Source organism: Pseudoalteromonas sp. S1650, from assembly GCF_005887195.1.
Taxonomy (GTDB): domain Bacteria; phylum Pseudomonadota; class Gammaproteobacteria; order Enterobacterales; family Alteromonadaceae; genus Pseudoalteromonas; species Pseudoalteromonas simplex.
Map to the genome: position 1 here is coordinate 1 of NZ_PNDF01000048.1, position 54,947 is coordinate 54,947.

Here is a 54,947-nt window from a genome sequence, read left to right on the forward strand (position 1 = left end):
AATAAATTTCACGCCTACGTCAAAGACATTTATTTTCACAAAGAGGATAAGAGACGCTGCGCTTTAGAGGAAAACAACAAGTAATCCATTGTTTTACCTCATTATCTTCTCATTCTTTTCTCTTTGTGCAATATGTTTTAACGCGAAATAAATTTCACGCCTACGACAGCTTATGTCACATTTATATCGGACACGTGATCTGACTCGCTAACTTTACTCTCGTAACTAGAAACTCTGGTTTTAATCTGAAAGCTGACAGCTCTCTTCACTCTTTACCCTAGCAGCTTGCTAACTTTACTCTAGCAACTCGCTAACTCCCTAACCTAAAACCTATAACTCACACTGGCATTATACGAACGGCCTTGTCCGGCAAGTTGTTCAAAACCATTGCTCATGTCTTGCTTGTAATTAGCAATGCTTACACCGCCAAGTGGCTGTTGGTAGTATTCATCAAGTAAGTTGGTAATTGCTAACTTAAAGGTTAAATTTTGCCACGTTTTCTGACTTGAGATAGCCAATAGCTGATAACTGTCGGTTTGGTTTTCTAAACGGCGCTCATCAACATGAGTTTTACTATCAACCCATTGCCAGCTCAGTGCGTTTTGCCAGCCTTTGTATTCGTGCTCTAGGCTCAGCTCAGTGTGCAGTGGCATAATTTGATATAAGTCTTCATTGCTATCATCACGCTCACCATGAGTACTGGTTAGTGAGCCTTTTAATTGCCATTTTCCTGCTTGCTTTGAGTTGTAAAGCTCTACCAAGCCCGCCAGTTTTGCACCGTAAAGAGTGGCATCTAAATTCGTAAAGGTAAGAATATTACGCTTGGTATGCGCCATGTTGGTGCGATTAAAGCTCTTAGTCACTTCAGCATCAATATAATCATTTACTTGCGTGTACCAAACATTTGCCGTTACTTGCCAGCTATCGTCTTTGGCAAGTTTGGTGTAGCTAGAGCTCAATGTGTGAGCTGTTTCGGCTTCTAAATCTGGGTTACCAATGTAACCATTACCATCGCCAAACCAACCAATCATAGTGGTTGCCATCGTGCCTACACCCCAGCTGTAACGCTCATATAAATTAGGTGCACGGTTTTTACGAGCTAAACCAAATTGCAGCTCATCGTTGTTCGATAATTGATAGCGAGCAAGTAAGCTGATATCAACTAAGGTGTCGTCACGTTTACGGTCTAATTGGTTAAATTCCATCGCAGCTTGGGCGTCGGTTTTTGACATATCCATCATTGAGCCCATATTAGCCATACCGCTCATGCCACCTTCGTTATACGACTGCACTTCGCCAGTATCTGTGGTGACTTGCTCAACACGAACACCTGCCGACACCCACCATGCTTGGTTCACTTGGTTTTGGTACTCAGCAAACGCCGCGAGGCGGTCACGTTTGCCATCGTTAATGTTTACGTATTCATTTGGGCCCATCATCATTGACCCTGCAACCGCCGGCCACCAATCATCAATTCGATAACCGTAGTATTCTTGTCCAAGCATTAATGATGATTGTTTTGATAAATCAGTGCGCCAATGAACTTGATAACTGTAATCTTGTGCATCGGTATTCATTGGCATCATGCCGGTTTTCTCATTACTGAAAAAACCCATTTCGTGTTTTACATCATGCGCATTCACTTGCACCTGCAAATCACCATTTTCAAGCTCACGTTGATACTGAGCAACGAAACCATAGCTGGTGTTATCGGTCATATCCATGTATTGATTTGCAAAGCCTTGGTAAGGAATTTTTTGATGCGTCAGTTTAACTACAAGCTGTTGTTTCTCATCACGAACAGCGCCCGTTAACGCATGATTTTGCACTCGATATAAGGTATCAAGTACACGCTCACCATGCCCATCATCATAGCTGTTCGCATCTTCAAAGCTGCCTTGGTAAGACAAGCTAAACTGTTTGCTCGCAAGGCTGGCACCTAGCGCGTATGCTTGGCTATCGTTAACGCTTTTGTACTGGGCGGTAACATAGCCTGCGCGCCAGTTCACTGAGTCTGTATCACTAAATTCAGGGGCAATCGTATTAACTCTAATAACACCGGCAATATTATCACCGCCACTGCTTACCGGTGATACACCAGCAACAACACTGTAAGAGGCAATTTGGTTTGCCGACACATAAGAGAGTGGCGGGTTCATTTGGTTAGCACACGCTGCTGTAACATCAGCACCATCGACTAAAACTTTAACTCTATCGCCCATCATGCCGTTCATTACTGGCAAATTAGACACCCCTCCGGCTGCTGAAAAATCAACACCTAAATCTTTCAGTAACGCATCTGCAGAGCCAACTAGTTGATGGTTATTTTGGGCATGACCCTGTACCTCTATCACTTCAATAGAATCATCAGCAAAGGCAGAAATACTTAAAACACAGCTAAGTGCTGCAGCAATTTTGGAAAATAAAAAACCAGGGCGAGAAGATTGCGTGTTCATAACTCTTTTAAAATCAAAGCAAATAATTAATGACGCCGATTATAAAACTCATTAATTAGTCTGAACACGTGACATATTGTCGCACCCTGTCACAGGTAAATAACTTAGCGCAGCACCACTAATGGAATACGGCTATCTTCAAGCATTTTTAAGGTCGTGCTGCCTAAAAAGAACTGCCGCCATTTAGAGTGACCAAATGCGCCCATCACCATTAAGTCAACGGCGTGGTCACTTTTATACCGCCACAGCGCTTGGTAAACATCGCCATCGAGCATACGCGCTCTCACATTAAAGCCGTTTTCAGCCAACCTTGCTGAGGCAGTATCGAGTTTGTCTTGGCTGTGACCGTCTTGTTTATCAACCATCACCAAGTGGCAATCTAAGCCGGATAAAATACCGCCCTTGATAATTTGTGTAATCGCTTTGTCGGTACTTTCGCTGCCATCATAAGCCAGCATAAAGTTTGTGGGCTCATGAAATTGCGGCGGCACAATCGCAACCGGGGTATGTACCTGACGGATCAGCGTTTCAATATGCGAGCCCAGTACTTTAAAATCATCGTAATGGCCTTTACCAGAGCGGCCAATAATCATCACACGGGCATTGTCTTCATGTTCAAGTAAAGCATCAACAAGACTCATTGAAAGCTGCTGTTGCTCAATCTCGGTTAAGCCTGCATGCTCGGCTTTTTTCATTGCTTCATCTAGCAATAATTGACCGTGCTGCGACGCTACTTTGTTGCGCTCTTGCTCAAGTTTTGATAATTGCTCTAACAATGAAGTTTGCGAACCTAAACCAATAATTGCGGTTAAATCATCACTGCCCTGCGGCAAAGGTGGCTCTAAAGCATGCAGAAAATTAATTGGATGGCTGGAGCGCTTAGAAATCCAAATAGCCGTTTCTGTCACCGCATCGGTCATGCATGAACCGTCGATACAAGCAAATATCTTTTTCATTGCGCTCTCCTTTAAACCAATTTAGTTAACCAAGTATAGCTGGCTTTTTCTCTGTATTTATTTTGAACAGCAAAGACTTAAGAAGTTCAGGTTATTTTCTTATAGCAAACAAATATAGAACGTTCCAAAAAGTGCTGTATCAACCCCATTAATTTGTATTACAATAGCGCTGGGCACACATCTCTACTCCAGAACAAAGTATTTGTTACTGGCACTTTCAATTATCAAAAATCTATTTTGTTTTTAAATTTATTTTAAAGGAATTACATGACTAACGTAGCCAACTCCCAAGGCAACGCAAGCACGTTTACCATTCTGATAGTATTGGCTTTAGGCACATTCATTTTAGGCCTATCAGAATTTTCTATGATGCCAATGTTGCCCCTGATCAGCGAAACATTTTCGTCTACGCCAGCGCAAAGTGGTTATGCCATCAGCGCTTACGCGATAGGCGTCGTCGTCGGTGCACCGCTATTTATGATCACAACCGCCAACATGCGTAAGCGCAATGCACTGTTGATGTTTGTCAGTATGATGTTTTTATTCAATGGCTTAAGTGCTTTTGCAAACTCGCTTGAGCAACTTATTTTATTTCGCTTTTTAAGTGGTTTACCACACGGTGCCTACTTCGCCGCTGCTATTTTATTGGCTGCCGACATCGCCCCTGCCGATAAACGCGCAAGCTTTATGTCAAAAGTGTTTATGGGTTTAACCATTGCCACTATCGTTGGTGTGCCCATGGTCACCTTAGTGGGGCAAAACTTTAGCTGGCGTTATTGTTTGGCAGGCACCGCTGTACTTGCGTTAGTTGCCTTGGTATTGATTGTGAAATACGTACCTAACGTAAAAAATACCGCGCCAACATCGATTCTCGATGAGTTAAGTGTATTAAAGAACAAGCTCGTATGGACCATTCTAGGTATCATCATTATTGGTTTTGGTGGTGTATTTTGTGTTTACACTTACATTGCCGACACTATTTTAGAAGTCACCCATACCCCTGCTTACACTATCTCTATTGCTATGATCATGTTTGGTATTGGTTGTACTTTAGGTAACTACCTATTAGGTAAAGCCGCCGACCACTCACCGCTGAAAACCACAGGCGCAGCGCTAATTGGTGCAGTGGTATTTGCAGCCAGTTATGTAAGCGCAAGCCATAATATTTGGCTGTTATACGCGGTGATTTTCTTTATTGGTTTTAGTGTTGGTTTAGGTACCGTGATCCAATCGTTATTAATGGATGTATCACCACAAGGGCATGCCATGATTGGTGCGCTAGTACAGTGTGCGTTTAATACAGCCAATGCGATTGGCCCTTGGCTTGGCGGCATGGCTATTGCCGAAGGCGCACTCCCTAGTCAAACAGGCTATGTTTCGGCGGCATTATTCTTAGGTGGCTTTTTAATGTGGTCGTTAAGTGCGATGCAGATGAAAAAACAAAGCTGTAAGCCTTAAGCTGTCAGCTCTCAGTCTGATCGCTGAAGGCTGAAGGCTATCAGACTTACTCATCCTGAAATATCTCTTCGATACTCAGGTTAAATAAACGCGCGGCTTTAAATGCTAATGGCAAACTTGGGTCAAATTTACCTTTTTCAATCGCATTAATGGTTTGCCTAGACACATCCAAAAGCTCTGCGAGTTTCGCTTGGGTGTAGTTGTGCTCAGCACGAAGTACTTTCAAGCGGTTTTTCATTCTTCGCCCTCGTCGTTTAACTGCTTATTCATCATTAAAAGACTCACTAAATAGGTTAAACCCATAAAGAGCACGAGGTGCGATATATCTTCTTTAAAGCTAATTAAACCGCTTGATTGCACCACCGAGTAAGCTAAACCAAATACCAAGCTTGCACCCAAGGTAATGGCCATTGCATTAAGGTGCATACGCTGCTGCAGCTCATCCATTCCTTGTAGTTGTCGTTTGTTCGATAAAATCATCATGATGCCAACTACTACATTAATTAAGATTGCTACAACACTAAAAATAGCCTGCTCTTGCCATAAAAAGTGCGGCCCAAATGAGGCAATTGCTAATGTAATCACCCATGCTGATGTCCATTTAGCGAGGTTTAGCGTGTTCTGCTTATTACGTTGTTTAAAGGTTAATCCTGTTTGATTCATTATTCTCACCTTAAAAGTAAAGTAAACTTGACTAAAGATTAACCTAGCAACACAAAAAGTCAAACAAACTTTACAAAAAGTTTTATATACACGACATCAATATGATTTTTTAATGCCAGAAAAGGCAAGGCGCTTGCTGTTGATCTCATAATATTGTATTAATCAAAGAATTCCGTAATCGGTCCAATCGGACTGCGTTTCTAACAATAACAATGAAGATAACACTATGAATACGGCGCTGTTTTTCGTTGGCGAATGGCAAGTTACTCCGGCTACTAATTCAATCAGACGCGGTGAACAAACAAAGCATCTTGAACCCAAGGCGATGGATGTATTACTGCTGCTTTGCGAAAAACAAGGTGAGCTACTAACAAGTGAAGAAATTATCAGCCACTGCTGGCCAAATGTGGCGCTCGGTGACAACCCCCTACATAAAGTGATCACCCAATTACGTAAAGCCTTTGATGATAAAGCAAGTGATCCGCATTACATAGAAACCATTCGTAAACGCGGTTATCGGGTTATTGCCGAAATCAACTTTCCACTCAACGAAGAACAAAAAGCCAGCCAAACCAGTTGGCAAGGTGATTCGCCCTTTGTTGGCTTAAGTGCATTTGCACCAGAGCAAGCCGATGTGTTTTTTGGTCGTAACAAACAAATTGCCACTTTGCTACAGCGGGTATCGGCTCAAATAGAGTTTGGTCGCGCATTTTGCTTAATTTTGGGAGCCAGTGGTTCAGGTAAATCGTCGTTAGTTAACGCAGGTGTATTGCCCGCTTTAATGTCGAGTAATGGCTACGATGGCATTAGAGTACATAGTTACTGCCAACTCGACTTTGCCGATGTCAGCAAAGAGCGCTTACTGCTTGATTTAGCCTCAACCTTGCTCGATTTAGAAATAAACGACGCACCTGTACTTAGCGATATAAGCGCCGATGCGTTGGCTGAATTGTTATTAACAGATCCAGAACAGGTTATTTCCCGCTGTAAAGCAGCACTTGCAACGCTAAATAAAGAGTGCACTACACCCTATTTATTTTTATTTATCGACAGGCTCGAAGTGCTATTGTCATCACCTTTATTTAGCGATGACGAGCGCAACCAGCTGTTAGCACTTATTGAGCGCTTAGCAACAAGTGGCTGCATGATCATTTTTAGTGCCTGTCGTAATGACTTTTACCCGCAAGTAGTGAGTCAACCAAGTTTAATGGCAGGTAAAGCCAATGGCGCACACTTTGACTTATTAGCGCCAACTCGCTCTGAGCTTAAGCAAATGATCCGTTTGCCAGCACTTGCAGCAGGCTTAAGTTGGCAACATCACCCAGAGCATCACACACCGCTTGATGAACAACTTTGTAATGATACTGCCAATAACCCAGATGCATTGCCAATACTGCAATACACCTTGCAACAGCTTTATTTACAGCGAAGCCCAGACAACGAATTATTGTTTTCTGAATACCAAGCGCTTGGCACCATCGAAGGAGCTATCGGCCAAAAAGCCGAACAGGTATTTTGCCAATTACCCAAAGACCAACAAACTGAACTTGCTGCGGTTCTTTCAAAACTGATCACCTTAAATCCAGATGGCGAAACACTCACCAGCCGTGCAGCACATTGGAGCGAATTAACCAGCCCAGCTGCGACCAAGCTTGTTCAGGCTATGGTCGACAGCCGCTTGTTTGTGTCACACCTTAAAAATGAGCAAGCATGCTTTAGCCTTGCCCACGAAGCCCTGCTACGCCATTGGCAACGCGCCATAGATTGGGTGCAAGAACACCAACAAAGCTTAGCAATTCAAAGCCGTGTGCAACTTGCCACCGAGCGCTGGCTGCTTGAACATAAACACAGCGACTTTTTATTAGCCCAAGGCAAACCGCTGCAAGAAGCACAAAGCCTAGTTAAAAACCCTATGTTTAGCTTATCGAGCGACGACCAAGCGTTAATTAAAGCTTCTAACAACAAAGCGAAACGTAAAAAGCGCGTGTTACAAATAACGGCGGCTGCACTTGTGTGCTTAACCTTTATTGCCACATTTATGAGCGTGCGCAGCTATCACGCCGAACAAATAGCAAAACAAAAACGCCAAGAGGCCGAAAGTTTATTGGGTTTTATGGTCGGTGAATTTGCCGATAAACTCAGAAGCGTTAAGCGCATGGATTTACTGGATGGTATTAGCAACAAAGCCCTTGAGTATTTTACCAATCAAGACGAAGAAGCTGCTTCGTTGTTTGACTTTAGCGATAAACAAGCCGAGTTTAATAACCATTTTCAATACGCTCAAACCTTAGAGGCCATGGGCGAAGTCGCTTACTCTCGAGGCAAAACCGACGAGGCCTTCACGGCCTTTGAAAATGCGCGAACGCGCCTAGAATCATTACTAAAAATTCAACCCAACAACCTTGATGTTTTAATGCTTGCAGGGGCCAATGCCTTCTGGCTTGGGCAATTAAACTTTGATAGCAGTGACTACAATGCCGCCGAGCCTTGGATAAAACGCTACCAAGAGTACAGTGAAAAAATGTACACATTAGCACCCAATGACTTTAACTCGATTGTAGAGCTATCTTATTCTTACAACTCCTTAGGTTCACTGTATTTAAAACAATTTAATTACGCACTTGCAAAACAAAGCTTTACTGAATCTTTAAAACTTAAAAACCAAGCTCTTGCGCTTAAACCTGATAACAAAAATTTATTACGCGATAAGACAGATACTATAAGCTGGATTGCAACCACAGAAGAAAACCTAGGGAATTTAAGCGAAGCATTGCTCATGCTTGAGCAAGCTATTAATCAATTAGATTCTGTCCTAAAAATAAGACCTGATGATGCTAGCCTTCTTAATGATATTTTTAATATCTACATGCAACAAAGCTACCTTCTAAGTTATTTCCCGGACAAAAAAGATGCTTATCTGAAAGCTGAAAATGCAACAATCTCTATAAAAAAAGCACTCAGACAAGATCCTAATAACGTTAACTTCAAGCGTAAATATTATAGATCTCTTTCTTACCAACTAATGCTACTTGAAGATAACAAAACAAGTGACGAAGCTATTGAAGTAATTAATTACATTAATACCCTAACCTCTTCAAACCCAACCATAATTAACATTAGAATAAGTTTAATAAAATATTTTATAAATAGAAAAAATTACCAAAAAGCAAAGGAGTTACTAAATGAACTTGAAAACGACTCAGAATTTAAAGAAAGAATCAACAACACAAGAAAAATAGAAAACGAATCAATACTTATAAAGACATATTTAATAAAAGCAAAATTAGAAAAAGATCCTATTTCAAAAAGTGAATTTTGCAGAAAAGTTATAAGTACAACAGAAGAAAACAGTAGCGGTAGTAAAAGTATAAAAACAGTTTACCCTCTTATACAAGCTTATATCTGTTTAAATAAAGTAAGCGAGATAGAAAAAAATAAAAGTAAACTAATTGAGTTAGGCATTACTAACTTTGATCTATAAAAAACAACTAGAAGGTAATAACAATGAGCGAAAGTCAAACTTACAACTTTACAGTGAATGTTACACTTAACACTGAAAATGAAGCTGTATTTACATACTTCCAAAACGGTCAGCAAGTTTCTGGTGGCGGTACTGTCAACGAAAGAAACAGCCTAGGTATTTATACACTTGATGACGCAACATCTGAAGCGGGCTTTCAGTTTACAGGTGCTAAATTTGCAAACCTTGAAGGTGATTGCGAGCAAGACTTTAGCTTTAAAGTCACTAATGATGGCCAAACAATTGAAGTAGCCGATACTGATGAAAATAACGGTACTGCGTGTATGATTTTCATCGTTGAGTGCAATGGCACAAGCTATGAAAGTGCCGACCCGCAAATAAAAAATGATAAAGAAAACTAAAAACCTCTTGTGAAAAGCTCCTTTTTAGGAGCTTTTTTACATTACAAAACAAAAGATTAAAACCAGAAGATTACCAGAAGGTTAATTTGCACTTTTTTAAGTAACTTTATAGACACCAAAATCGTTTGCATCAGCAAAAAGGAAACGAACGTGTCTACTAATAAAAATGAACAACCAAGCACTGCAAAACCAGAAGCGAAAAACGCACTACCGCAGTCTATCAATTCAGAGCAACTTGCACTGATTGCACAAATGTTTCAGAACATTCCTGAAGGAGTGTTTATCATTAATGGCCAAGGCACGTTTGAATTTGCAAACCCGATGGCGGCTCAGCTTTTAGGTGACAACCAAGAAGCGTTAATCGGGCAAAACATTTTGCATTACCTACACGACACCGACCGTGATAAATACATGTATACCCTACTTAGCTGGTTAGACCATAAAGACTCGCCGATAAGCCTTGGGCCAAACGAAGTTAAAATAAACCGTGCCGACAGTAAAACCCTTGAGGCGGATTTATGTATATCGAGCCTGCCAAAAAATATTGCCGTTGCAGAAAATTTATTTATTTGTGTATTACACGATTTATCATCACACAAAGAGAAATATAATCGTTTAATTAAACAGGCTACCACTGACCATTTAACCGGCCTTGCAAATAGATTAACCCTTGAAGAGTCATTAAAAGAGCATTGGCAAGAAAGCGTACAAACCAATCAGGCTATTAGCACTATATTAATCGACATTGATTACTTTAAATTATTCAATGACCGATTCGGTCATGTAAAAGGCGATAAATGCTTACAAAAAGTAGCAAGTATAATAGCAGAGTCACTCCCTTCTCGCGATTGTTTAGCAGCCCGTTATGGCGGTGAAGAATTTGCTATTATATTACCCCGTTGTCAAAAAGACACAGCCGCCGCTATTGCTAAACATATTCAAATAAAAATAAATAACATGCCATTTACTGACATAGGATTACCGAGTGATTTTAGAATAAGTGTAAGTCAAGGAATTGCTTGCGAGTTCAATAATCAATATCGTACTTCAGAAGCATTAATTTGCGCTGCAGATACTGCTTTATACCGAGCAAAAACAGAGGGCAGAAATAAAATAAGCATTAGCGCGTAAACATAACAGTAACAATAAAAACATAAATTCAACAACAATCATAAGTAACACATATACTATATTTTAATGTTATTTGTTTGTTCCCGTTTCGTATTATAGACTAAATTCAGTTAGATAAGTCAGATGGGAACAATAATGACATTATTCAAAAAATTACCTTTGCAACTTGCAATCGCAAGTACGTTAGCTGCATCAGCGACTGCAATCGCTGCTGAGCAAAATACAGAAGATACAGCAAAAGATATTGAGGTTATCTCTGTTACAGGTACACGTAGGAGTTTACGTAGCCTTTCTGAAAGTACAGTGCCAGTTGATCTACTAACAAGCCGCGACTTAGCAAGTACTGGTCAGCTTGAAATTAGCCAAGTACTTGCTTCACAGTTACCAAGTTTTAATTACCCTAGCGCCACTCTTGCCGATGGTACTGATCATGCAAAACCAGCCGTTTTACGTGGCCTTGCTCCTGATCACACTCTGGTATTAGTAAACGGTAAACGTCGCCATGCAGGTGCACTATTAAATTTAGGTGGCACAGTGGGTCGTGGCTCGACGGCCGTTGATTTAAACAATATTCCTACTTCAGCTATTAAGCGCGTTGAGATTCTTCGCGATGGTGCTGCAGCACAATATGGCTCTGATGCCATTGCTGGCGTGATCAATATTGTACTAAAAGACGCTGATGAGGGCGGTAGCGTTAGCTACACTTACGGTGAATACGACACGCAAATGGCTGGCTCGCCGCAACTACTAAGCACAAGTGCTGATAACGATGGTAACTTGAGCTTTGCAAAAGGCAGTGATCGTAAATTAAACGATGGTATTTCGCGAACAGCAAGTGCGAATGCCGGTTTTGCTTTAGGTGATAGCGGCTTTATAAACATCTCTATTGAATCTCGCAATAACGAGCCAACAAACCGCTCGGGAATTGATCAACGCGAGCAATACAGTCGTGATGAAAATGGCAACCTAGACTCACGTGAATTTGATTTCGACCGTTACAATCATCGTTTTGGTAAAGCCGATATCGAAGACTATGCACTTTTTTATAATCTAGGTTACGAGTTTGATAACTCACTATCACTTTACTCGTTTGCTAGTTACTCAAACCGTAAAGGTAATTCGGCAGGCTTTTATCGCCGTGCCAAAGACTCTCGTAACTTAACCGAAGTATACCCTAACGGCTTTTTACCTGAAATAGATACGGATGTTGATGACTATTCATTTGCGATCGGTGTTAACGGCGAAACCAATGACTGGACATGGGATGTAAGTACCAATTATGGTCGCAACGATTTCGGCTTAGGGGTCAGTAATAGCTTAAATACGTCGATGGGTGTTAGCAGCCCAACTGAATTTGATAACGGCGCCCTTGTTTATGAGCAATACTTAATTAACATGGATGCCAGCAATACTCTTGACCTTGGCTTACCTGATGATGTGTTTGTTACCGTGGGCGCTGAGTATCGTCACGAAAATTATCAAATCAAAGCAGGTGAAGAGGCTTCATACATCACCGTATTGGATGACGATGGCAACCCTGTTGCTGCTGGTGGCGCACAAGTGTTAGCTGGTTTCTCTCCAGAAAGTGCAACTGACGAAAGCCGCCATAACATTGCGGTATTTGCTGAGTTTGATACTTACCTAACAACAGATTGGAATCTAGTGTTGGCTGGTCGTTTTGAAGATTACAGCGATTTTGGCAGCACTTTTACCTCTAAACTAGCTACGCGCTACAGCATTAACGAGTCATTGTCGTTACGCGGTGCAATTAGCACAGGTTTTAGAGCGCCTTCACTTGCACAAACTTCTTATAAATCAGTAAGTACTGTATTTGAAAACGGTATTCCAAGTGAGGTCGGTTTATTCCCAGTTGATGAACCTGCAGCCCAAGCTCTAGGGGCACGCAAACTTGATGCTGAAGAATCAGTTAATATGACGGCGGGTTTTATCTTTACGCAAGGCGGTTTTAGCCTGACGCTTGACGCATATCGCATTGAAATTGACGACCGTATCGTATTGTCTGAAAACTTAAGTGGTCCCGAAGTTGAAGCGATTCTAGCTGCAGCTGGTGAACAAAACACTCAAAGCGTTCGATATTTTACAAACGCTATTGATTCACGTACGCAAGGTGTTGATATTGTAGCTACCTACTCATTAGGTTTAGAAAACTATGGTGATTTACGCTTAAGTGCTGCGGTTAACTTTAACGACACAGAAGTCACACACGTTAAAGAAAACCCAGCAGAGCTAGAAGCACTAGGTGATAACTATCAATACTTCGCACGTCGTGAAATCACTCGCTTTGAAGAAGGCACTCCTGCTGATAAGTGGAACCTATCTGCAACATGGGATTATGAAAACTTTCAGACCACATTACGTGCAACCCGTTATGGCGAAGTCGTTGACACTTCAAGTACGCCTGAAGGTGATGAAATTATTGATGCTAAATGGATCACTGACTTAGAGGTAGCTTATCGTCCCGATGAGCAGTGGAAATTTGCATTAGGCGCTAATAACCTATTTGATCAGTACCCTCAAGATACTGTAAGCAATATAGGTTATAGTGATTTCAATCAAATTTTTACCTACAGTGCATTTACGCCATACAGTTTAGATGGTCGTTTTGTTTACGGTAACATCACTTATAGCTTTTAAAAAATAGGGCGTGAAAGCAGTAATTGCTAACACGCCCTAACCTACAATGATGGGTTGCTTAATTAATCTGAATAGTGTGGTAGGCCAATAAAGTGCCATCACTATTTTGTGCTGTATTTAAAATAAACTGCTCATAATCACTACCAAACACGTTATCGTTGCTAGCAAGGGTTGTATCTTGTTCACCACGTGATTTGTAATCGCTATGAGTGGTACAAATTTCTTTTGCAAACGCATCTGTAAAACAAAACTGACTAATTACATAGTCGTTATTGTTGTTCGACACTTTAAAATGAATATGAATAGTTCGCCCCGAATACCAACCTGGAAAATGCGTTTTAAAGTTCACACGACCACTACTATCTGTGATCAATGAACCTCGGTACCAGGTGCTTGCCTCAGCTTCGGTATCGCCATCAGTACAGAAATCACCCGCAAAACGTGAGCTATCAGAACTACTACTTGTATCACCCGAGTAAATACCGCGGGTATCACAGTGCCAAACCGATATTTCGTAATTTGCTAATGGGTTACAGTCACTATCAATTAACTGTAAACAAAGCATCATAGGCAAACCAGTTAAGCCATCCGAAATATCTTCGTCTGAATCAGCTTGGAAGTAACAGGGGCCTTCTGTTGTTGCTTTAGTTAGTGCTAACACACATGCGGTGGATGTTTCAAAAATACTGTCATCCGGAAAGTCATCAGTAATAAGCGCTGTTGTGCCCGATACATATTCACTGTCGTTCGTGGTTGTTGTATCGCCTGTATCAGTGCTGGTGCCTGTGCCCGTTGATGTGTCGGTGCCTGAGGTTGTGTCCGTTGACGATATTGTGTCTGAGTTACAGCCTAAAAATGCCAACATAGGCACAGTAGCAAGAGAAACCCCTAATGTTTTTAGCATTTTTCTACGAGTATAAAGTTCAGGTTTTAAAGTCACCTTGTGCCCCTTCGTTAACTTGAATAATTAGCGTCGAGTATAAAGAACAAATGTAGAGACTTTGTGTAGAAAAAGTGGTGCTTTTATAGAGTGATTAGGATGCACATGCCAAAAAATAGACATTTATAGTATATTCAATTTTGGCTATTACATTTTACTATTATACCTATGAAGTTAATTCACAAACTCTTAATTACCAATCTTATTATTACGTTGCTGCTGGTACTGACCATGTTTGGTCTTAATGCAATAACTAATAAGCGTATGCTCAATAGTGTATTTGAGGATATAGACAACGAAGCATTTAACCTTATAGCCACTGAAATTAGCCAGCAGTACCAGCAAACGGGTTCGATTGGTATGTTTATCGACTCTAAAGCTCTGTGGTATGAGCTAATTAACCGCAATTTTCACTCAAGCCGTTTATTGTTTTCGCCGAACAGACCAAAACCAAGAGAGCCCAGACCTTTTTCACTAGAAGGCCCCCCTCAAAAGCACATGCAAAATGAGGGAATGCCACCACCTCGCAATAAACCGATGGCTGATGACTTTATGCCTTTTGAAAAACGCCTCAGCTTGCTTGATGCAAAAGGCAAAATATTGATTGCAGGCAATACCGATACTGAGGTCGTGAACGAGCAAGAAATCACTCACAATGGTGCCGTTGTTGCAGTGCTGCAGTTGCATGCTAACGGTAACCATGTCAGCGCGCTTACTCAGCATTACCTTAATACACAAATTAATATCAGTTTGTGGACAGCGGGGATTGGTTTATTAATTGCTTTATTGTTTAGTTACTTACTCGCACGTCATTTTACTAATCCTATTTCACAACTAAAAGAAGGTGCAAAAGCCCTTGCTGAGCGCGAGTTTGAGACCAAAATTACAGTAAATAGTAGCGATGAATTCGCCACCTTAGCGGAAGATTTCAACCGTATTGCCACAGAGCTTAGGCGTTTTGAATCGCAGCAAAGTCAATGGATTATGGATATTTCTCATGAACTGCGTACGCCTTTAACTATTTTAGAGGGCGAACTTGAAGCAATTAACGATGGCATTATCGAACCCAACCAAAAAGCGATAAGTTCACTACAAGAAGAAGTGGCGCTGTTAAGTCGACTTGTGAACGACTTACATAAAGTCAGCACACTTGACAGATACAGCTTCAACTACCAAATGGAAGAGATTGATTTTAATACCTTAGTAACTTTACAAGCGCATAAATATGCCTTTAAATTTCAATCAAAAAACATCACCCTCAATGCAACCTTATCTGAGCAACCCGTAATAATTTTGGCTGATCAGAATCGTATTACACAAGTACTACAAAACATTTTAGAAAATAATTTACGCTATACCGATGAACAGCAAAAAGTCTGGTTAGATTTAACCGTGTCTAAGCATCATGTATTTTTGTCGATAGAAGATTCTGGCCCCGGTGTCCCCGATGAAGCCCTTGAAAAACTGTTTGATCGTTTATATCGCACCGATAGCTCTCGCAACAGAAAAACCGGCGGTTTTGGCCTAGGTTTGGCGATTTGCCAAACAATTGTTGAAGCCCACCAAGGAAAAATAAATGCAACTAAAAGCCGGTTAGGCGGTCTGTGTATAACGTTAAAACTCCCGCTTGCAGAGGCGTAATAATATGTCAGAAACCATAGCAAAACAGCATATTCTCGTTATTGAAGACGAAGTTAAAATTGCCGAACTAATAGAAAAGTATTTATATCTGGAAGGGTTTAAAACAAGCTTAATTCACGATGGCACCTGCGCACTTGATGCTGTTAATGAGCTAAACCCTGACCTCATTATTCTCGATATCATGTTGCCAGGCACTAACGGCATCGAGCTGTGTAGCAAGATAAGACAATACAGTGATGTGCCTATTATTATGCTTACGGCACGGGTTGAAGAAATTGACCACTTAATTGGTTTTGATGTCGGTGCCGATGACTATGTTACTAAACCATTTAAACCAAAAGAGTTAATGGCACGTGTAAAGGCTATTTTAAAGCGCCGCCGTATGCCAACTACCGCACCAAATACGCTCAAAGCGGGCAATATTATTGTTGATCCGAGCGAATACAAAGTACTGGTAAATAATGCAGAGCTAAAACTAACAATTAATGAATTTAGCTTATTAAAAATATTAATTGCCTCACCCAATAAGGTTTTTTCACGCCAAGATTTACTAACCATGACCCAAGGGAAGTACTTTGAAAGCTACGAGCGTAGTATTGATTCACACATTAAAAACTTGCGTAAAAAGCTGACACAAGCCGACCCTAATAGTCATTACATTGAGTCAATTTATGGTGTGGGATATAAATTTAAAACTTAAACAACCTTTTTCATACTTGCGACGACTAACTAAATAACATAACCCTGTAGGATATCATTATGAATTTAGTACGCATCAGCGCAAGCGCACTCTTAATTGCTGCCACTACCGCTTGTATCGGCCTCTCTAATACCAGTACAGCGAACGACCAAGGTGATTATCGCGTTATCACTTTTAAAGACTGTAAAAAGGTGAGCGAAATTACCCTCAATAACGAACAGATTGCTGCATACCTAGAGCTTAAACATGAGCAAGTAAAACTAGAAGCGCTAGAGCAACCAATTAGCAACATAGAACAACAAGTGACTGAGTACTCTGAGCAAATAGAAGCGATCGCCGAAAAAGCTGTTATTGAAGACGAGAATCACCTGCGAATTAATAAAAGCTTATTAAAAGAGCAAGATAAGTTGGCTACAGAGCTCAATAAACTGATGGCTGCTCATGATGCCGATTTTAAAGCGCTAGAGCAGCAAGCAAAGTTAATTGAACATGCCGCTAAGCAGTTTGATAAAACTATGAAACCTTTGATGGAGCAAGGCGATTCAACCCATCTACAAATTTTAGCGCCAGGTGAAGATGAAAAATCTGGGTGTTTTTACACTATCTAAAGCACATTACTAAGATGTGCATAAAGTTTCGCATGTGATTGACGAATGTCTTCTTTATGCACTTGTTTAAACCACTTTAAAGCCTGTGCTGGCTTGCCAGCTTGCCAATTGATTTCAGCAAGGCGTAATTTATAAATAGCAACTGCGTTGCGATCTGAGTCCGTGTCCATGAATTTGAGTGACTGCACATAAACATGATCAGCTTTCACATAATCAGCAAGAAGTTGATGAGTACGGGCTAAGTTACCTAATGCTACAGAAATCTTACGATTATGATTAGTTTTTAAAATCCAATCAGCTGCAATTTGTCGGTTTACAAGTGCACCATCTATATCCCCTAATGAATGAAAAACATTCGCTTTATTCGACGCTAATTCAAAATGAAAAATGGGGTCTTTGCTTTTGCCAAAACGGCGCTCTGCCCTATCAAGAATTTGCAACGCTGTTTCTTTATTACCAAACACAAATTGCAAATTGGCCAGTTCGACCATACGCATCGGATTACCAAACGAATCAAAAATAGCTTGTAGCTTTTCAAACGCTTTCGTCGCATATTTATGACCAGTTTCTGAGTCACCTAAATAGTGTGTTGATTTTGCGTAATAAAAGTAAACTTGTACTTGAAAGACGACTGGCAATTCTTCACTTGTAATAAAAGGCTCAGCGCTATTCTTTAAAGCTTGAAATTCCATTTTGTCGTAGAAGTAATCTAACTGATACGATTTAATCTCATACCAACGCGCAGAGCCAATCTCGCTGCTGGCAAGCTGCTGATTAATGTAATCTAGGCAACTAATTTGCGATTGCCGCTCACAAAACATCTCATGATCACTAAAGTTTTCAGAGGCTGAGGCATTAAAACTAGATAACCCCAGCAATAACATGGCTAACTTTTTCTTCATCCACAATTATCTCAGTGATAACACCTTCAGAAAGCTAACAAAGTTTAATGCTTTATAACAGTATTTTTTAACTAAATTAATAAATGTAACCGACAATAGTTCTAATCCAGTATCTTAATAGAGACGCTAAATAATGAATAAATTCGAATAGTCACTTGTATAAGTTAGAACAATTCAACTTGGACCTTTGATGGCAAAGCAAAACGTCGTGATATTGGAATTGTAGGTAATTGCAACCAATACCCCTAAAGAAACAGCATAATCGAAATGAAGCTGGCTAATTATCTTAGCCAGCGCATTAACCACTTAAAGTAAAAGAAGACTACCCAGGCCAAGGAAAGTGACAAAACCAACAATATCGGTGACTGTGGTAAGGATCACAGAACCTGAAAGGGCTGGATCAATTTTAAGCTTATCTAAAATCGATGGGATCACCACCCCTGATAACGACGCGGCAACTAAGTTAAGTAAAATAGCGATAGTGATTGTTAAACTTAACATACCATCGTTGAACCAAAAATAAGTGAGTACACCAATCACAAAGGCCCAAACACAGCCGTTTAATGCCCCTACTCTTAGCTCTTTCTTTAACAGTGCTTTGCGGTTGGAGTCGGTAACCTGACCAAGTGCTAGACCGCGTACAATAACCGTTAACGTCTGACTACCTGCAATCCCACCCATAGAGGCAACAACTGGCATCAGTACCGCCAGCGCAACCACTTGCTCTATGGTTGCGCCAAACAAACCAATAAACCAAGATGCTAAAAATGCCGTTGCTAGGTTTATACCAAGCCAAATACCGCGGTTTTTTGCCGACTTAGTGACACTTGAGAACAGATCCTCGTCTTCACGTAGACCACCGGCTTTTGCAGCGGCTTCGTCGGTCACTTCTTGACGCAATTCATAAGCTGATGATACTGACAATCGGCCTACTAGTTTGTTGTCGGCATTAACAACTGGCATCGCCATTTGTTCACTATGAATAACCACTTCAGCAGCTTCGTATAAGTCGTCATCAGCATGTAAAGCCGATACATCAAGGTTCGCGTAATCAAGCAGGCTGTCGTTATCATTGGCTTTAAACAAAGCATTGATAGCCACTTCACCAATGAGAGTGCCCTTACGACTGACTAAATAAATCACCTCGGTGTATTGCGGTAAGCCTTTTTGAAAAATTTTACGCGCGCCAGCCACGGTGAGTTTTTCTGATACTTTTAGCGCATCAAAATCGAGCCAGTGACCTAACTGCTCTGGGTTATATTGCTGTGCAAGGTCGTACTGCTTTGTTTGAACTTCATCAAGTTGTTTACGTGCATAATCAACAAAGCGCTCAGGAATAATTTCTTCGAGTTCAAGTAATTCTTCTACGCTCACTTCGTCAAGTAGCTTAAAACCTTCAGCTTCATCTAAGCTTTGCAATAACCAGCGACAGCTATCACCGCCTAAGTTAATGAAGATTTCATGTTGCGTGTCTTCATCGAGTAATTGCCAAATCTCTAGACGTTGCTCTTTAGGTAGCGCTTCAAACAATAACGATAAATGTTCTGTAGAAAGCTTTTCTTTAGCATCAGCGAGTAACTTATTTTTACGCGTTGTAGTGTCACACTGAAGCAAGTCATCAATTAACTGGGGGAGTTGGTCAACAGGATACTCAATCATTTGAGACCTCGGTTAATTACATCAATAACAATAGTCTAACGCAGCTCGGGAAAAATAACTGCTATGAATTAGCTTTAATTTTCAATGATGCGATTATTCTCAGATGGAAAGCATAGTTTCTACCTAAGCTTTCAAGTCTGAGTCACTACAATTGCATAAAAATGCACAAATAAACGCTATTAAGATCTATTATCATTCGTATTATAATGATAACATTCCCTCCCTTTTGAAATTACCAATAATAAATGCGGGTATAAACATGACTAATAGAATAAAGTATTTACCACTTGTGATTGCATTTGCACTCACTGGCTGTGGCGGTTCAGATAGTAATAATGCACCTGAGTTCACCAGCAACTCAGCGTTCACTCTAGATGAAGATACATCTATTACAGGTCAAGTTGTGGCAACAGGTGATAATGCTGTTAGCTATACCCTCGGCTCTGCAGCAAGTAACGGGATATTTGCTTTAAATGCTGATGGTAGTTTTAGCTATACCCCAAAAGAAGATTTTGCAGGCCAAGACACAGTAACCGTTACCGCCACTGATGGCAGCTTAAGTACTGATGCAGTACTTACTTTTACGGTTAATAACGTTAACGATGCGCCAACACTGGCGAGCCAATCAATCACTGTAACCACCTCAACAACGACTGAAGGCACATTAGTATTTAATGATGTTGACGGTGACACTGTGACTGTTTCTTTAGTAACGGCCCCTGCCAACGGCACCCTTACTCTAGATGAACAAACGGGTGAATTTCTATTCACAGCTGATACGTTGTCAGAAATTAACGACAGCTTTGTTATCGAATTTACCGATGGCATTATTAGCTCGCCTATCAGCGCAACCATTGAATTAAAACCGTCCTATGTGACTAACGAAGATAAACTTAATTACTACTACAGCTCAAATAACTCTCATTTAAAACAAGCACAAGCGATTAGTGACAATATCAATGATGATGTTTACATGGACGAAGTAAACACACAATTAGCTATTGGTTATCTTATTGCAGGCTTTGCTGAGAAAGCAGACGAACACTTCAGCAAAATTTCAGCAATAGACACAAAAGCAAAAGCCTATTTAGATGCAGCTAAATCTCTTGATTTAGTAAGTTTAAGCGAGAGGGCTTTAACGTTTAGACAAGATGCTGCAACTCTTTACAATCAGTACCTTGCTGAAAAAGGCCTAGATAACATCAGCAGCTCAGATCCGGGGTTTTATCTGACTCTAACCAATCAATACAACGCAGCTGGCCAAACCGAATACGCTCAAGCCATGTTAGACACACTTAAACTTTATGCAAATGAGGTTTATACAGAAGAATATAATGCGACTTATATTAGATTTATATCTGCAATCAAAAAAACCGTTGAATCTTCTAAAGATCAATACGCAGCGACTCACACAGAAACAGTAAGAAATGAAGGAGTAAAAGTCACCCAAGCCATGGCCGAGTTAAGTGAAAAAATCGGTTATTTTACTCAAAAATCAGGTGACTACAAAGGCCAACCAACTGAGCGTATGAGAGTGCTTTACATTGCATGGGCTGCTCAATCTTTTATACAGCTCAATGAAGTTGATTTGGCAAAATATTATACGAACTTAGCGCTTTCATATTATGGTGTTGTTGGATTCGATAATACATATAGCTTTACTGCAAGCCCATATGCAGAAGCAACTTTAGCGACATACACCTATCCATTAGAAGTGTTAACAGCAAATATTAAAGCTTTATATGATGTAGAGCTTTCAAATAACCCAGCCTTTGCTTTACTTACAGATCAAGATGACAAAGATGATGCTATTGAATTTTCTTTTGCTTATGAAGTAGCTAACAAACTACAAGCGGGTATCTCCATAGAGGATGCGGTGCAAAACGCTAAAGAATACTTTATGAGTGGCGAAACACCTAATGCAAAAAGTTTCTATCAAACACTTATAACTTCATCAGGCCAACCAGGTGCTGCTGATATTCTTCGAGTTCGAGGTGAAAATGAACTTGGCCTAATTCTGACGGATTACGCCGCAAACATCCTATTTTCTGAAGAGTATGTGTTAAATGAAACTAACGCATATTATGTCACCGGAATATTCGGTTGTGGCGGCCTTGTCGACTTTACCCTTAGTTTAGGTGGGGAAGAACAAGCAAATATTTTTGCACAACGCTGTGCTGAGGTTATAGATTCTTACTTTATAGAAAATAACACTAACTTTAGTACTTCCTCTGCTGCTTATGCTTTAAATCAGCAGTTAGCTATTTTTGGATTTGTATCTCAGAATGACTCGGTAGCCATCACCGCAGAAAGACTTAACACTCAAATTAACTTAATTGAAGAAAAACAAACACAAATAGAATGGCGATTGAGTTCACTCGGATACCTTGTGCAAGCTGGGCTAATTGATATGGCGTTAAATTGGTTAGATATCAGTTTAACCACACTGCAATCAGAACAATCAAACCTTGATATTAATGACTATAAAACTCTACTTGATAAAGTACTTTACGCGACACTTAGTAATAGCGAAACAAGTGGTGGACTATTCAAAAGCTATTCTCTCACCTCATCATTAGCTAGATTCCAAGTAAATAACGAGCAGTATGCTTCAGCTTATGCTGAAACAATTGAAATGTTAAAGCCATTCGTAGCCAATGCAAATACGTTTGTACTCTTACAAACCGATAAAGTTATTCAAAGTAACCTTGAAACATTGCTTACTTTTCAGGCCCGACTTGGCAATGATGCCGCAGTAAAAGAATTAATCGATCACTCAGTCAATGCAGAAGCAGATAAGCTATCACTTACAGCCCTTTATGCTAACTTAGTAGCTAAAAAAGATGACTTCCCTGCATCTTCGATCGCAAGTATCGATACAGACCACGATGGCAAACCTAACTTCTTCCTATCCAGCGCATCAGAGCAAGCAATTGCTGAATCGGGCTTAATTGCTGATAACGATGCCGACAATGATGGTATTGAAGATAGTATCGATGTGACTCCTTTAGGAGAATAACACCATCACAATAATGCGAGGTCGCCTTGCCTCGCATTATTATTCAATAACATTAAGAAAAAAATTTTATATTCAATAGAAAGTCAAACTTTAAAACACATCCGAAATCTCTTCGTATGTTTAGCATTGTAATTTTTCATCATTTACTTTTATGTGTAATGCGCAATAAAAGCAGCATTTAAAAAATGCAATGAAGCCTTACAAGTCATTTGACTGTTCCTATTTTAATCTAATCACTTGTATTTCAGGAGTTTTACCATGCAAATGCGCTACTTATCAGCGTGTTTGATGCTTTTACTTAATGCCCCTATACACGCTAATGAAGTAAAGCAACAAGCAACAAATCCTCAATGTAATGATAAGAACAATAAGCAATGCTCAGATCAAGAGGTAGAGCGCATTACCATTAAAGGGCAATACATAGGGATTGAAGTACCTGAAGTAATTGGTCGCGCCTATTTAGATAGAAACTTTATTGAAGCAACCCCAAAAGGTAATGGTGATATCAACGAATTGATTGCCTTACTGCCGGGCGTGCAATTAAGTGAAGACTACTACTCGATTGATAACCTTGCGGAAATTAGTGCCCCTGAAATTAGTATTTCGGGTGCAAAGCCTTGGCAAACAGGCTTTATGATTGATGGCATGAACTATAACAATCGTCTTGATCCTGCCAGTGCGAGCCGCATTGGCGCCTCTGAAAATGAGGTGTCAGGCGGTGTGCAAAGCATGAATATTAACAGTCAAATCGTAGAGTCAATTACTGTGTACGATCACAACATTCCAGCAGACTTTGGCGACTTTTCTGGTGGCGTGATTGATGCCGAAACGATATCTGCTTTCTCTAGAGAAACACGTGTAAGCTTAGGTATTCGTGGTAATCGCAGTGATTGGGGGGAGTACCATATAATCGATAATGATGAGCCAGATGACACCGCTGAGGGCAAAGACGCCCTTGAGCCACCAACCTATGAAAAAACCAATATCGATTTTTCAATTCAAAAAGAGTTGACTGACAAGCATGCCTTATTGCTAAGCGTAAGCTATTTAAAAAGTGATATCTCAGATGTTTCGCTTTCAGCACAAAAGGTCGAAAGTAGAGAAAACATCAATGCATTACTTAAATACAGCTATCGCGATGGCTGGGTTGATTCACTCGATTTAAGCGTTATGTATGCCCCTTATACTTCAGATTCATACTTGAAAGACGTGCTTAATAGTGACTACCAAGTCGAAGGAGGAAGCTTTGGTTTTACGGCTAATTTAGGTGAAGAAACACGCTTTGGTCACTTCAGCAGTAAGTTTAATATGAGCCAAAGTGATAATAATCGCACAGGGCCTGCGCATTTTTATACTTGGCTTCAAGCAAAAGGCAAAGAGTGGGGTCAATTAGCCGATCAGAGCCCTGATTCAACTCCTGTTTCAAGATACGGCGGTTATGGCAATCTTGATAACACGCAAACTAGCTTTAATTGGCGAAATTCCCTAACACTTGAGCGTAAAAGTTGGGGCAATACTGAGCACGCAATTCGCGTGGGCGCTGAACTCAACCATCAAAACTATGAGCGTACCCGCCAACAAAACTATTATAAGTATGACTCGCCAATTCAATACTCATCAACCAACGCACAACTAAACTGTAGTGGCTATACCCTTGATTGTATTGAGCAAAATTTTTATGTTGATTTAGATACCCTTGCCGAGCAATTAGGTGGCAGTATCGATTTTAATAATCCAGAGCACTTACTTGCCTACTCGAATAACGTAGCGACAACAGCTCAGTATTTTAACTCACGTTTAGTCACACCCAGTGAACAAATAGACGTAAGCTTAAATAAAGCGGCACTATATGCCACCGATGTGATCACCTGGAAACAGTTTGATTTTCATTTAGGTGTTAGATACGACTACGATGATTTTTTCAAAAATCACAATATCGCGCCACGCTTATCAATGGGTTATGACGTATTTAACGATGGCAATACACTATTGACCGCGGGTTTAAACCGTTATTACGATGCGGGCCTACTCGGTTATAAAATTAAAGAGCAACAAAAGTTTGCTTATCGTGAGTATCGCCCTATTCAAAACGGTTATTTACAAGCTTGGCTTCCTTCTTCTTACACAGGTAACTTCCGCTATATCTATGACGACGTAAAAAGTCCTTACGATGATGAAATTGCCTTAGGTCTTCGTCACGCGACAGAAGATTTCGGTAACTTTGCATTAAAATATGTGCACCGTAACAAAAAAGAACAATTAGCGAGAAACGAAGAAACCAACCTAAAAAATGACGGTTTTAAATATATTACTATTTATAATAATGGTACAGGTGAAAGCGAGCGTTACTCGCTATCTTGGGATGCCAAATTTGGCGACCATTCAATATGGGCTAATGCATCTTATAGCCAAAACAGTGAAAGCAATAGCGACTACACTGCAACACCCGATAACACGCCTGTTGAAACACTGGTTTACTATGAGGGTGAGCTGATGAGCTTATCTGAGTTAGATACCCTTAAAGCGAATTTTGGTCGCCCTGTAACTGCTAACTTTGGTTGGAATGCCAACTGGACTGATACTTTTTCAACTGGTCTAACAGCAACCTACAGCGGTAGTTATACAACCGCTATTAAGTCTAGTAACGATCAAAGAATAGGCATTGGAAGTGAATGTGCTACGTGTGGTTCGACCGATATATATATATCCAAATATGAAGCTCATACCTTTGACGCTCGTATTATATTTGCCTTAAGTAGCCGTTGGGAGTATCAAGTTAGTCAATCTCAATCTCTTGAAGTTCGCCTTGATATCAGCAACTTATTTAATGCCAGAAGTCACGCTATTACAGAAGGAAATTCAGGTATTGAACCAGGTAGAATGTTTTGGTTAGGGGTATCTTATAACTATGAATAAATGGTTATTTCTCTTAACTTGCGGCATTTTTACAACGAGCGCCTTCACACAAGAGCAATCATTACGCAAGTTATACGCAAAGCCACAGCATGAGTGGCCTGCGATTATTAGCAGTAAAGATGTGCCAGCTGCCCCGCTCAAACCTTTAAAAGCTAAACCGTTTAATCAAAGTGATGAGATCATCACATTAGGCGAAAAGCTATTTAACGATACCCGTTTGTCACGAGATAACACGGTAAGCTGCGCAAGCTGTCATGAGTCTCGTTTAGCATTCTCAGATAGGCGAAAACTAGCTGTCGGCATTGATGGCCAAGTGGGCACCCGAAATACCCAAGCCATTATTGGTGTTGACCATTGGCAAAGTTTCTTTTGGGATGGCAGGGCTAAAACTGCGACAGAGCAGGCATTAATGCCGATTGAAAACCCGATAGAAATGGGCACTTCTGTTGATCTTGTGCTTAACAAAGTAAACAGTGCTGAGGACTATAAAAGCCCAATATTCAATGCCTTTGGCAAAGAAGCGCTTAATAAAGAACTATTGGCTCTTGCGCTTGTTGCCTTTGAACGTACCTTTGATATTCCAGAATCATTATTCACGCGCTTTATCGATAAAGCGCAAACGAGTCCTAGTGAAGCAGTTGCACTTTTAAACGATCAACAACTTGAAGGCTTGCATCTTTTTAGAACCAAAGCAAGGTGTATGACTTGCCATGAAGGTGCTTTACTCAGCGACAATGAATTTCATATTACGGGGCTGCATTTTTATGGTCGAAAGCTTCAAGATTTAGGCCGTTTTGATGCCACCCAAGACCCAGCTGATATAGGCAAGTTTAGAACCCCTTCTCTTTTAGCGTTACAACAAAGTACACCTTGGATGCACCATGGTGGCTTTCAAAGTTTGCTGGGGATAGTCAACTTTTATAATGCAGGTGGAGCAAGGCCAAAACCGCGAAATAAATTTAAAGATGATCCAAACTACCCACATACAACTGAGTTACTGCATAAGTTAGAGCTCAGTAAGGATGAAAAAAATGCACTCATCGCATTTTTAGAAACCCTTTAACTGCACGCTCGCTCTTAGCGATAAGAGCGGGCTTTCTTACCCCTTCAATTGACTTGGCGTAAGCCCGGTCCAGCGTTTAAACGCTCGTCTGAAATTAGCAATATCATAAAATGATAAGCGCATGGCGACTTGCTCATTGCATTGTTCGCGCATGGCAAGTAGGTAAATCGCTTTGCGCTTACTTTGCTCATCATACAAGGTAGAAAAACGTACGCCATGAGCTTTTAGTTTGCGCTTGAAAGTTGCAGGGCTCATAGCAAATTGGCTGGCGACTTGGTCTAAATTTAACGCCGGATTTTGATAAATTAATCGGCTTACGGCTTCCACAAAAGTGCTATTTGCTGAATCTAATGCCGCTAGCTGCGAGTTAATTTGTGAGAACCGAAAACTACTAAACGCGGGGTTAGTAAGCCTAAGCGCGTGTTTATTTAATACCCAGCGGGTTATAGGCTTTTCAAAAGCAACTTTAAGGCCCAAATGCTGCTCATATTCTTGGCTATGTCTGGCGCGTTTACAGGCAAGCTCAAACTGACAAGGGACTCGCTCACCCGCCACTTTTTTAAGAACTTGGTAAAACGCGGCGCTGTAAATTTCCATAACGTACTGGCTTATTTCATCATCCAAGCCCACTGCATTTTGCAGCACAATGTAATACTGCTCGTTATGTACATAACTGTAACTAAATAACAAAGGGGCTAGTTGCATGCGTAAATTGTGTAACTGCTTTAAAGCTTGGCCGATATGCGCTGCATGTAACACGCCTTGGGCGGCAACAGAGGTATCGTTTGCTAGTTGACTGCCTAATAAAAAGCCACTGTCGGCGGATTTCATCAACTGCTTAAACTGCGTCAATAAGCGTACTTGCTGCGAAATACTAAACTGATGCTGCACACTCATTAAGTCTTGCTCAAACACCCCTGTGCCTCTGAGTAACTTATGCAGTGCAATGCCGCGACTTAAGGCCAGCTCCACCAGCGTGGTGATCAGTCCCTGTGCGGTGAGGTATTTGTCATCTTGATTAAGATACGGCTTCACAATGGCTGACTCTTTGTTGTTTTTGTTGTTGTAACTTAGCGTGTAAACGCGAGCTTAAACTTTGTGGTGTATCGCCATGCATACTGCCCACTAAGGCCGCTGTTACATCTTGAAACTTAGCGTGTTTTTCGCCTTCGACCTTAAATGCACAATGGCTCAGCGCCGAGGTAATTTGCGCCACCAGCTCTTTCGCTTGTACTGCGCTGGTGTTTGGCATTAGCACCATAAAGCAGTCTCCTGCATAGCGGCACACCACATCGCTAAGGCGACAATTCATCAATAAAAGCTCGCTTACTTCACCTAGTAAGCGGTCGCCTTCGATAAAGCCAAATTCAGCGTTAAAATCAGCAAAACCACGAATATCAATAGCGGCCAGTTGCAGAGGCTGTGGCTCACTTAATTGCTCTTTTAACACAGCTTGTAAGTAATCAGCCTTATACAGCCCTGTTATTGAGCATACTAATTCATGCTCACGATGCTGAGCTTCACGGCGTTTTAGTTGCCTGTTAAGCACGTATTGCTCTTGGTGCCACTGATACAGCCCAAGGCTTGTGAAAATCATGCCTATCGGCGCAGGCAATGATTCAATCCAAGTAAGCCACGTATTGGTTGGTTGATGTAACCACTCATCAAATAAATCAAGGGAAGCTGAAAACATAAAAAGCCCTAGCCCAAGCACTAAAAAGCTGGTGACTTTGCCGGGCGGCCTCGAAATAAGTAGCGCAGCTATCCAAGTCAGGGTCATTAGCACAATGCCACCCTCGCCTAAAATATCTAACCAAGCAATATCGGCAAAAGGCTTTAACTCTCCTGCTTGTGCGCTTAGCAAAAACGCAATCACAAACAAAGCAATAACGGCATTGGTTAAAAATCGATGATGAGTAAAAGGGTTATATCGCATTCTCAGTACCTAACAATAATTCACGCTGCCATGCTAACTCGTTAGCGCTTAAAGCAGCAGGGTCATATTAGCTCAATGATGTGACAGCAAAACGACAGTCATACCTTGTTAAACCCTTTAAGTACTGTAATTGCCTTAAAAAGATGGGGTTATTGCAGCTCAAAAGTACTTTTAAAAGCCTCTAATCACTTGTTTTTACTGGTTGTTAGCGATTTTCTGTCACATTTGCGTCATTTAAGCTGCGTACTTTGCTCATCAAACCAAGGACAACCAGGAGCAAACCCATGAAACAATTTAAAACGAAGGCGTTAGTAAGCGCCCTCGCCTTATGCCAATTTGCCGCTTACGCACAAGACGAACAAAGCAGCGATGAGAAAAAAGTAAAAGTCTCTGAAGAGCTTGTTGTATATGGCGAAATCGGCTATCGCAACCGCTCACAAGAGCTGGCACCGACGCTTGAATACTCACAAGAATACTTTCAACGTTTTGAACCGCTGACTGCCGGTGATGCATTAAAACGTGTACCGAGTGTGACGTTTTTATCGGATGTTTTAGAGTCTGATGGCGCACGTATGCGTGGCTTAAGCCCAGCTTACACAAAGGTGCTTATCAACGGTGAAGAAGTACCTGGTGCAGGTGCTGACCGCTCATTCTTTGTTGACCGTATTCCTGCCGAGCTAATTGAGCGTGTAGAAATTATTCGTGCTTCAAGTGCAAACCGCTCTGCCGATGCCATTGCCGGCACGCTAAACATTGTATTGCGTGACGGTTACAGCCTAGATGGTGGTTACTTGCGTGCAGGTGGCCTGCGTTATGACGATGGCGAATTAAAAGAAAGCTTTGCTGGTGTTTACGGCACTGAGTTTGCTGGCGGCCGTTTACTACTTGGTGCGAACTTACAAGGTCGTTATAACCCAAAACAAAAATCAAGCCTACGCTATGGCGACAGCCCAGAGAATAACGCCAATTACAAAACCGAAGAATTCGATAACCGCGAAGATCAAACAGACACCCGCGATGGTGACGACACCTCACTAAATGCCAGCTACGAAATTGCTTTTGATAATGGCAGCAAGTTTGATATCAGCGCAATTTGGGTTGATACCGACCGTACTGAAGATGAGCGTTCATTCGAATATGACGATCCAACAGCAATCAATAACTCAATTGTTGAAGGCGGTAATCTTGAAACCGACAACGCCAATGTGTCTTACATTGATCAAACCAACTACAACATCAACTCGGGTTATGAGTTACCCCTTTTTGGTGGCACCAGTAAATTTAAGCTTGGTTTTGCAAGCTTTGAAGAGTCAGTTTACGAGCAAGAAGTAGAAATCGATACCTCTGAGTTACCTATGGTGTTTGAGGAAGAAGAAGAAACTGTAGACCTGGATGACAAAGAATGGTCATTACAATGGCAACATAGCTTATTTGCAGGCGAGAGCAAAACGATTCAATTCGGTGCCTTTGTACAAGGTAAAGAGCGCGATACTGCGGTTTATCAAGCCGAAGGTGAAAGCGAGCAAAGCTTTACTAGCTGGGATCAGTTCAACAAAACACCACTGTCACTGGCAGGCTTTAATAACGAGTTTGAAGCAGCCGCTGGTGGCGTCAATAAACTCGAAGAAGACCGCCTAGATGTATTTGCATTAGTTAAGCACGAAGACCAAGACTTCTCGTGGGAGTTAGGTGTGCGCTACGAAACAACTGATTCAACCATTACTGACAAAGTAGAAGGTGTAAGCGCTAAAAACGATTATGACTTCTTCTTACCATCGGCACATTTACGCTACAACGTCTCTGAAAATGGCCGTGTTAGTGCATCGGTTGCACGTAGCTTACGTCGTCCTGACTTTGATTACATCACCCCTGCTCTACTTGAAAAAGAGCTAGGCGATAACGACTTTTTAGGTAACCCAGACCTACAACCAGAATCATCGTGGGGTATGGACTTAGGCTATGAATATCGCTTAGGTAAAAGCGGCGTCGTGGGTATTAATGTGTTCTATCGCGATGTCACTGACCTTATCGAAATAGCCAATACAGGCCAACAAGGCTCAGAAGGTGATGGTACTTACATTTTGCAACCGCGTAACACCGGTGATGGCAACGTAAAAGGTATCGAGCTTGATTTATCAACGCCGCTAAGCGCTATTAGCATGCCAAACACAGGGGTATTCTTTAACTACTCATGGCTTGATTCAGAAGTAGATGACACTTTCGGTAGCCGTAAATTCAACGACCAATCTGACTACGTGTTTAACGTTGGTTTTATTCAAGACCTACCTGATTTAGGCGCTTCGTTCGGTGCAACTTACCGTAAACAAGGTGATGCTTATGGTCGTATCGTGGGTGAAGAAGTAACCACACACTACGGTGCAGACCTTGAAGTATTCGTAGAAAAACGCTGGCAAGACGTCACGCTTCGTTTAGTGGGCTCAAACCTACTTGATGCAAGCAAAGACGAAACCTTCAACAAGTTCGACACGGTTGATGACCAAATCAACCGCGACTTTGACGAGTATGAACTGGAGTCTGAAGAAGCAGGCCCTGTTATCCAGTTAATGCTGCGCTACGCGTTTTAATACACATAAGAGTTATTAAGGCAGCGCATTGCTGCCTTGTTGTATATTTGGGGATCCCATGAATTTTAAAAAACCACTTAATCTTGTTGCCAGTGCAGTGATGCTAAGCACCCTAGCAGCGTGTAGCCAAACAACGGCAAACGAGGCACCAAGTAAAAACCAATTAACAGCCTTTGGCACAACTGAAAATATGCAAGGCTCACAAGCAGCAGCCCTTGCTGATGACGCTTGGCTATTAAGCTCACAAAGCCAAGGCCTACAACTTATTGATGTCACTGGTAAACAGCACGCATTACAAAAAGGTAACTTCGAAGCGCTATCTGTTAAGGCGATCGACAAAAACAGTTACCTTGTTGCCAGCATCGACAACGAAGCCGACCAAGCGGTGATTTTTAGCTTACAAAAAGCAGCTAAATGGCAGCTAACTGAAATTAGCCGTATCAGCCCACCAAAAGCAAAACCTGAGGCGGTGTGCTTATTTGCCAACCCGACCACTCAAGCCGTGTCGGCATTTGTGGCAGACGCTCGTGGTCTTATCCGCGAAACACTGGTGTTTGATATGGCAAACAAAAGCGCGTTAAACCTTGAATTACGTGAGTTTGCTGGCGTAAGTGAAACATCAGGCTGTGCGGTTGATGATAACAGTAAAACTCTTTATTTAAGTGAAGGCGAGCTAGGCATTTGGCAAATTAATGCCGACGCTGAATCACGCGCCGATAAAAAGCCCCTTGCTATGATGTCGCCATTTGGCAGCTTAGCGCCTGAAGTTGGCGGATTAAGCACAACAGAAGATGGCAGCTTATGGTTCACCACTTCTGAAGATAACCAATTACATCGCTACGAAAATAGCACAAAGCGTTTTAGCAGCTGGCAATTTGCTGGTGAACTGGCGATTGAGTCTGCCGCAGTGCGCTTTAACAATAATCAAGCTGACATCGTGTTATACGATGATGAATCAGGTCATTATGTAAAAGGTCAAATAAATGGGCAGGCTAAACAACACACTAGCGCTAAAACAGCGGCTGTTACTTACATCAATGCACAAGCGCAAACCGATGCAGTACGTGCTTTTGGTGATGCCGCCGATGACCCTGCAATTTGGGTAAACCCTAATAATGCAGCTAAAAGCTTGATCTTAGGTACCGATAAACGCCGTGGCTTAATGGTGTATGACCTTGCAGGCAAAGAGCTACAAGCACTAGAAACAGGCCGTTTAAATAATGTTGATGTGCGCCAACATGCCAGTATCAACAACGCAACGAATACCTGGATTGCAGGTAGTAACCGTACTCATAACAGCATCAGTGTTTACAGCGTCGATACTCACAATCAGGTGCAACATTTTGCTGAGCTGCCAACGACTCTAAACGAAATTTACGGTATGTGTATGTACTCATCAAACACAGGCAACTATGTGTTTATGAATGACAAATCAGGCCTGTTTCAGCAATACAAACTAACAGGTGATAATGAGAGCGTATCAGCACAACTAGTGCGCGAGTTTAGTGTTCCAAGCCAACCAGAAGGTTGCAGTGCTGATGATAAAACCGCACAGCTATTTTTAGGTGAAGAAGACGAAGGTATTTGGTTTATTGGCGCTGAGCCAACAGCAGGAAATAAACCTGTAATGCTACAAACCGTGAACGATATGCTGGTTGATGATGTAGAAGGCATGGAAATCTACCACGCAAAAGATGCTCGATATTTAGTGGTTTCTAGCCAAGGTGATTACAGCTATGTGCTTTATAAAATTATTGATGGCAATACCCCAAGCCTTGAGTTTGCGGGTAAGTTTGCAATCAGTAATAACCTAGAGTTAGCAATAGATGGCGTATCAGAAACCGATGGCCTAACGGTCACACCGGCTGCACTACCGGGCTACCCTGAAGGGGTGCTAATTGTGCAAGATGGTTACAACCGTATGCCACAGGCACCGCAAAACTTTAAGATTATTGACTGGCGCGAGGTAAAAAAAGCTATTCAATAAGTTACTATGTAGGGTGCTCGGTTTATCTGGGCACCTTTTTTATCTGAACATGTTTAATCAGTAAAATAGATAACTAAAACACCCAACTATTGCACCGTAAATTAGCATAGGCAAAAAGGTTTTCTTAAGCACGGGCCCTTCTTGATTATTCACTCCAACAATACTGGCTACAGCAATAATATTGCTAATGCAGATCATATTCCCCATCGCCGCCCCCGTTGATTGCAACGCAAGCACTAAGGTTTCTGACAAGCCCACTTGCTGTGCAATACCATATTGAATACCGCCAAAGGTAAGATTAGATACGGTTGCCGAACCTGAAAAGAAAGTGCCGAGTGCCCCCAAGTATGAGGCAAATAACACCCAGTGCTCACCGCTTAAATCTGCAAAGGTGCTCGCCATATAAAATATGGGCGCATTATGGCCGCCTTGCATTAAAACATTCACCATCACCAGCGCCCCGATCAAAGCAATACATGGCATAGCTATACGGCCTAAGGTGTCGGAGCACATTTGCTTTACTTGTGGCTTGCTCATTTTAAGTAACGGCACGCAGATCAGCACCACCAATACAAACGGGATCAACGCTGGTACAAACAAGGTTTTATACGACCACCCCACTGAGGTGCCAAATATCTCATGTAAAGATAAGATCAGCGCTTTGCTTAATTCAAATTGTGCAAAGCCCAAATGAATACTCAGCCAGAGCGTTTCGTCGTTAAGCAATGCTTTAATGCCCAACTGATGAATACGGGTTATCACCAGCACAACAATCAAAAGTAATAACGGGAATAATGCTAAAAATAGCGCTTTGGGTGTGAGCTCAGCTTTGCCTTTCGTGCTTTGTGCATTTACAGCTGACTTATCTAACCCCACTCCCCGACTTGCTAAATAGATAGTAACTAATAGCCCCACCGCACCACCAATCAGTGATGGAAACTCATAGTTCCACTGGGCAAACAACCAATAAGGTAAGACACATGAAAACACACTTAAATAAATGAATATGCTATTTTGACGCACCTTTTTTAATGGCAAAACAAGACACAGCGCAATCATAGGAATAACCAAAGCAGCAACAACATGACAAAGCGCCGTCCATCTTGAGAGAGCCAGCACTTGCCCATCATCTAATTGTAGCGCTGAAAAGCCAAACCATGTTGGTGTGCCAACTGCACCAAAAGATACGGGGATCGAGTTTAAAATAAGAGTGAAAATAATCACTTTAAAAGGCGAGAAACCAAGCCCGACCAAAATAGGCGCAGCGATGGCCGCAGGCGTGCCAAATCCCGATGCACCTTCGAGCATAAATGCAAATGCCCAACCAATGATCATCAACTGTGCAACTTGATTACTGCTAATAGATTCGAGCCAGTGTTTAATCGTGGTTTCGGCCCCTGATATTGCCAACATGCGGTTAAGTAAAATAGCCCCAGCAATAATCGAAATAGGCGTCATAACAGACAATACACCAGCAAACGAATTAGCAAGCAACAGCCTTAAATCAGCTTGAAAGTAAAACAGTTGCAGTAAAGCAGCGAGTAGCGCTGTTATGGGTAAGGCAATATAAGAGGCGATGGGGCTGCTTTTTACCATCATCCAGATCAGCACCAAAATAGGCAGTGCAGCCACTAGGGTATTCATGGGTCATCCTGTTGTTTTTATTAAGCGCTTTCCTTAATTAAAAGTATAGACAGGATAACCCTAATCAGTATTTTTTATTTGTTAAATGAGTGTATTAAATGAGCGTACTTAGCCACCAAAGTAACAGTACTAACACAGAAATAGCCACTAAGGCTTTGGTTTTGTGCTTTTGAATAATTCGCTCAGCCTGATTACCCGCGTAATAAACAACGGCAGCTAGAGCAAAGTAGCGAATTGAACGCGCAATGACCGTTGCCAGTAAAAATAGAAAAATCGAATACTTAGTAGCCCCAGCGGCAAGCATGGCAATTTGAAATGGGATGGGCACAATACCGAGCGTCAATACAAACCAAAAGCCTTGTGCCTGCATTTTTTGCTTAACTTGCTCGAATTGCTCAGGGTTTGAGAAGGTATTAATCACCCAATCGCCCACTACATCAAATAGATAATAGCCGAGGGCATAGCCAAAAATAGCACCGATTATACAACCTATGGTCGCCATTAAGGCAATTAACCAAAGCTTTTCACGGCGGGCTTGCATTAACGGAATAAGCACAGCTTCAAGAGGAATAGGCACTATGGTTGACTCTAAAAATGATGCCACCGTAACCGATTTAAGCATATGTTTTGAGTCAATAAACTGCCGTGTTTTTTGCTTAAGCTTTTTTGCAATCGCCATTATTCATCCTTAATCGTTTTGTTGCATTTTAGGTTACAACAAAAAGTCTTAACCGTCCCTTACGGTTTATGAACATAGCGACTACGACCCTGATTTTTAGCCAAATAAAGCGCTTGATCAGCACGTTTCAAGGTACTACTAAAGGTCTCAGTAGCACGTTTGATCGCTGAACCAACACTCACGCTGAGCGTTTTACTCGGTGTCACCATCACATTACTGGCCAGGCTCAGCAGTTGCTCGCAGGTAGCATGTAATTCATCTGCATCATCTGTGGCAACATACATTGCAAACTCCTCACCACCAATTCGCGCAAATAGAACGTCTTCTCCTAATGCTTGGTGACACTGATAAACAAAGTCTATCAATACCTGATCGCCTACATCATGACCATATTCATCATTAATCGCCTTAAAATGATCAATATCGGCGATCACTAAACTATGTGGTTTACTTTGGTTTTGCTGCACATAATGGTAAAAATAACGACGATTGTACGCCTTTGTTAATACATCGGTTTTTAGCTCTTCTTCGAGCTGCTCTCGGGTTTTAGCTAAATCAGTAAGCGCTAAATAAAGACCAAACCCAGTGATAAGCATCCCTAAGGTGCGGGTAATATCTTCGATATAAATGCCGATCCAGATTGGTTGGAACACCAGCTCATCTAAAAAATCAAATGTAAGTCCGACGCTCCAAAGGAAGATACCCACACTTAAAAATAAGTAACTGCGCTTAGCAACCACCGAGGTTTGCACAAACGCAAAAATACAAATCAAAATGAGCAAATTAATAGCATCACTGAGCACACCATTTAAGTAAACATCACTTTCAAGCCGATTAAAGTTATACAAATAAGTCACGACTATCATCAATAAAACGACAACAAAAAAGCTAATAAAGAATTGCTTTACTACAAGAGGTACTGAATTTAACTCAGCCTTTACTTCTGGAGGGGGTGCTTGCTTATTCATAATTAATCACGACAACTTGCTGCAATGAATTAAACATTAGCAAAGCAAATTTAAAAGTGCATGATAAAGCCACTATAAAGGGGAAAAACCAGCGTTTTTACTGGAGTAAATATTCTAAACATAAGCCGTTTTAGTCAGTAAAAAAGTCTAAGTTCATGCCATTTGCCACTAACGGTCGCAATTTTGTCGTTATTTTTTTATTATCGCTGACAATTTAAATGACACAGCAAGAATCAATGAGCGAAGCACGATTTATTCCATTTCGAAAACACGACATCATCAACCTTTGCCAAGCCTATTTAGGTGAGCCGCAATCAGCTTCGTTTATGGAGTTTGCTACACTTTTGCAAAGCGTGACTCATTATCAATATCACGAGCTGCTGGAGTCTTTAAAAAATAACTATGCGCCATTTGACCCAAATAGCGATACCCGAACGCTAACACCGATTACCAACGAGCAACGTGCCAGCTACCAATCTGCCTTTGCAAAAGAGTTTGCCACTGTACTCAATGCTGCCAATTTTGAAACCATTACCAATCAAGACTTACAAGATGCACTGAATGAAGAGTCTTTATTTAAAGTACGTTTAGCCGTTGAGTTTGATGACTTTGCAGAAGTGGTCTTTTACCGTCGCGGCGAATCGCAAAAAACCGAGACGCTACGCAGTTTTTGGGGGCTTAAGAAAAAGCAGATTCAGTTTACTAACTATGACCGCGTTGCCATATTCATCCGCTTTAAAGACGAGCAGTACTTTTTAGAAAAAGGCAAAATGCCGGTAGGCTTTGAGCCAAACTCAACCATCGTTAAATTATTCCAGAATGTGCCAAAAGCCGATTTAGAAATGCTGTTTCCGAATAGCGAAGTAAAAATGCGCCCGATAGATAAACTAATTATTGGTTCATCTGCCCTGATTGGTGGTGCTGTGGTATTGGTCACAAAATTAGGTGCGTCAATTTTGCTCCTGATTGCTATGATTGCCTTTTGGGGTGGTTGGCGTAGTGAAGAAGTGCATATGAGTCAGCAACACTTTATTACCTTTGCAATCGGCATGGGGGTATTTGGCAGCTTTATTTTTAAAGAATGGAGCAAGTTTAAAAACCGTAAAATTCGTTTTATGAAAGCATTAGCCGACAACTTGTATTTTAAAAACCTCGATAACAACGCCGGGGTTTTTCATACCCTAGTCGATGCAGCTGAAGAAGAAGATGTTAAAGAAGCGCTACTTGCCTACACCTTTTTACTAAAAAGCGAATCAGCGATGACTGCACAGCAATTAGATAGTCAAATTGAACAGTGGTTTAACGCGCAGCATCATTGCCAGCTTGACTTTGAAATTGATGATGCTTTAGACAAGCTAGTAAGGCTTGAGCTGGTTCATCAACAAAATAACGTTTATACAGCGGTTGATTTAGATAAGGCCAAACAGCGCTTAGATAGTCGTTGGGATGACTATTTTAAGTTTGCCTAAGCCTTTAAAATCAGCTACTAGCAAGTACACATTAACTTCGAGTCAATTCAACTGGGGTAAATGCAACTTTATCTCAATGTGCTTGCGCAGCGAATGCTCTGCTTTTAGGATAAAATTTTACGGCTAAAAAAAGACCATTCCATGCAATTAAAAAAAACAATTCTTATTGGAGCAAGTTTGCTGTGCGCAGCAACGACGGCTCAAGTATATGCTAACGACAAGTTTGTCTCTGAAGATATTTTTCAACTTGAATACGCAGGCGACCCACAAATAAGCCCTGACGGTAAAAAAATCGTTTATGTGCGCAGCGGCTACGACATCATGAAAGATGGTAACAAGCGTAGCTTTTGGCTGTACGATATAAAGTCAGGTCAACACACGCCGCTGTTTTCTGATGAGCATAACTACAGCCAACCCACTTGGTCTCCAGATAGCAAGAAAATTGCCTTTACCAGCAATTCAAGCGGCTCAAATCAACTTCACGTTTACTGGTTAGCGCAAGATAAACAAGCATTATTAACGCAACTACCAAAATCAGTACGAAACTTAACGTGGTCGAATGACTCTGCACAAATTGCTTTCACTATGAGCATTCCTGAAGGTAAATCTGCGTTCGCTAAATCAGTCAAATTACCGAAAAAACCAAAAGGCGCTGAGTGGTCAAAACCAGTGAGAGTGTTTGAAAAAGCACGCTATCAAGCTGATGGCGCTGGCTTTTTAGAGCCTTCATATCGTCACGTTTTTGTTATTCCGGTTTCGGGTGGCACACCACGCCAATTAACATCGGGTGATTATCAGCATTATGGCCCACTGGCATGGGATCCAAGCAACACAAAACTGGCTTTTTCTGCTGATCGCAATGATGAGTGGGAATATCGCACAACTGAGTCAGACCTCTATGAAATCAATGTAAAATCAGGTGAGCTTACGCAACTAACTGATTTACCGGGCCGTGAAAGTAACCCGCGTTACGCTGAAGACGGTGATGAACTAGCCTTTGTTGCGCGTGACAACGCCCCTGTGCCTTACATTAACTCAACACTATCTATGCTCGATTTAGACGATAAATCAATCAAGCATATTACTGAAAAATTAGACCGTTCAGTGGCTGATTATAAGTGGTCAGGCGACGGCGACTTTGTTATTCAGTACGATGATTTTGGTAAGCGTAAGCTTGCTAAAGTAAACAGCCGCGGTAAGGTCACTGACTTAACGGATACGGTATCGGGCACTTCAATTGGTCGTCCGTATATCAGTGGTAGTTTCAGCATGGCCAATAATGGCGCTATTGCGTACACCACAGGCAGCGAGTACCGTCCAGCTGATTTAGGCTACCTATACAAGGGTAAAAGTAAAACGCTAACTTCATTAAATGAAGATGTGTTAGGCCATAAAAAGCTTGGTAAAGTGCATGAACTAAATGTTAAGTCACAGTTCGATGGCCAAGCTATTCAAGGTTGGTACATTACGCCACCTGATTTTGATGAAAACAAACAATACCCATTAATGGTTGAAATTCACGGTGGCCCACACCTAGCCTATGGCCCAAGCTTTACTGCTGAATTACAACGTTATGCCGCTGAAGGTTATGTGGTTGTGTATGTGAATTACCGTGGTTCAACAAGTTACGGTAAAGACTTTGCACTACTGCTAGATGGTAAATACAGTTCAGAAGAAGACTTTGCTGACCACAACTCAGCAGTTGATGCCATGATTGCTAAAGGCTTTATCGACAAAGATAACCTATTTATTGCGGGTGGTTCAGCAGGTGGTATTGCAACGGCTTATGCGGTTGGTTTAACAAACCGCTTCAACGCTGCGGCAATTACCAAGCCTGTGATCAACTGGTTAAGTAAAACGCTTTCAGCTGACAGCTATATTGGTCAAATTCGTAACCAATTCCCTGGCATGCCTTGGGATAATGTTGAGCACTACTGGAAACGTTCGCCACTTTCATTAGTAGGTAACGTCACCACGCCATCATTGATCATGACAGGTGAAGAAGACCGCCGTACGCCAATTTCAGAATCAGAGCAATTCTATCAAGCATTAAAACTGCAAAAGGTAGATACCGTGCTTATTCGTGTACCGGGCTCACCCCATGGTATTGCGGGTCGTCCATCACGTATGATTTCGAAAATTGAATACACGCTTGCGTGGTTCAAACAATATCAGAAGTAATGAATTAAGCAGGAGTGAGATGCTCACTCCTCTTAAAAGTAATGATGGCTAAGCGCAAGTTGGGCAGACCCTATCGACTGCGCTTTTTCTCCGCACACACCTAAGCTCACATCACAGCTACGTAACCCACGATTATCTAAACGTGCAAATGCGGCAATTGATAACTGCTTGAGCTGTTCAAGTGCTTTACTCGGTAACGGCGAATCAATAATCACAGCTTGCATATCTAATAAACTTAAACTGTTATGCATGGCAATACTGATAGCCTCAGCGGCTTTTTCAAGCCAAGGCTGAACGAGTCGATTATGCGCTGTAAACTGACTGTCTGTCAGCTCATACACAGAAATACCCAACTGCAGCTTATCAAACTCGCTTTGCAGTGAAAGTAATGAACATTGGCTAAGTAACTGTTCACGATCAGTGTTTAGCATTGAGCCTATAGCACCGGCATTACCACTTTTACCTTCGAGAAGCTGATGGTTAATCACCACAGCCCCACCTAAAAAAGCCCCCAAATAAACATACAAAAAATCGCTGTAGTTATTAGGGTTACCAAGGCTTAGCTCTGCACAGCAGGCAGCGTTATTGTCGTTACTAATATAAACAGGGAGCTGGAACTGGCTTTCTAAGTAACCTTTTAAGTCAAAGTTTTGCCACTGACTAAGTGTACTGGTTGCTGAGCCTGAAGCGGCTTGCCATTGCCAAATATCAAACGGCATAGCGACCCCAAGCCCACACACATGTGAGCGCAGCTCAGGCTCTAATTGACTGATTAGCTTTGGGATATGTGTTTCTAAAAATGATTTAAGCTCTTCAACCGATGCTTCATGCACCTCAACAGATACAGACGTCCTTTGCGTGCTTTGTAAGTCAACGAGTATCAGGTCAAAGCGTCGTCGCCCGATTTTCAAACCAAAACTAAATGCACCATCTGGGTTGAGCCTAAACGGCACACTTGGCTGCCCTACTCGCCCTTTAACAGGTGCATCACGAAGCAACAGCTTATCTTCTTCAAGCTTATTAATATTCACTGTTGCCGCCTGAGCAGACAAGGCTAACGCTTTTGCTATTTGTGCTTTAGGCATGCTTTGCTGTTGCCTAATTAAACTTAAGATTGCGCGCTCGTTATTGCTTCTTGGTGCTCGCGATAAACTGCTCTTCATAACATCCTTCTTGATACAAGCTTGATAAGCGGCCTATTAGACCTGTTTGCAGTACTATCTACCAGTCAAAATAATAAATCAACTAGGTTGATTTATTATTTATAGTCGTGAATACTGTCGGCCACAACAATATGAACACATTAACCTGGTGAACTATGCAAACACAGTCCGCTATTGTATCGCGCCAAATGCTTTGGCCTTTTATTCTGCTTACGATTTGCTTTGCTGCTTGGGGTACTGCGGCCAATATGACAGACCCATTAGTGAAAGTTTTTAGCAAAACATTTTCTATGAGTGCGTTGCAATCAGCACTGGTGCAGTTTAGTTATTACGGCGCGTATTTTTGCTTAGCTTTACCGGCGGCCATGATCAATAGACGGTTTAATTATAAAACAGGGCTGTTAGTGGGTTTAGCCATGGCCGCTTGTGGTGCCTTATTGTTTTACCCTGCTAGTCAAACCATGCTCTATAGCCACTTTTTATTGGCCTTGTTTATTCTTGCTGGTGGTTTGTCTATTTTAGAAACCTCTGCCAATCCCTACGTCATGCAGTTAGGATGCGAGCAAACAGCAACCCGCAGACTTAACCTCGCGCAAGCATTTAACCCTGTTGGGACTAATATTGGTGTGTTTTTAGCGGCGACGTTGATCTTACCGAACTTAAATCAAGCTGATAGCGCAAGCCGTGCCCTGATGAGTGAAGCGCAATTAAAAACCGTTGTGAGTGCAGAGCTCGATGCTGTGATGGTGCCGTATGTGGGTATGGCCTGTTGCTTAATCTTACTATGGCTATGTATCTTCTTTAGCCGCTCTCCTGCAACAGAAACAAAAGTAACATCGCAGCCGCGTAAACTTAAAAAGACCTTTCAACATTTGTATCAAAACAAGCATTATCGATTTGGTGTGCTGGCACAATTTTTTAATGTTGGCGCGCAAACCTGTGTATGGACCTACACCATTGGCTACACCATGGAAGCACTTAACACTACAGAAGTTACCGGCGGCCAAGTCTTACAATATTCGATGTTGGTGTTTTTAGTATCTCGTTTCATTATGACATGGCTAATGCGCTTTATTAGCGGCGCTAAATTACTGCGTTTTATGGCTTTAGTTGCAGCCGTGCTTTGTTTTATTGTTACCACACAAGTGAATTTAATGGGCGTAGTCGCACTTGTAGCTATTTCAAGCTGTCTATCTTTGATGTTTCCAACCATTTACGGCACAGCACTTGAAGGCCTGGGTGAAGATGCAAAAGTTGGTGCAGCTGGTTTAGTCATGGCAATTTTAGGGGGCGCATTTTTACCTCTGATCCAAGCCGCAACCATAGATGCTTTTAACACTGCGGTTTCGTTTGTTGTACCACTTGGATGTTTTCTTATCGTATCTCTTTATGGGCACCACAGCATTAGGTCACCACGACACCAGCAATCATAATTTTTAAAGGCATCTTGCAAAGTCAGATGCCTTTTATAATTGTACTTTGTGGTTAGATAATGTGAAAATCACTATCTTTCTAACTACATATAAGTGAGTATGAAATCACTTAAGCTTTTTATCTTAAATTACACAGCAAAGCTTAAAAACATGAGTAGCTTTGAGCACTTTCGGTTTTTTTTAATAAAGTATATTTGTTTCTTTTTTGGCTGCTTTATCTGTTTCGTCTTACACGAATATTTTCGTGTTCCTATTGTTGTAGCCGCTGCTGCGACAGGCTTAATCGGTACGTTTTTACCTTTTTCAAGAACGTTAAAATCACACCCTTATGCGGCCATTTACGCTGGTAGCTTTGCTGGCATGTGCTCTTCAAGTTTAATAAACAGTTATTGGGAGCTAAGTCTTATTTCATTGATCGGTGCCAGCCTTTATATTTTGACTATGAATCTATTTGCAGGTTTTGGCGGCCGACTTGGTAGTGTGGCTTTTGCCAGTGTGGCGCTTTATATGCTTGCAAAAGGGATTTTTTGATGAATATATTTATTGCGATAACAGCGTTATTTGGTGCTTACTCAACCTACTTTTTAGCACATCATAATCGCTTCGACGGCATTCGCGCATCAGCGGCCACCAGCATTATTGCATTTGCAATTTTGAGTCTATTTCCCGTTGATGTTGAGCTATACAGCGTGGCATTTTTCGGCGGTACTTTCATCGGTATGAGCGCACCAAAACGCTTTGGCATTTTTACATTAGCCATTGCGTCATTACTATTTGCTTTATTGTTTGAGTACCTCGTGCCGCGCTTACATGGCTATGGCGGTGCATTAGGGTTGAGTGCGTTTTTATCTGTCTGTGTTTGCCACATCGGTATTTTACTCGGTGCGCCACGAAGCAAAAAGAACAACTAATTCCGACTCACCGATTAAAAACCTATACCTTTTTATTAATATTCATTACTATGTTAACAACATGTTTAAAGGTGTAGGTTCTTTATGCTTCTTCGTTCATTGCTGATTGTTATTATCTTCTGCTTTATCAGTAGTGCTACGACGGCGAAAACACTGACCTTTATTGCCGAAGATTTACCCCCATACCATTTTAAAAATCAGCAAGGTAAAGCCGATGGTGCGCTTGTTGAAGTGATAAAGTCTGCCCTAGCGAAAACAAACATCGCTGGCGAATTCTCAATTATGCCAATGGCCCGAGCTTTTCATGAGTTTCAAAATGACCCAAGCATATTGATGATTTCATTGCTAAAAAATGAGTCTCGTGAATATAAATTCCAATGGCTAGCACAAACCTATTTTGCCGATGCTTATTTAGTTGGGCTTGCCAAACAAAACCACGAAATAAAAAGCTTAAAACAAGCAAAGAAATATCGTGTGGCAACAATTCGTGGCTATTCAAGTGAACATTATTTGAAACAAGCCGGCTTTAATGAAAATAAAAATTTGGTGCTGGTCAGTCATTACCATCAACTTTGGCAAATGCTAGAGAAAGGACGAATTGATTTTGTACTAACCAACACGCTTACCTTACAAAACGAACTCGCGTTATCAGGAGTTCTCCCTAATGACATTAATAAGAGCCTCCACTTAGACGACTACCCATCAGGCCTTTATTTAGCCGCGAATCTAAAATTGGACAAGCAACTTGCTATGCAATTGAGTGATGCCATAAAAGCATTGAAACAAAACGGTCAATACCAAGCAATTTTACAAAAATGGCATCTGCCTTTACCTAGATTATAATGAAAAACACGCAATCATCTTACAAAGGCTTAGCTTTAGCTATTTTGCTTAGCTGCTTATCGCTAAATACCCTTGCTATTACCCCTGAACAAGCCTTAGAGAAGCTTAACGAAGCACAATTGTTACGTAACAGTAATCCAAACCAAGCCACTAAAATATTTGAGCAATTAACTAACGACTCGACCCTTTCCAATGAACCTAACATCATACAAGAGGCATTCGAATCGCTGGCATTTATGAATATGGGCAGTGGCGATTATGACCAAGCTCTTAGCTATGCAGAGCAGCTGCTTGATTACGGGGAAAAGCACAATAACCAGTCAGTAACAGTACGAGCAATGCTTATTCAAGGTTACGCACAAGGCAGAAAAAGTAACTTTCTTAAGGCAGAGCAACACTACCGCGATGCATTATCCATTGCCAAACAGATAAATAACTCAGTGCTGATTGCCCAGTCCTATGAGCGATTAGCAGCCATTTTGCGCTGGCAAGATAAGTACATAGCTGCCCTCAATGAAGCACAAAAAGCAGTCAATATTTTACAAGAGTTTGATGACGATAAATCTTATGCCTCTGCATTGCAGAACTTAGGTATTATTGAAGCAATTATTGGTGACCACCACGACGCACTAGCCAATCTTACTTTGTCGTTTTCTTTACATCAAAAACTTGACGATAAAAAAGGCATTGCTGATGCACTTTATGAAATTGGCGAAGTTTATCGCCGTATGGGCGACAGTGCCCAATCGTTAAAGCACTTTAAAATGTCGCACGTTCTGGATTTAGAAATTGGCTCTAAAGTCGACATCGGTAATAGTGCCATGAAGGTCGGCTATGCAGCGCTAAAACAAGGTGAGCTTACAACAGCCACAGACTATGCAGAAAAGTCGATTAGCTATTATCTACCCTCATCTTCAAACACAGGATTGTGCCGTTCATATAATTTAATGGCGTTAATTGCTCTAAAACAAAATAACATTAGTGAAGCGCAAGCCTATATTGATCGCGCCATGGCAATCGCCACTGACTTTAATTTTCGCTCCCATTTAGTGTCTTTAGCGATCACCCAAACACGTATCTATCAAGCTCTTAATGACCATGCAAAAGCAATTAAAACCGCAGAACAGGCCTTAAACCAGGCTAATGAGTTACAAGATGTCGAAGATCAAATTAGCTTAAATAAATTACTCACTGACTCTTACCTTGCATTACAACTTTATAAACAGGCATTTGAATCGCAAAGCCGCTATCAAACCCTTGAAAATAAAACGGGTAAAAATCAGCACGACTTAACTGTGGCCGCGATGCAAAGCCAAGTCGCCTTTATGCGAAATCAGCAAGAAATAAACCAATTAAGTGCAGATAAACAAATTCAAGCAGCACAACTAAGCGAAAGTGAATGGCAATTTAAAGCCTGGTTACTCGGCCTAAGCTGTGTGATTTTATTGATATCAGGCTTTGGTTACCGCTCATTTAAAACGCGTAAACTTGCCAGCGAGCGAGCACAACTATTACAAGAAGTCGTTGATAAGAAGAACCGCTTACTAGCCGATGTATCCCATGAAATTCGCACACCACTCACAGCGCTACAATTGCAAGTTGAAGCATTGCAATACAATATCGCAAAAGACGTTGATGCCTCTTACGATGCAATTAATCGAAAGCTAACCGATATCAATGTACTGATCCGTGATATCCACCAACTAGCACAAGCAGACTCAGATAGCCTATACCTAAACCTAAAACCCTATTTACTTGCTGATGTATTATCCGTTTGGCAGCAAGACTTTGCTGCTTTTGTACAAAGCAAAGGCTTTGAATTTACCAGTGACATTCATGTTACTGCTGATATAAAGGTGACATGGGATATCGATAAAATTAAGCAAGTACTGGCTAATCTTTTATCAAACAGTACCTTTTATACTGATAAACCGGGCAAAATTAAATTTATAGCGACAGCCTCAGCGCAGAGTATTACTTTTAGTATTGAAGATACCCCACCCGGTGTGACCGACAATCAGTTAGTTGAAATATTCGAACGTTTATACCGCGTTGATAAATCACGTAGCCGCCAAACGGGTGGCTCAGGCCTAGGACTGGCGATTTGTAAAAGCCTAATAGAAACGCACAAAGGTACTATCAAGGCTGAGCACAGTGAGTTAGGTGGCGTTAAGATCCTCATTTGCTTACCGCTTATTAGTGAACAACAGGTTTAATTAGCATCTCGATTCCCTGAAATCGCCCCTAAACAGGGCGATTTCACGACATTTAGCCCCATTAATGCCGACCAAGGTCGCATATTATTTAATCAAAAACCGCCCTATATTTTTTAGTACGTTGTACAAATCTCTCACTAAAAAGTATAGGAGCCTCACAATGGCGGGCGAATATCAACAACAATACCAACAGTTCCAGCGCGATCCGGGTCAGTTTTGGCTTGAGCAAAGTAAACGAATTCCTTGGTTTAAAGAGCCAAGTGCCCCTTATCAATATGACGATAATGATTTTTACCATTGGTTTGCCGATGGTCAACTAAACACTTGTTATCTAGCCCTCGACCAACATGTCGAAGCAGGCTATGGCGACCAAACTGCACTAATTTACGACTCCCCTGTTACCAATACTAAACAACAATACACTTATGGCGAGTTACAAACTCAAGTTGCTAAATTTGCAGGACTCATGCAATCCCTTGGCGTAAGCAAAGGTGACCGTGTAATCATTTATATGCCAATGATCCCACAAGCGGTTATTGGTATGCTAGCGTGTGCTCGCCTTGGTGCCATTCACTCCGTTGTATTTGGTGGTTTTGCACCGCACGAACTCGCGGTGCGTATTGATGATGCAAAGCCTAAGCTTGTGCTTACTGCGTCTTGCGGGGTCGAAATCAATCATGTGATTGAATATAAACCACTGCTTGATGAAGCACTCGAAAACGCCCAGCATACTGTTGAACACTGTATTGTCTTTCAGCGTGAGCAAGCCATTGCCGAGATGCAAGATGGCCGAGACATCGATTGGCAATCAGCCTCTGATGCAGCAAGTTCAGTCGATGCCGTGCCGGTTGCAGGTGACGACCCGCTTTATATTCTTTACACCTCAGGCACCACAGGCACACCTAAAGGGGTGGTTCGAGAAAACGGTGGTCACGCTGTTGCAATGCATTACAGCATGGAGACCGTGTATGGCATGAAACCCGGCGAAGTATTTTGGGCTGCTTCTGATATTGGCTGGGTGGTAGGTCACTCATACATTGTATATGCACCGCTTATTTATCGCTGCGCTACCGTACTTTATGAAGGCAAACCCATAAGAACCCCTGATGCCAGTGCGTTTTGGCGTGTTGTAGAAGATTATAAAGTCACCGCCTTATTCAGTGCTCCTACTGCGTTTCGCGCTATTAAAAAAGAAGACCCTACCGCCGAGGGCTTTAAACAATACGATACTTCGAGTTTAAAACGTTTATTCTTGGCCGGTGAACGCCTAGATCCTCCCACTTATGAATGGCTAAAAGACAACACCGGCTTGCCCGTACTTGACCATTGGTGGCAAACAGAAACAGGTTGGGCCATTGCGTGTAATCCAATTGGTATTGAACAGCTTGCCACTAAGGCGGGTAGCTCAACAGTGCCAACACCGGGCTTTGATGTACAAATTCTTGATATGAATGGGCAGCAGTGCTCAGCAAACGAAAATGGTGCGGTGGTAATTAAACTGCCTTTACCTCCTGGCTGCTTACCAACAATTTGGCAAAACAATGAACGCTTTCAAGCGGGTTATTTAAGCGAGTATCCGGGCTACTACCTTTCTGGTGATGGCGGCTATATTGATGACGATGGTTATCTATTTATTATGGGTCGTACCGACGATGTAATTAACGTTGCGGGTCATCGCTTATCAACCGGTGAAATGGAAGAAATTGTTGCAGCCCACCCTGCTATTGCTGAATGTGCAGTATTTGGCGTTAACGATGCACTCAAAGGGCAATTACCTATGGCGATGATAGTGCTCAAAGACGATTACCTTGGCGATAGCAAAGAAGTCGAGCAACAGCTAGTCCATTCTGTAAGGCATCAAATTGGTGCCATTGCCTGTTTAAAGAATGTTTTGCATGTTGAGCGCCTACCAAAAACCCGTTCAGGAAAAATACTCAGAAAGAACTTACGCCAATTGGTCGATGGTGAAGAACTACAAATTCCATCTACCATTGATGATGCGAGTATATTTGATGAAATCAACCAACAACTTAACAATCGCTGATCTGCGTTTGTAATTTTGTAATGTTACCAAAGGCCTTGTTTAAGGCCTTTATTCGTTTTGGCCTGTGGCTTGCAACTTTACTAATAAGTTAGCAAACGAAAAGGTGGTTAACATGGCTATTATTGCAGGTTATTTCCAATTCAATGATTCAGATAAAACTGACTTTAAGTATATAAATCAACTAGCTAATGTATTTAGTAACTATGAAAAAGAACATGTTCGTTTTTTTAATTGCGAGTATGGAGCCATTTTTCAGTATGATTTTGATGCCTATAAGCAGGCGAGCTGGTTGCGAACTGAGTCGCAAATTGCAACACTCATTGGACACCCTCTCATATCAAGCTCTAGAACACAGGACCTAATTACACTTGCGGGCTGCGAGTCTCTCGACTTTTCTTTACAGCAATGCGAAGGAGTATTTAGCTTTTGTCAATTTGATCTGCAGAGCCAGCGCCTAACATTAGCGACTGATCCACTTGGATTAAAACCTTTTTATACCTTACAAACACAGTATGGTTTACTATTTTCCACTAACCTTAATTTATTCAAGCAGTTGGATATCCAACTACAGAACAATCCGGATGCCTTAACTGAGCTTGCCGTGCTTGGGTATCCTCTTTTAGATCATACGCCGTTTAAAGACGTAAAATGCTCATACCCAAGTGAAATGCTATGCTTTAATGCAAAACAGGGTGTAACTAGAAAAAGATATTTTGATTGGGTATCACTTGCAAAACAAAAGCTCGTTGCACCAGATGCAATTGAAGGGATCTCAAAGGCTTTTAAAACTTTAGTTGCAAAGGCAAAACATAAAGATAAAACAATTCTTAGCACTTTGTCTGGCGGTTTAGACTCTAGGCTTATTAACAGTGAGTTATTGCGCCAAGGCGTGCAATTGAAGTCGTTTAACTTTTCGCAATCTGATAGCCAAGATCTATTTTGTGCTAAACAATATGCATCACAAAATGCAGTACCATTAGAAGTAATACAAGTTTCAGACACCCAGCGGCTATCTGTCGAACAGCGCCTTGGCAAATATTGGCGTAAAGCGAAACATCAAGATTTCACTAACGTATGCAGACCACAAATAAGCTGGTCAGGAAATGGCGGTAGTGTTGGGATCGGGCTTATTTATTACGGTGATGAAATTTATGCTGCAGCAAAAGAAAACAACTTAGATAAACTAATCAGTGCTTACCTCAAACAACAATACGCTTTTTTACCTAAGTCAGTTGTTCATAATGCTGAACAATTACAACAAAAACTGATAGCTAACTTAAAAATTAGCTTCGAACCACTCGCTGAATTACCACTTGAAAAAGCATTTCAATTATTCTTGCTGCTTAACGATCAACACCACCATTTGAGTGTTCCTAACGAGCAGGTTTGCGAATTTAAAATGGAGTTTTTCCATCCATTTTATTCGTGGAAGGTCCTACAGTATCCGTTGGGTTTACCGGTGGAGTACGTTCGCAAACACCGTTTTTATCAACGATGGTTAAAAACCGATTACCCACGAGCTTTACTTGCGCCTTGGCAAACTTACCCAGGACACTTGCCTTGCCCAATAACCGTCAAGCATCAAACCCAATGGCAATTGAATAGCGCAAAACTTATGTCGCCCACAGAACTATTAAAGCTATGGTTTAAAATTATGTTTTTTGACCGCCATTTATTGATAAAGCGCTGCCATTTCACTTTACTTTGCATCTTACAGTTAACTCATTTAAAGAATGTTCAGCCTAATTTACGTGTTGCTCAGAAATTCTGCCAATGGTGAATGAAGTTCAGGCCATCATTTTGAATTAACTGCTTTGAAGTAAAAACAGCTTTCTAACAACGAACTTTTCGGGCTAGAATCTATTAAGTTATTAATATCATAAGCTGAGATTTTAATGAGAAAATGGACTCTTCCTCTACTGCCACTAATCGTATTAGCAGGCTGCACCTCGGTTAGCAAAAATGAATGTTTACAAGCTGACTGGCATGGTATTGGTTATAAACATGGTGCAGATGGCACTGAGTATCGCGATGGCATAGATGCACTATCACAATGCAGTGAGTATGGTGTAAATGCTGACATTGCTAAATATAAAGTGGGATACGATCAGGGCCTCGCTACATACTGTGAACCGGAAAATGGCTTTACGTTAGGCATGCAAGGCACGTCATACAATGGTGTCTGTAATAGCACAGCGTTTCGTAAAGCATGGCAAGAAGGTAACGATAGATATCAAGTGCAACAAAGACTGAGTTATATTGATAATCGCATTGACGATATCGACCGTCGATTAAAAGATATTCGTGGCGAGCTTAACAGTAACCAACTTAATAATACTCAGCAAAAAGAACTTTATCGAGAACGCAAAGATTTAGAAAACGAGCGTAAAGATTTGCGCAAAGAACGCGCATTACTTCCGCTTTTGAATAAACTGCCTAGTGTTGAAATATCAACCGAGTGGTGAGACCTTTAGAGCCAATTTCATTTCATACATTTGTTTATCAGCGATGGCCAAAAGTTCCTTTGCACTGTGTCCGTGTAAAGGATACATGGCGATACCAAAACTCGCACTTACCGGCTGAACCGTTTCATAATCTTGCGCTACTTTTTTAACCGCCTGCTGACATCGTAGCGCTATATCTTGGCACAAACTAGCCTTTGTTAATGAAGGTAAAACAATAACAAACTCATCACCACCAATGCGCGATAGCACATCTTTATCTCTCATTTGTAAACGCAATTGCTGACTAATGTCCAGTAACAAATTATCACCCTGTTCATGACCATATGTATCATTAACGAGTTTGAAATTATCAAGATCAAGATAGATCAATGCAAATTGGTTATGCTCTGCTGGCGTTCTTTGTGAGAAAGCACGCAATTGAATATCGAGTCCTCTGCGATTCAATAGCTTAGTAAGTGGATCTTGATTAACTAGCTCATTGAGAAGCTGGCGCTTTTCTACCGCCGAAGAGATATCATCAAATGCACCGATATAATGAGAAACTAAGCCATTTTCATCATACAGTGCATCTATGGATAATTGCTCAGGAAACACCTCTCCGGACTTTCGCTTATTCCATACCTCTCCTTGCCAACAGCCTTTATCGAGCAACTCAGTCCACATTTGTTGATAAAACTCATCTGGTTGCTTCTTTGCAGAAAGTATTGAAGGCTTTTTACCTATTACCTCATGCTTCTTAAACCCTGTTATTTGCTCAAAAGCAGGATTTACATCAACAATCACAGACTCAGCGGTGGTGATCAGAATCCCCCGGCTAGTTGTAGAAAAAACAGCCGTTAATAGTTTAATTCTCTCATTACTTTTAACTTCCTCTGTAACATCCTCAGAATAACCATTCCATTCTACACTGCCATCAGCTCGGGCTATAGGAGATGATTTTGCCGAAATCCAGATCTGTCCTTTTTTGGGGTGGTTAACGCGAAACACTTCACACCAATCAGTTAGCTCTGCACGTGAATGCTCAATACTTCGTACAATACGTTCCAGATCATCTTGATGTATCGCTTGCATAACTCTATCTGCTGATGACTCAATATCTTTGGGAGAGCAGCCATAGATATCAAATACTTTTGATGTAGCAAATGGGAAAAATGCTTCATCTTTATTGTCTATTACATATTGATAAACAAAGCCTGGGAGGTTATCAGTGAACTTTTTTAGTTCTTGATGTAGGAATTCAATTTCGCGTTCTTTTTGCCATTGTTCCGTAATATCAATATGTATTCCAACCATCCATTCTGGGTTACCGTTTTTATCCCACGTTTGTACTTGGCCTTTATCAAGCACTTTAACCCAGTGGCCTCGTTTATGTTTCATACGCGCTTCACAGACATATCGCGCTGATTCACCTTCGAAGTGCTCATTTAATAATTGCTCAGATTTCACTAAGTCTTCAGGGTGAGCAAAGGTAAGCCAAGTATCAATTGAAACGGGTTCTAGTTCGCACAGAGAATAGCCAATGATATCTGCCCATTTATCATTAAAAATTGTTTCGCCTGTTTGCACATTCCAGAGCCAAACTCCCACATCACCACTTTCGAGAAGCAACTGTGCAATATCTAGTCCTAGCTGCGACTTTAGTTCATTGTAAGCTTCACTAAATGCCATAATCTGCCTTAATAACTAGCCTAATGATAAACAATTAAGTCTTATTCATTATTTTAGTTAAAAAGGCAAAAAATACTAAAATATAATCAAATAAATATACTCTTACAGATTTATTGCGGATTGGTATTTTTCACCTTGACGGCCAGTCAACCTCATCAACCGAGTCAAAAAGCGTTGTGGTCGTTTGCTCGCCATTCCATTTGCGAATGTAACGTGACAAAGGATCATAAAGCGCTGTTTGCTTATTGATATGAAAGTGACGCCCACCTCTAGGGTCGACACCGACACCCGCAATATATTGCCAATTGCCCCAATTTGCAGCCACATCATGATCAATAAGTTGCTGTTCGAAGTAAGCTGCACCATAGCGCCAATCAAGAGCTAACTCATTAACCAAACAGCTTGCTGCAATCTGCCGCGAGCGGTTAGATATAAAGCCTGTTGTGTTGAGTTCATGCATTATCGCATTTACCAATGGAAATGGAGTGCAGCCATTACACCAAGCAGTGAAACGCTGGCTGTTAAACGTTGTTAGCGGCGCATTTTGCTTTTGACCTTTGAATAAAAAAAGCTTTGCTCCCGCTTGCAGTGCATGCCATTTGAAATATTCGCGCCATAGCAATTCAAACTTTATCCAATAGCTCGACTCATTTGCACCGTTTTGATGCTCATATTTTTCAACTTCGTTATACAGTTGTTTAGCACTAATTGTGCCTCCAGCAAGCCAAACACTAAACTTAGTGCTGTTGCTAAAGCCATCTAACTCATTGCGAGTCTCTTTATAGCTGCTTGGTGCTTTTGAGGAAAAGTACGCACTGCAATGTTGCTGAGCTGCAAATAAACCTCCTTTGAAGCTAGCTGACTGGGTAACTACGTCAGCAATATTGTGTTCAGCGCATAACTGTACTGGGTGAGGTAATCGGCTGACCGCAGGTCGCGGTGCAGCTATAAAGGTTGGCTCAGCTTCTACCTTTTTTCGAAAGGCGGTAAAATTTTTTGGTAATTCATCAAGCTGAAAAGGTAAGTCCGCTGCTTTAAACAAGGTATCTTGCTGATAAGTTTTCACGGCAGCTTGAGGGCATAAAGCTTTAATTTTTTCGAGCTGTTTTTGCTCATAAACGCCAACTTGCTCGGTACAAACCAATGTTTCAATATTATACTTTTGCAAACGCTGGCTGATTACATACTCAGGCTCACCTGTGATCACATGAAGTGTTTGGCCAAGATTCTCAACTGCGTTTGCAAATGCAGATAGGCTCTCAAGTAAAAAGTTGTACTTATGTTCCCCATATGGCTTCTGTTGGTAATTAGTTTGCCTAAACCAACGCGGTTCAATCACAAACACTAAATCAAGCTCGCCAGCAAAATCTGCTAATTCAGATAAAATTTCATTATCAGCTAGGCGTAAATCATTTTGTAGCCAATATAAAACTCGTTTTTTCATGGGATAACTCATATGTTTTAACATACATACGAATACCCTTCTTATCCGGATTTAAATATCAGAACAAAATGATTAACTATAATTTGCAGATAGGTATTAAGCATCTTGCTCTTTACTCATAAGCTCGCTCATGCGCTGCATAAGCTCTTGCTCACTGAGGTCTTCTTTGTGTGTACCTATAGTCCAAATATGGCCAAAAGGGTCTTCTAGAGTCCCTGACCTATCGCCATAAAATTGGTCATGTACTGGACGCAGCTCTTTCGCCCCAAGCGATAAGGCTTTAGCAAAAACAGCATCGACATCTTCAACATACAGCATAATGCTCACCGGCGTACCGCCAAGTTGTTGCGGCGACTTAAATTGCACATCAGGGCAATTATCAGAAAGCATAATATGAGAGTCGGCTATTTTTATTTCAGCATGTGCCACCCCACCATCAGGCAGAGGCATTTGAATTACAAGTTCAGCAGCAAAAGCTTGTTTGTAGAACTCTATCGCCTTAGTAGCACCTTCAATAACCAAATACGGGGTTACCGCATGGTAACCTTTTGGGATTGCAGAAACAGCCATGTTACACCTCAACGTTAAATGTGTGAGTTATAAAGGTAGCAGTTGTAGCTAATTTCACTAATCTAATGATAAAAACGCCAGCGAAATATTTC

The 54,947-nt window shown here is 41.3% G+C and carries 39 protein-coding genes; 23 read left to right on the forward strand and 16 right to left on the reverse strand.

The genetic code is table 11. The features are described 5' to 3' along the window. Nucleotides 1-323: 323 nt before the first annotated feature. Together CWB80_RS15195 and CWB80_RS15200 are read right to left on the reverse strand one after the other, a co-directional pair. Nucleotides 324-2,456, reverse strand: coding sequence for a TonB-dependent receptor (locus CWB80_RS15195; RefSeq protein ID WP_138599943.1), 2,133 nt, complete (start codon nucleotides 2,454-2,456; stop codon nucleotides 324-326). 104 nt (nucleotides 2,457-2,560) lie between these two features. Continuing rightward, nucleotides 2,561-3,412, reverse strand: coding sequence for a universal stress protein (locus CWB80_RS15200; protein ID WP_138599942.1), 852 nt, complete (start codon nucleotides 3,410-3,412; stop codon nucleotides 2,561-2,563). A gap of 267 nt (nucleotides 3,413-3,679) precedes the next feature. On the opposite strand from CWB80_RS15200, the gene CWB80_RS15205 reads away from it, so the two are divergent. Beyond that, nucleotides 3,680-4,870 (forward strand): MFS transporter, encoded by a 1,191-nt coding sequence (locus CWB80_RS15205; protein ID WP_138599941.1) that lies wholly within the window; start codon nucleotides 3,680-3,682, stop codon nucleotides 4,868-4,870. A gap of 46 nt (nucleotides 4,871-4,916) precedes the next feature. Here CWB80_RS15205 and CWB80_RS15210 read toward each other — a convergent pair whose 3' ends face one another. Further along, the gene (locus CWB80_RS15210; RefSeq protein WP_054551820.1) at nucleotides 4,917-5,108 is read right to left on the reverse strand and encodes a helix-turn-helix transcriptional regulator; all 192 of its coding nucleotides are present in this window, start codon (nucleotides 5,106-5,108) and stop codon (nucleotides 4,917-4,919) included. Further along, entirely contained in the window at nucleotides 5,105-5,533 is a 429-nt protein-coding gene (locus CWB80_RS15215; protein ID WP_054551821.1) for a hypothetical protein, read from the reverse strand. The genes CWB80_RS15210 and CWB80_RS15215 overlap by 4 nt, the downstream gene beginning before the upstream one ends. Before the next feature lie 226 nt (nucleotides 5,534-5,759). On the opposite strand from CWB80_RS15215, the gene CWB80_RS15220 reads away from it, so the two are divergent. The 4 genes from CWB80_RS15220 to CWB80_RS15235 all read left to right on the forward strand — a co-directional run bounded on the left by CWB80_RS15220 (nucleotide 5,760) and on the right by CWB80_RS15235 (nucleotide 13,201). Then, nucleotides 5,760-9,014: an nSTAND1 domain-containing NTPase gene (locus tag CWB80_RS15220; protein WP_138599940.1), complete on the forward strand. Its 3,255-nt coding sequence runs from the start codon at nucleotides 5,760-5,762 to the stop codon at nucleotides 9,012-9,014. Between the two features lie 23 nt (nucleotides 9,015-9,037). Continuing rightward, entirely contained in the window at nucleotides 9,038-9,415 is a 378-nt protein-coding gene (locus CWB80_RS15225) for a DP-EP family protein (RefSeq protein WP_138599939.1), read from the forward strand. A gap of 150 nt (nucleotides 9,416-9,565) precedes the next feature. After that, nucleotides 9,566-10,546, forward strand: coding sequence for a GGDEF domain-containing protein (locus tag CWB80_RS15230; RefSeq protein WP_249362598.1), 981 nt, complete (start codon nucleotides 9,566-9,568; stop codon nucleotides 10,544-10,546). 135 nt (nucleotides 10,547-10,681) lie between these two features. Continuing rightward, a complete protein-coding gene (locus CWB80_RS15235) occupies nucleotides 10,682-13,201 on the forward strand; it encodes a TonB-dependent receptor plug domain-containing protein (protein ID WP_138599938.1) in 2,520 nt (839 codons plus the stop codon). A 58-nt stretch (nucleotides 13,202-13,259) separates the two neighbouring features. Here the strand turns inward: CWB80_RS15235 and CWB80_RS15240 are convergent, their stop codons facing one another. Further along, nucleotides 13,260-14,141 (reverse strand): dioxygenase family protein, encoded by an 882-nt coding sequence (locus CWB80_RS15240; RefSeq protein ID WP_249362600.1) that lies wholly within the window; start codon nucleotides 14,139-14,141, stop codon nucleotides 13,260-13,262. 168 nt (nucleotides 14,142-14,309) lie between these two features. On the opposite strand from CWB80_RS15240, the gene CWB80_RS15245 reads away from it, so the two are divergent. From CWB80_RS15245 to CWB80_RS15255, 3 genes are read left to right on the forward strand one after another with little or no spacing between them, the layout of a single operon-like run. Continuing rightward, nucleotides 14,310-15,782 carry an ATP-binding protein gene (locus CWB80_RS15245; protein WP_138599937.1) on the forward strand — a complete coding sequence of 491 codons (1,473 nt, stop codon included), beginning with the start codon at nucleotides 14,310-14,312 and terminating at the stop codon, nucleotides 15,780-15,782. A 4-nt stretch (nucleotides 15,783-15,786) separates the two neighbouring features. Beyond that, nucleotides 15,787-16,482 (forward strand): response regulator transcription factor, encoded by a 696-nt coding sequence (locus CWB80_RS15250; RefSeq protein ID WP_200909086.1) that lies wholly within the window; start codon nucleotides 15,787-15,789, stop codon nucleotides 16,480-16,482. 59 nt (nucleotides 16,483-16,541) lie between these two features. Beyond that, entirely contained in the window at nucleotides 16,542-17,090 is a 549-nt protein-coding gene (locus tag CWB80_RS15255; protein ID WP_138599936.1) for a hypothetical protein, read from the forward strand. Here the strand turns inward: CWB80_RS15255 and CWB80_RS15260 are convergent. Beyond that, the gene (locus tag CWB80_RS15260) at nucleotides 17,087-17,992 is read right to left on the reverse strand and encodes a tetratricopeptide repeat protein (RefSeq protein WP_138599935.1); all 906 of its coding nucleotides are present in this window, start codon (nucleotides 17,990-17,992) and stop codon (nucleotides 17,087-17,089) included. The genes CWB80_RS15255 and CWB80_RS15260 overlap by 4 nt on opposite strands. Nucleotides 17,993-18,298: 306 nt before the next feature. Further along, nucleotides 18,299-19,651 carry a magnesium transporter gene (locus CWB80_RS15265; protein ID WP_138599934.1) on the reverse strand — a complete coding sequence of 451 codons (1,353 nt, stop codon included), beginning with the start codon at nucleotides 19,649-19,651 and terminating at the stop codon, nucleotides 18,299-18,301. A gap of 259 nt (nucleotides 19,652-19,910) precedes the next feature. On the opposite strand from CWB80_RS15265, the gene CWB80_RS15270 reads away from it, so the two are divergent. The 3 genes from CWB80_RS15270 to CWB80_RS15280 all read left to right on the forward strand — a co-directional run bounded on the left by CWB80_RS15270 (nucleotide 19,911) and on the right by CWB80_RS15280 (nucleotide 26,649). Beyond that, entirely contained in the window at nucleotides 19,911-22,670 is a 2,760-nt protein-coding gene (locus CWB80_RS15270; protein ID WP_138599933.1) for a cadherin-like domain-containing protein, read from the forward strand. Between the two features lie 258 nt (nucleotides 22,671-22,928). Continuing rightward, nucleotides 22,929-25,586 carry a TonB-dependent receptor gene (locus CWB80_RS15275; RefSeq protein WP_138599932.1) on the forward strand — a complete coding sequence of 886 codons (2,658 nt, stop codon included), beginning with the start codon at nucleotides 22,929-22,931 and terminating at the stop codon, nucleotides 25,584-25,586. Continuing rightward, nucleotides 25,579-26,649 carry a cytochrome-c peroxidase gene (locus CWB80_RS15280; protein ID WP_138599931.1) on the forward strand — a complete coding sequence of 357 codons (1,071 nt, stop codon included), beginning with the start codon at nucleotides 25,579-25,581 and terminating at the stop codon, nucleotides 26,647-26,649. The genes CWB80_RS15275 and CWB80_RS15280 overlap by 8 nt, the downstream gene beginning before the upstream one ends. A gap of 36 nt (nucleotides 26,650-26,685) precedes the next feature. On the opposite strand, the gene CWB80_RS15285 is transcribed toward CWB80_RS15280, so the two are convergent. Together CWB80_RS15285 and CWB80_RS15290 are read right to left on the reverse strand one after the other, a co-directional pair. Beyond that, on the reverse strand, nucleotides 26,686-27,684 hold the full coding sequence (locus tag CWB80_RS15285) for an AraC family transcriptional regulator (protein WP_138599930.1): 999 nt from the start codon (nucleotides 27,682-27,684) through the stop codon (nucleotides 26,686-26,688). Further along, nucleotides 27,668-28,585, reverse strand: coding sequence for a GGDEF domain-containing protein (locus CWB80_RS15290; protein WP_138599929.1), 918 nt, complete (start codon nucleotides 28,583-28,585; stop codon nucleotides 27,668-27,670). The genes CWB80_RS15285 and CWB80_RS15290 overlap by 17 nt, the downstream gene beginning before the upstream one ends. A 284-nt stretch (nucleotides 28,586-28,869) precedes the next feature. Here CWB80_RS15290 and CWB80_RS15295 point away from each other — a divergent pair, with 284 nt between their 5' ends. Together CWB80_RS15295 and CWB80_RS15300 are read left to right on the forward strand one after the other, a co-directional pair. Then, nucleotides 28,870-31,170, forward strand: a complete 2,301-nt coding sequence (locus tag CWB80_RS15295) for a TonB-dependent receptor plug domain-containing protein (protein ID WP_138599928.1) — start codon at nucleotides 28,870-28,872, stop codon at nucleotides 31,168-31,170. Nucleotides 31,171-31,228: 58 nt separating this feature from the next. After that, nucleotides 31,229-33,157 (forward strand): phytase, encoded by a 1,929-nt coding sequence (locus CWB80_RS15300; RefSeq protein ID WP_138599927.1) that lies wholly within the window; start codon nucleotides 31,229-31,231, stop codon nucleotides 33,155-33,157. Between the two features lie 57 nt (nucleotides 33,158-33,214). Here the strand turns inward: CWB80_RS15300 and CWB80_RS15305 are convergent, their stop codons facing one another. From CWB80_RS15305 to CWB80_RS15315, 3 genes are all read right to left on the reverse strand, one after another. Continuing rightward, nucleotides 33,215-34,801, reverse strand: a complete 1,587-nt coding sequence (locus CWB80_RS15305) for an L-lactate permease (RefSeq protein ID WP_138599926.1) — start codon at nucleotides 34,799-34,801, stop codon at nucleotides 33,215-33,217. 94 nt (nucleotides 34,802-34,895) lie between these two features. Next, nucleotides 34,896-35,480, reverse strand: coding sequence for a YqaA family protein (locus CWB80_RS15310; RefSeq protein ID WP_138599925.1), 585 nt, complete (start codon nucleotides 35,478-35,480; stop codon nucleotides 34,896-34,898). 59 nt (nucleotides 35,481-35,539) lie between these two features. After that, nucleotides 35,540-36,448 carry a GGDEF domain-containing protein gene (locus tag CWB80_RS15315; RefSeq protein ID WP_138599924.1) on the reverse strand — a complete coding sequence of 303 codons (909 nt, stop codon included), beginning with the start codon at nucleotides 36,446-36,448 and terminating at the stop codon, nucleotides 35,540-35,542. 236 nt (nucleotides 36,449-36,684) lie between these two features. Between CWB80_RS15315 and CWB80_RS15320 the strand changes: the two genes are divergently transcribed. Together CWB80_RS15320 and CWB80_RS15325 are read left to right on the forward strand one after the other, a co-directional pair. Next, nucleotides 36,685-37,917 carry a TMEM143 family protein gene (locus CWB80_RS15320; protein WP_138599948.1) on the forward strand — a complete coding sequence of 411 codons (1,233 nt, stop codon included), beginning with the start codon at nucleotides 36,685-36,687 and terminating at the stop codon, nucleotides 37,915-37,917. Nucleotides 37,918-38,058: 141 nt separating this feature from the next. After that, nucleotides 38,059-40,098 (forward strand): S9 family peptidase, encoded by a 2,040-nt coding sequence (locus tag CWB80_RS15325; RefSeq protein WP_138599923.1) that lies wholly within the window; start codon nucleotides 38,059-38,061, stop codon nucleotides 40,096-40,098. A 32-nt stretch (nucleotides 40,099-40,130) separates the two neighbouring features. Here CWB80_RS15325 and CWB80_RS15330 read toward each other — a convergent pair whose 3' ends face one another. Next, nucleotides 40,131-41,261, reverse strand: a complete 1,131-nt coding sequence (locus tag CWB80_RS15330; RefSeq protein WP_138599922.1) for an ROK family transcriptional regulator — start codon at nucleotides 41,259-41,261, stop codon at nucleotides 40,131-40,133. Nucleotides 41,262-41,416: 155 nt separating this feature from the next. On the opposite strand from CWB80_RS15330, the gene fucP reads away from it, so the two are divergent. The 8 genes from fucP (at nucleotide 41,417) to CWB80_RS15370 (ending at nucleotide 51,173) form a co-directional block, all read left to right on the forward strand. Beyond that, nucleotides 41,417-42,694 carry an L-fucose:H+ symporter permease gene (gene fucP / locus CWB80_RS15335; RefSeq protein WP_138599921.1) on the forward strand — a complete coding sequence of 426 codons (1,278 nt, stop codon included), beginning with the start codon at nucleotides 41,417-41,419 and terminating at the stop codon, nucleotides 42,692-42,694. A 150-nt stretch (nucleotides 42,695-42,844) separates the two neighbouring features. Continuing rightward, on the forward strand, nucleotides 42,845-43,225 hold the full coding sequence (locus CWB80_RS15340; protein WP_171041543.1) for a hypothetical protein: 381 nt from the start codon (nucleotides 42,845-42,847) through the stop codon (nucleotides 43,223-43,225). Further along, the gene (locus tag CWB80_RS15345) at nucleotides 43,225-43,605 is read left to right on the forward strand and encodes a hypothetical protein (protein ID WP_138599920.1); all 381 of its coding nucleotides are present in this window, start codon (nucleotides 43,225-43,227) and stop codon (nucleotides 43,603-43,605) included. Before CWB80_RS15340 ends, CWB80_RS15345 begins: the two co-directional genes overlap by 1 nt. 84 nt (nucleotides 43,606-43,689) lie before the next feature. Then, nucleotides 43,690-44,448, forward strand: coding sequence for a substrate-binding periplasmic protein (locus tag CWB80_RS15350; RefSeq protein ID WP_138599919.1), 759 nt, complete (start codon nucleotides 43,690-43,692; stop codon nucleotides 44,446-44,448). After that, complete coding sequence (locus CWB80_RS15355) at nucleotides 44,448-46,664, forward strand: tetratricopeptide repeat protein (protein ID WP_138599918.1); 2,217 nt, start codon at nucleotides 44,448-44,450, stop codon at nucleotides 46,662-46,664. The genes CWB80_RS15350 and CWB80_RS15355 overlap by 1 nt, the downstream gene beginning before the upstream one ends. A gap of 160 nt (nucleotides 46,665-46,824) precedes the next feature. Further along, nucleotides 46,825-48,708 (forward strand): propionyl-CoA synthetase, encoded by a 1,884-nt coding sequence (locus tag CWB80_RS15360; protein WP_138599917.1) that lies wholly within the window; start codon nucleotides 46,825-46,827, stop codon nucleotides 48,706-48,708. 112 nt (nucleotides 48,709-48,820) lie between these two features. Then, nucleotides 48,821-50,488 carry an asparagine synthase gene (locus tag CWB80_RS15365; protein WP_138599916.1) on the forward strand — a complete coding sequence of 556 codons (1,668 nt, stop codon included), beginning with the start codon at nucleotides 48,821-48,823 and terminating at the stop codon, nucleotides 50,486-50,488. A gap of 115 nt (nucleotides 50,489-50,603) precedes the next feature. After that, nucleotides 50,604-51,173 carry a DUF2799 domain-containing protein gene (locus CWB80_RS15370; protein ID WP_138599915.1) on the forward strand — a complete coding sequence of 190 codons (570 nt, stop codon included), beginning with the start codon at nucleotides 50,604-50,606 and terminating at the stop codon, nucleotides 51,171-51,173. Here CWB80_RS15370 and CWB80_RS15375 read toward each other — a convergent pair. The 3 genes from CWB80_RS15375 to CWB80_RS15385 form a co-directional block, all read right to left on the reverse strand. Further along, entirely contained in the window at nucleotides 51,159-52,841 is a 1,683-nt protein-coding gene (locus CWB80_RS15375; protein WP_054551849.1) for a sensor domain-containing diguanylate cyclase, read from the reverse strand. The two genes, CWB80_RS15370 and CWB80_RS15375, sit on opposite strands and share 15 nt — an antisense overlap. Before the next feature lie 130 nt (nucleotides 52,842-52,971). Then, entirely contained in the window at nucleotides 52,972-54,285 is a 1,314-nt protein-coding gene (locus CWB80_RS15380; RefSeq protein ID WP_138599914.1) for a DASH family cryptochrome, read from the reverse strand. Nucleotides 54,286-54,381: 96 nt separating this feature from the next. Further along, nucleotides 54,382-54,855: a VOC family protein gene (locus CWB80_RS15385; protein ID WP_138599913.1), complete on the reverse strand. Its 474-nt coding sequence runs from the start codon at nucleotides 54,853-54,855 to the stop codon at nucleotides 54,382-54,384. Nucleotides 54,856-54,947: the final 92 nt, after the last annotated feature.

What these genes read in the sequence shown, in the direction of transcription:
- CWB80_RS15195 (WP_138599943.1), bottom strand. Translation starts at nt 2,456, where the DNA reads ATGAACACGCAATCTTCTCGCCCTGGTTTTTTATTTTCCAAAATTGCT.
- CWB80_RS15200 (WP_138599942.1), bottom strand. Translation starts at nt 3,412, where the DNA reads ATGAAAAAGATATTTGCTTGTATCGACGGTTCATGCATGACCGATGCG.
- CWB80_RS15205 (WP_138599941.1), top strand. Translation starts at nt 3,680, where the DNA reads ATGACTAACGTAGCCAACTCCCAAGGCAACGCAAGCACGTTTACCATT.
- CWB80_RS15210 (WP_054551820.1), bottom strand. Translation starts at nt 5,108, where the DNA reads ATGAAAAACCGCTTGAAAGTACTTCGTGCTGAGCACAACTACACCCAA.
- CWB80_RS15215 (WP_054551821.1), bottom strand. Translation starts at nt 5,533, where the DNA reads ATGAATCAAACAGGATTAACCTTTAAACAACGTAATAAGCAGAACACG.
- CWB80_RS15220 (WP_138599940.1), top strand. Translation starts at nt 5,760, where the DNA reads ATGAATACGGCGCTGTTTTTCGTTGGCGAATGGCAAGTTACTCCGGCT.
- CWB80_RS15225 (WP_138599939.1), top strand. Translation starts at nt 9,038, where the DNA reads ATGAGCGAAAGTCAAACTTACAACTTTACAGTGAATGTTACACTTAAC.
- CWB80_RS15235 (WP_138599938.1), top strand. Translation starts at nt 10,682, where the DNA reads ATGACATTATTCAAAAAATTACCTTTGCAACTTGCAATCGCAAGTACG.
- CWB80_RS15245 (WP_138599937.1), top strand. Translation starts at nt 14,310, where the DNA reads ATGAAGTTAATTCACAAACTCTTAATTACCAATCTTATTATTACGTTG.
- CWB80_RS15250 (WP_200909086.1), top strand. Translation starts at nt 15,787, where the DNA reads ATGTCAGAAACCATAGCAAAACAGCATATTCTCGTTATTGAAGACGAA.
- CWB80_RS15255 (WP_138599936.1), top strand. Translation starts at nt 16,542, where the DNA reads ATGAATTTAGTACGCATCAGCGCAAGCGCACTCTTAATTGCTGCCACT.
- CWB80_RS15260 (WP_138599935.1), bottom strand. Translation starts at nt 17,992, where the DNA reads ATGAAGAAAAAGTTAGCCATGTTATTGCTGGGGTTATCTAGTTTTAAT.
- CWB80_RS15265 (WP_138599934.1), bottom strand. Translation starts at nt 19,651, where the DNA reads ATGATTGAGTATCCTGTTGACCAACTCCCCCAGTTAATTGATGACTTG.
- CWB80_RS15270 (WP_138599933.1), top strand. Translation starts at nt 19,911, where the DNA reads ATGACTAATAGAATAAAGTATTTACCACTTGTGATTGCATTTGCACTC.
- CWB80_RS15275 (WP_138599932.1), top strand. Translation starts at nt 22,929, where the DNA reads ATGCAAATGCGCTACTTATCAGCGTGTTTGATGCTTTTACTTAATGCC.
- CWB80_RS15280 (WP_138599931.1), top strand. Translation starts at nt 25,579, where the DNA reads ATGAATAAATGGTTATTTCTCTTAACTTGCGGCATTTTTACAACGAGC.
- CWB80_RS15290 (WP_138599929.1), bottom strand. Translation starts at nt 28,585, where the DNA reads ATGCGATATAACCCTTTTACTCATCATCGATTTTTAACCAATGCCGTT.
- CWB80_RS15295 (WP_138599928.1), top strand. Translation starts at nt 28,870, where the DNA reads ATGAAACAATTTAAAACGAAGGCGTTAGTAAGCGCCCTCGCCTTATGC.
- CWB80_RS15300 (WP_138599927.1), top strand. Translation starts at nt 31,229, where the DNA reads ATGAATTTTAAAAAACCACTTAATCTTGTTGCCAGTGCAGTGATGCTA.
- CWB80_RS15305 (WP_138599926.1), bottom strand. Translation starts at nt 34,801, where the DNA reads ATGAATACCCTAGTGGCTGCACTGCCTATTTTGGTGCTGATCTGGATG.
- CWB80_RS15310 (WP_138599925.1), bottom strand. Translation starts at nt 35,480, where the DNA reads ATGGCGATTGCAAAAAAGCTTAAGCAAAAAACACGGCAGTTTATTGAC.
- CWB80_RS15315 (WP_138599924.1), bottom strand. Translation starts at nt 36,448, where the DNA reads ATGAATAAGCAAGCACCCCCTCCAGAAGTAAAGGCTGAGTTAAATTCA.
- CWB80_RS15320 (WP_138599948.1), top strand. Translation starts at nt 36,685, where the DNA reads ATGAGCGAAGCACGATTTATTCCATTTCGAAAACACGACATCATCAAC.
- CWB80_RS15325 (WP_138599923.1), top strand. Translation starts at nt 38,059, where the DNA reads ATGCAATTAAAAAAAACAATTCTTATTGGAGCAAGTTTGCTGTGCGCA.
- CWB80_RS15330 (WP_138599922.1), bottom strand. Translation starts at nt 41,261, where the DNA reads ATGAAGAGCAGTTTATCGCGAGCACCAAGAAGCAATAACGAGCGCGCA.
- fucP (WP_138599921.1), top strand. Translation starts at nt 41,417, where the DNA reads ATGCAAACACAGTCCGCTATTGTATCGCGCCAAATGCTTTGGCCTTTT.
- CWB80_RS15340 (WP_171041543.1), top strand. Translation starts at nt 42,845, where the DNA reads ATGAGTAGCTTTGAGCACTTTCGGTTTTTTTTAATAAAGTATATTTGT.
- CWB80_RS15345 (WP_138599920.1), top strand. Translation starts at nt 43,225, where the DNA reads ATGAATATATTTATTGCGATAACAGCGTTATTTGGTGCTTACTCAACC.
- CWB80_RS15350 (WP_138599919.1), top strand. Translation starts at nt 43,690, where the DNA reads ATGCTTCTTCGTTCATTGCTGATTGTTATTATCTTCTGCTTTATCAGT.
- CWB80_RS15355 (WP_138599918.1), top strand. Translation starts at nt 44,448, where the DNA reads ATGAAAAACACGCAATCATCTTACAAAGGCTTAGCTTTAGCTATTTTG.
- CWB80_RS15360 (WP_138599917.1), top strand. Translation starts at nt 46,825, where the DNA reads ATGGCGGGCGAATATCAACAACAATACCAACAGTTCCAGCGCGATCCG.
- CWB80_RS15365 (WP_138599916.1), top strand. Translation starts at nt 48,821, where the DNA reads ATGGCTATTATTGCAGGTTATTTCCAATTCAATGATTCAGATAAAACT.
- CWB80_RS15370 (WP_138599915.1), top strand. Translation starts at nt 50,604, where the DNA reads ATGAGAAAATGGACTCTTCCTCTACTGCCACTAATCGTATTAGCAGGC.
- CWB80_RS15375 (WP_054551849.1), bottom strand. Translation starts at nt 52,841, where the DNA reads ATGGCATTTAGTGAAGCTTACAATGAACTAAAGTCGCAGCTAGGACTA.
- CWB80_RS15380 (WP_138599914.1), bottom strand. Translation starts at nt 54,285, where the DNA reads ATGAAAAAACGAGTTTTATATTGGCTACAAAATGATTTACGCCTAGCT.
- CWB80_RS15385 (WP_138599913.1), bottom strand. Translation starts at nt 54,855, where the DNA reads ATGGCTGTTTCTGCAATCCCAAAAGGTTACCATGCGGTAACCCCGTAT.